The 56,404-nt window shown below is 72.4% G+C and carries 49 protein-coding genes (1 of these 49 cut by a window edge); 18 read left to right on the top strand and 31 right to left on the bottom strand.

Annotation, left to right across the window (positions count from 1 at the left end):
• From ACFULQ_RS20040 to eccD, 6 genes are all read right to left on the bottom strand, one after another.
• Positions 1-142: the 5' end (the start) of an AAWKG family protein gene (locus tag ACFULQ_RS20040; RefSeq protein ID WP_383545732.1), read on the bottom strand. 2,459 nt of this gene lie to the left of the window's left edge; the window shows 142 of its 2,601 coding nt (coding positions 1-142); its start codon is at positions 140-142; the stop codon falls past the left edge of the window.
• Complete coding sequence (locus ACFULQ_RS20035) at positions 142-633, bottom strand: type VII secretion system-associated protein (RefSeq protein ID WP_383545729.1); 492 nt, start codon at positions 631-633, stop codon at positions 142-144. The genes ACFULQ_RS20040 and ACFULQ_RS20035 overlap by 1 nt, the downstream gene beginning before the upstream one ends.
• Positions 634-650: 17 nt before the next feature.
• Entirely contained in the window at positions 651-971 is a 321-nt protein-coding gene (locus tag ACFULQ_RS20030) for a WXG100 family type VII secretion target (protein WP_020139990.1), read from the bottom strand.
• A 35-nt stretch (positions 972-1,006) separates the two neighbouring features.
• On the bottom strand, positions 1,007-1,342 hold the full coding sequence (locus ACFULQ_RS20025) for a hypothetical protein (RefSeq protein WP_381333792.1): 336 nt from the start codon (positions 1,340-1,342) through the stop codon (positions 1,007-1,009).
• 149 nt (positions 1,343-1,491) lie between these two features.
• Positions 1,492-2,970: a type VII secretion protein EccB gene (gene eccB, locus ACFULQ_RS20020; RefSeq protein ID WP_383545727.1), complete on the bottom strand. Its 1,479-nt coding sequence runs from the start codon at positions 2,968-2,970 to the stop codon at positions 1,492-1,494.
• Between the two features lie 16 nt (positions 2,971-2,986).
• Positions 2,987-4,393, bottom strand: a complete 1,407-nt coding sequence (gene eccD / locus ACFULQ_RS20015; RefSeq protein WP_383545724.1) for a type VII secretion integral membrane protein EccD — start codon at positions 4,391-4,393, stop codon at positions 2,987-2,989.
• 153 nt (positions 4,394-4,546) lie between these two features.
• Between eccD and eccCa the strand changes: the two genes are divergently transcribed.
• A complete protein-coding gene (gene eccCa, locus ACFULQ_RS20010; protein ID WP_383545770.1) occupies positions 4,547-8,464 on the top strand; it encodes a type VII secretion protein EccCa in 3,918 nt (1,305 codons plus the stop codon).
• Between the two features lie 273 nt (positions 8,465-8,737).
• Here eccCa and ACFULQ_RS20005 read toward each other — a convergent pair whose 3' ends face one another.
• The 5 genes from ACFULQ_RS20005 to ACFULQ_RS19985 form a co-directional block, all read right to left on the bottom strand.
• On the bottom strand, positions 8,738-9,919 hold the full coding sequence (locus ACFULQ_RS20005; RefSeq protein WP_383545722.1) for a S8 family serine peptidase: 1,182 nt from the start codon (positions 9,917-9,919) through the stop codon (positions 8,738-8,740).
• Between the two features lie 206 nt (positions 9,920-10,125).
• The gene (locus ACFULQ_RS20000) at positions 10,126-13,464 is read right to left on the bottom strand and encodes a right-handed parallel beta-helix repeat-containing protein (RefSeq protein WP_383545720.1); all 3,339 of its coding nucleotides are present in this window, start codon (positions 13,462-13,464) and stop codon (positions 10,126-10,128) included.
• Positions 13,465-13,507: 43 nt separating this feature from the next.
• A complete protein-coding gene (locus tag ACFULQ_RS19995) occupies positions 13,508-14,068 on the bottom strand; it encodes a sigma-70 family RNA polymerase sigma factor (protein ID WP_383545717.1) in 561 nt (186 codons plus the stop codon).
• A 274-nt stretch (positions 14,069-14,342) separates the two neighbouring features.
• Entirely contained in the window at positions 14,343-17,453 is a 3,111-nt protein-coding gene (locus ACFULQ_RS19990) for a BTAD domain-containing putative transcriptional regulator (protein ID WP_383545714.1), read from the bottom strand.
• Positions 17,454-17,739: 286 nt separating this feature from the next.
• Entirely contained in the window at positions 17,740-18,957 is a 1,218-nt protein-coding gene (locus ACFULQ_RS19985; RefSeq protein WP_383545711.1) for a CdaR family transcriptional regulator, read from the bottom strand.
• A 237-nt stretch (positions 18,958-19,194) separates the two neighbouring features.
• Between ACFULQ_RS19985 and ACFULQ_RS19980 the strand changes: the two genes are divergently transcribed.
• Genes ACFULQ_RS19980 through ACFULQ_RS19965 form a run of 4 tightly spaced genes read left to right on the top strand, consistent with a single transcriptional unit; the run spans position 19,195 to position 23,050 of the window.
• On the top strand, positions 19,195-20,133 hold the full coding sequence (locus ACFULQ_RS19980; RefSeq protein WP_383545708.1) for a substrate-binding periplasmic protein: 939 nt from the start codon (positions 19,195-19,197) through the stop codon (positions 20,131-20,133).
• 9 nt (positions 20,134-20,142) lie between these two features.
• Entirely contained in the window at positions 20,143-20,961 is an 819-nt protein-coding gene (locus ACFULQ_RS19975) for an amino acid ABC transporter permease (protein ID WP_383545705.1), read from the top strand.
• Complete coding sequence (locus ACFULQ_RS19970; RefSeq protein WP_383545702.1) at positions 20,958-21,764, top strand: amino acid ABC transporter ATP-binding protein; 807 nt, start codon at positions 20,958-20,960, stop codon at positions 21,762-21,764. Before ACFULQ_RS19975 ends, ACFULQ_RS19970 begins: the two co-directional genes overlap by 4 nt.
• Positions 21,761-23,050 carry an NAD(P)/FAD-dependent oxidoreductase gene (locus ACFULQ_RS19965; RefSeq protein WP_383545700.1) on the top strand — a complete coding sequence of 430 codons (1,290 nt, stop codon included), beginning with the start codon at positions 21,761-21,763 and terminating at the stop codon, positions 23,048-23,050. Before ACFULQ_RS19970 ends, ACFULQ_RS19965 begins: the two co-directional genes overlap by 4 nt.
• Before the next feature lie 20 nt (positions 23,051-23,070).
• On the opposite strand, the gene ACFULQ_RS19960 is transcribed toward ACFULQ_RS19965, so the two are convergent.
• From ACFULQ_RS19960 to ACFULQ_RS19950, 3 genes are all read right to left on the bottom strand, one after another.
• Positions 23,071-24,189 carry a M24 family metallopeptidase gene (locus tag ACFULQ_RS19960; protein ID WP_383545697.1) on the bottom strand — a complete coding sequence of 373 codons (1,119 nt, stop codon included), beginning with the start codon at positions 24,187-24,189 and terminating at the stop codon, positions 23,071-23,073.
• Between the two features lie 122 nt (positions 24,190-24,311).
• Positions 24,312-24,656 (bottom strand): MazG-like family protein, encoded by a 345-nt coding sequence (locus tag ACFULQ_RS19955; protein ID WP_383545695.1) that lies wholly within the window; start codon positions 24,654-24,656, stop codon positions 24,312-24,314.
• Positions 24,657-24,729: 73 nt separating this feature from the next.
• Positions 24,730-25,305: a DoxX family protein gene (locus tag ACFULQ_RS19950; RefSeq protein WP_383545692.1), complete on the bottom strand. Its 576-nt coding sequence runs from the start codon at positions 25,303-25,305 to the stop codon at positions 24,730-24,732.
• Positions 25,306-25,436: 131 nt separating this feature from the next.
• Between ACFULQ_RS19950 and ACFULQ_RS19945 the strand changes: the two genes are divergently transcribed.
• Positions 25,437-25,763: a nuclear transport factor 2 family protein gene (locus ACFULQ_RS19945; RefSeq protein WP_383545690.1), complete on the top strand. Its 327-nt coding sequence runs from the start codon at positions 25,437-25,439 to the stop codon at positions 25,761-25,763.
• A gap of 56 nt (positions 25,764-25,819) precedes the next feature.
• Positions 25,820-26,800: an aldo/keto reductase gene (locus ACFULQ_RS19940; RefSeq protein WP_383545687.1), complete on the top strand. Its 981-nt coding sequence runs from the start codon at positions 25,820-25,822 to the stop codon at positions 26,798-26,800.
• 86 nt (positions 26,801-26,886) lie between these two features.
• Here ACFULQ_RS19940 and ACFULQ_RS19935 read toward each other — a convergent pair whose 3' ends face one another.
• From ACFULQ_RS19935 to ACFULQ_RS19920, 4 genes are all read right to left on the bottom strand, one after another.
• Complete coding sequence (locus ACFULQ_RS19935; RefSeq protein WP_383545684.1) at positions 26,887-27,576, bottom strand: ABC transporter ATP-binding protein; 690 nt, start codon at positions 27,574-27,576, stop codon at positions 26,887-26,889.
• A gap of 41 nt (positions 27,577-27,617) precedes the next feature.
• Positions 27,618-29,102 carry an ABC transporter permease gene (locus ACFULQ_RS19930; protein ID WP_383545681.1) on the bottom strand — a complete coding sequence of 495 codons (1,485 nt, stop codon included), beginning with the start codon at positions 29,100-29,102 and terminating at the stop codon, positions 27,618-27,620.
• A 343-nt stretch (positions 29,103-29,445) separates the two neighbouring features.
• A complete protein-coding gene (locus ACFULQ_RS19925) occupies positions 29,446-30,204 on the bottom strand; it encodes an SDR family oxidoreductase (protein WP_383545678.1) in 759 nt (252 codons plus the stop codon).
• A 37-nt stretch (positions 30,205-30,241) separates the two neighbouring features.
• On the bottom strand, positions 30,242-31,264 hold the full coding sequence (locus tag ACFULQ_RS19920; protein ID WP_383545675.1) for a Gfo/Idh/MocA family protein: 1,023 nt from the start codon (positions 31,262-31,264) through the stop codon (positions 30,242-30,244).
• Positions 31,265-31,352: 88 nt separating this feature from the next.
• Between ACFULQ_RS19920 and ACFULQ_RS19915 the strand changes: the two genes are divergently transcribed.
• From ACFULQ_RS19915 to ACFULQ_RS19895, 5 genes are all read left to right on the top strand, one after another.
• The gene (locus ACFULQ_RS19915) at positions 31,353-32,729 is read left to right on the top strand and encodes a multidrug effflux MFS transporter (RefSeq protein WP_383545672.1); all 1,377 of its coding nucleotides are present in this window, start codon (positions 31,353-31,355) and stop codon (positions 32,727-32,729) included.
• Positions 32,726-33,856 (top strand): serine hydrolase domain-containing protein, encoded by a 1,131-nt coding sequence (locus ACFULQ_RS19910; protein WP_383545768.1) that lies wholly within the window; start codon positions 32,726-32,728, stop codon positions 33,854-33,856. Before ACFULQ_RS19915 ends, ACFULQ_RS19910 begins: the two co-directional genes overlap by 4 nt.
• Before the next feature lie 202 nt (positions 33,857-34,058).
• Positions 34,059-35,048, top strand: coding sequence for a small ribosomal subunit Rsm22 family protein (locus ACFULQ_RS19905; protein WP_383545669.1), 990 nt, complete (start codon positions 34,059-34,061; stop codon positions 35,046-35,048).
• Between the two features lie 56 nt (positions 35,049-35,104).
• Positions 35,105-35,734: a TetR/AcrR family transcriptional regulator gene (locus ACFULQ_RS19900; protein ID WP_383545666.1), complete on the top strand. Its 630-nt coding sequence runs from the start codon at positions 35,105-35,107 to the stop codon at positions 35,732-35,734.
• 108 nt (positions 35,735-35,842) lie between these two features.
• Entirely contained in the window at positions 35,843-36,580 is a 738-nt protein-coding gene (locus ACFULQ_RS19895) for a bifunctional DNA primase/polymerase (protein WP_383545663.1), read from the top strand.
• Positions 36,581-36,599: 19 nt separating this feature from the next.
• Here the strand turns inward: ACFULQ_RS19895 and ACFULQ_RS19890 are convergent, their stop codons facing one another.
• The 4 genes from ACFULQ_RS19890 to efeO are packed head-to-tail and all read right to left on the bottom strand — an operon-like array spanning position 36,600 to position 40,834.
• Positions 36,600-37,601 carry a hypothetical protein gene (locus ACFULQ_RS19890; RefSeq protein ID WP_383545660.1) on the bottom strand — a complete coding sequence of 334 codons (1,002 nt, stop codon included), beginning with the start codon at positions 37,599-37,601 and terminating at the stop codon, positions 36,600-36,602.
• Positions 37,561-38,433 carry an iron uptake transporter permease EfeU gene (gene efeU / locus ACFULQ_RS19885; RefSeq protein WP_383545658.1) on the bottom strand — a complete coding sequence of 291 codons (873 nt, stop codon included), beginning with the start codon at positions 38,431-38,433 and terminating at the stop codon, positions 37,561-37,563. Before efeU ends, ACFULQ_RS19890 begins: the two co-directional genes overlap by 41 nt.
• Before the next feature lie 3 nt (positions 38,434-38,436).
• Positions 38,437-39,678 (bottom strand): iron uptake transporter deferrochelatase/peroxidase subunit, encoded by a 1,242-nt coding sequence (efeB, locus tag ACFULQ_RS19880; RefSeq protein ID WP_383545656.1) that lies wholly within the window; start codon positions 39,676-39,678, stop codon positions 38,437-38,439.
• Between the two features lie 10 nt (positions 39,679-39,688).
• The gene (efeO, locus tag ACFULQ_RS19875; protein ID WP_383545653.1) at positions 39,689-40,834 is read right to left on the bottom strand and encodes an iron uptake system protein EfeO; all 1,146 of its coding nucleotides are present in this window, start codon (positions 40,832-40,834) and stop codon (positions 39,689-39,691) included.
• A 166-nt stretch (positions 40,835-41,000) separates the two neighbouring features.
• On the opposite strand from efeO, the gene ACFULQ_RS19870 reads away from it, so the two are divergent.
• Positions 41,001-41,657 (top strand): PhzF family phenazine biosynthesis protein, encoded by a 657-nt coding sequence (locus tag ACFULQ_RS19870; protein WP_383545650.1) that lies wholly within the window; start codon positions 41,001-41,003, stop codon positions 41,655-41,657.
• 12 nt (positions 41,658-41,669) lie between these two features.
• On the opposite strand, the gene ACFULQ_RS19865 is transcribed toward ACFULQ_RS19870, so the two are convergent.
• Positions 41,670-42,317 carry a heme oxygenase (biliverdin-producing) gene (locus ACFULQ_RS19865; RefSeq protein ID WP_383545647.1) on the bottom strand — a complete coding sequence of 216 codons (648 nt, stop codon included), beginning with the start codon at positions 42,315-42,317 and terminating at the stop codon, positions 41,670-41,672.
• A 123-nt stretch (positions 42,318-42,440) separates the two neighbouring features.
• On the bottom strand, positions 42,441-43,298 hold the full coding sequence (map, locus tag ACFULQ_RS19860) for a type I methionyl aminopeptidase (RefSeq protein WP_383545644.1): 858 nt from the start codon (positions 43,296-43,298) through the stop codon (positions 42,441-42,443).
• Positions 43,299-43,356: 58 nt separating this feature from the next.
• On the opposite strand from map, the gene ACFULQ_RS19855 reads away from it, so the two are divergent.
• Entirely contained in the window at positions 43,357-43,587 is a 231-nt protein-coding gene (locus ACFULQ_RS19855) for a hypothetical protein (RefSeq protein WP_383545642.1), read from the top strand.
• Here the strand turns inward: ACFULQ_RS19855 and ACFULQ_RS19850 are convergent, their stop codons facing one another.
• Together ACFULQ_RS19850 and ACFULQ_RS19845 are read right to left on the bottom strand one after the other, a co-directional pair.
• A complete protein-coding gene (locus tag ACFULQ_RS19850; protein WP_383545765.1) occupies positions 43,588-44,844 on the bottom strand; it encodes an MFS transporter in 1,257 nt (418 codons plus the stop codon).
• A 122-nt stretch (positions 44,845-44,966) separates the two neighbouring features.
• A complete protein-coding gene (locus tag ACFULQ_RS19845; RefSeq protein WP_383545639.1) occupies positions 44,967-45,569 on the bottom strand; it encodes a hypothetical protein in 603 nt (200 codons plus the stop codon).
• A gap of 155 nt (positions 45,570-45,724) precedes the next feature.
• Here ACFULQ_RS19845 and npdG point away from each other — a divergent pair, with 155 nt between their 5' ends.
• Positions 45,725-46,429, top strand: coding sequence for an NADPH-dependent F420 reductase (gene npdG / locus ACFULQ_RS19840; protein WP_383545637.1), 705 nt, complete (start codon positions 45,725-45,727; stop codon positions 46,427-46,429).
• Between the two features lie 93 nt (positions 46,430-46,522).
• Positions 46,523-46,702: a hypothetical protein gene (locus ACFULQ_RS19835; protein WP_356454162.1), complete on the top strand. Its 180-nt coding sequence runs from the start codon at positions 46,523-46,525 to the stop codon at positions 46,700-46,702.
• Here the strand turns inward: ACFULQ_RS19835 and ACFULQ_RS19830 are convergent.
• Both ACFULQ_RS19830 and ACFULQ_RS19825 read right to left on the bottom strand, forming a co-directional pair.
• On the bottom strand, positions 46,692-47,486 hold the full coding sequence (locus tag ACFULQ_RS19830) for a site-2 protease family protein (protein ID WP_383545633.1): 795 nt from the start codon (positions 47,484-47,486) through the stop codon (positions 46,692-46,694). The genes ACFULQ_RS19835 and ACFULQ_RS19830 overlap by 11 nt on opposite strands.
• 68 nt (positions 47,487-47,554) lie before the next feature.
• The gene (locus tag ACFULQ_RS19825) at positions 47,555-48,958 is read right to left on the bottom strand and encodes a recombinase family protein (protein WP_383545630.1); all 1,404 of its coding nucleotides are present in this window, start codon (positions 48,956-48,958) and stop codon (positions 47,555-47,557) included.
• Positions 48,959-49,068: 110 nt separating this feature from the next.
• On the opposite strand from ACFULQ_RS19825, the gene ACFULQ_RS19820 reads away from it, so the two are divergent.
• Positions 49,069-52,356, top strand: coding sequence for a BTAD domain-containing putative transcriptional regulator (locus ACFULQ_RS19820; RefSeq protein ID WP_383545627.1), 3,288 nt, complete (start codon positions 49,069-49,071; stop codon positions 52,354-52,356).
• A gap of 19 nt (positions 52,357-52,375) precedes the next feature.
• Here ACFULQ_RS19820 and ACFULQ_RS19815 read toward each other — a convergent pair whose 3' ends face one another.
• From ACFULQ_RS19815 to ACFULQ_RS19805, 3 genes are all read right to left on the bottom strand, one after another.
• On the bottom strand, positions 52,376-53,197 hold the full coding sequence (locus ACFULQ_RS19815) for an ABC transporter permease (RefSeq protein ID WP_383545624.1): 822 nt from the start codon (positions 53,195-53,197) through the stop codon (positions 52,376-52,378).
• Positions 53,194-54,213 (bottom strand): ATP-binding cassette domain-containing protein, encoded by a 1,020-nt coding sequence (locus ACFULQ_RS19810; protein ID WP_383545621.1) that lies wholly within the window; start codon positions 54,211-54,213, stop codon positions 53,194-53,196. The genes ACFULQ_RS19815 and ACFULQ_RS19810 overlap by 4 nt, the downstream gene beginning before the upstream one ends.
• Before the next feature lie 358 nt (positions 54,214-54,571).
• Positions 54,572-55,324 carry a helix-turn-helix domain-containing protein gene (locus ACFULQ_RS19805; protein ID WP_383545618.1) on the bottom strand — a complete coding sequence of 251 codons (753 nt, stop codon included), beginning with the start codon at positions 55,322-55,324 and terminating at the stop codon, positions 54,572-54,574.
• 87 nt (positions 55,325-55,411) lie between these two features.
• Between ACFULQ_RS19805 and ACFULQ_RS19800 the strand changes: the two genes are divergently transcribed.
• The gene (locus tag ACFULQ_RS19800; RefSeq protein WP_383545615.1) at positions 55,412-56,383 is read left to right on the top strand and encodes an LLM class flavin-dependent oxidoreductase; all 972 of its coding nucleotides are present in this window, start codon (positions 55,412-55,414) and stop codon (positions 56,381-56,383) included.
• Positions 56,384-56,404: the final 21 nt, after the last annotated feature.

Genomic DNA, 56,404 nt, shown 5'->3' with positions numbered 1-56,404 from the left:
CCGAGCGGATGTCCATGCGGAACAGCGGGATGCCCTCCTTGCTCTTCAGCTTCTCGAAGAGGCCCGCGCGGCTGGGCATGGGGTAGCCGGTGAACAGCGTCACCGCCTGGCCCCAGTAGTCGTCCTGGTCGTAGGTGGCCATCAGTCGTCTTCGCCGTGTTCGTCGCTGCTGCCGGAGGAGCCCCGCTCGTCGCCGGGGTTCTCGCTCATGCCCTCGTCGACGTCGGAGAAGACGTCGAGCATCCGCTCCGCGTCGATGGAGTGCAGGCTGCTGCCCTGGGCGTTGAGCATCGTTCGGATGGTCTGCTTCATGTCGCGCTCGATGTCGCCGAACAGGTCGACGTGCTGCGCGAAGACACCGTCCACGCTCTTGGCGGCACCCGTCACGGCGGTCAGCAGCGACTTGCCGTGCAGGAAGTCGTCGGCGCCCATCGAGCCGATGGCCAGCGCCTGGCTCTGCTGGAGGGAGTCGGGCGTGGTCGCCCCGTCCACGATGCTGCGCAGCGCGCGGATCCCGCCGTCGTCCGCCGTGCTGTCCCGGCGGATCGCCTTGAGCGCGGTGAGGAAGTCGGCGAGGTCGTTGTCGACGAAGCGCTGGAGCGCGGGGCCGTCGAGATGGGTGAGGTCCGCCATGGTCGTCCGTGCTCCCGCTAGCGGCCGATGCCGACTTCGGACCACATCTGCGTCAACTGGTTCTCGCTGTACTGGTACTGGCCGGAGATGTCCGTCAGCAGCGAGGCGTGCGAGGTCAGCAGGCGCTCCATGTTCTGCACGGCCGCGTCCCAGGCGGCCTGCTTCTGCCGGTACATGTCGGCGTCGTTGCCGTACCAGGACTTGACGAGCTCGTTGAGCTCCGCCTCCAGGGAGGCCAGGGTGTTCGCGATCGCCTTGGTCTGCTGGACCATGTCGTCGGCCGCGTTGTTCATGTGGTTGTAGTCGACGTAGATGTAGCCGTCGTTCAGGTCGGACATCGAAACCTCGCTCGGTGCGGTGGACGGAGGGGACTTCAGCCGATGAGCTGGTCGAACGCCGACTGGGAGGCGTTGTAGGCCTGGTTGATGGCGTCGTTGGAGGAGCCCTGGGCCTTGCCGTGCTCGACGAGGCTCGTGTTGAGCTTGTCGACCATGTCCTCCAGGTTGCGCAGGATGGTGTTGCACTGCTCGTCCCACTGCGCGAGCAGCGCGCCGAACTGGCCGCCGTCGCTGCCCTGGTAGCCCGAGGAAAGGGTGGCGCGGGTGTTGTCGACGTCCTGGCGGGACTTGAGGATGCCGCTGAAGGCCGCCTCCAGTGCCTGGACGCCGTTGCGGGTCGCTTGTTCGCTTGACTGCTGGCCGCCGGCCATGGGGGACCTCCCGGTCGGAGTGCGCGTACGGGCGGGGCCTCCGCCCCGAGGGGGGTAGCGGGCGAAGGCCCCTCATCCCGTACTACGGAGGGGGTGGGGCGCCGGGTTCTCGTGAAACCGGGCCATTTTCCGCCGGTGCTGAGACCGCGTCAGTCGGCAAGCTCCGAAACGGAGTTGGTGCACACCGGCCCCGTGGTCCGGGGCCTGCCCGCCCCGGTCGCCGCCGCAGGATCCAGGTCCGGGCCGGTCGGCAGCATCGCCAGCAGGGGTGCGGGCAGCGACCGTACGGCGGAGTCCGGCTGGCCCAGGGCCTCCAGGGCCGCCTTCGACGGCACCCGGTACTTCACGCCGTTGTCGGCCACCAGGTAGGTCGTGTCTCCCACCGCACTGCCGTCCGCGCCCAGCGCCCGTACCAGGGCGCCGTGGCCCGGCCGTACGACCACGCCGTCCACGCGCAGACAGGCGGGCGCGACCTGGTCGGTGGGGGCCGCCGTGACCGGGCCCAGGTCGGTGACCGGGACCAGCACCGAGGAGACCCGGGTGCCGTCGCTGCCGGGCTCCACCCGGGCGCAGGCCGCCTGTCGCTCGGGGACCGCGAGGGCCCGGGGCGGGGCGGCGGGCAGGCCGTCGGTGCCGGGGGAGCGGCCCTCGGAGCCCGGCGCGAGGTGCTGCTTGAGGGTGTCGGCCCCCAGGTCGGCGGCGGTCGGTGAGGAGCCGCCGTACGCCTTCTCGCGGGTCGCGGGATCGCCCAGCGCCAGGGCCGCCTCGGTGTCCGTGAGCGGGGCCAGGCCCTCCTTCCGGAGCAGGTAGTAGGGGCGCTCGGTGGAGCCCGGCACGCTCACCCGGAAGACCTGGCCGACCTTGCTCGCGGTGCCGCCGAGGGCGGGGCCGGAGGAACCGAGGCCCGGCACCTTCGGCGCGGTGAGGTCGGGGCCCTCCACCAGGGCGTCGAGGAAGGCCGCCGAGACCGGGCGCGGGGTGACCGTGCCGTAGCCGAGGGAGACCGCCGCGCCAGACTTCGCGTCCAGCCGCAGCCTGCTGCCCTGCCACACCAGGTACACGGTGCCGTCCGGCCCGGCCACCACCACACCGTCCCCGGGACCGATCCCGTCGGACGCGGTGGGGCCGCCCGCGACCAGCGCGGTGACCGCTGAGCCCTCCTCGTCCAGCGCCGAACACACCTGCCAGGCACCGGAGTCGAGGTCCCCGCCCCCCGGCAGTGCGTCCGGGGCGCCCGGGATGCCGACCGGCGCGCCCACCGGGGTGTCGCCGAGCGAGGCCGTGGAGACGTCCTCGGTCTTCAGGTCCTTGCCGCCGATCAGCCGCGCCGAGGCGTAGTTGCGCACCGGGCGCAGCCGGCCGTCGTAGTAGAGGTAGCGGGCGCCGGTCTCCCGGTTGACGACGAGCGTGCCCGACGTCCGCCAGGAGTCGTTGCCGCCGGGCGAGACGAGCCCGTAGACCACCGCCCCGGCCGCCACCAGCACCGCCACCACGATCCCGGTCACCGCGCCCCGGGTGGTGCGCCCGAGCGGGCTCTCCGGGGCGTCCGGGTCGGCGAGCAGCATCCCGGAGGACAGCCGGTTCATGACGAAGGCGTGCGCCTGTACCTGGTCGCGCTTGGACTGCATGGTTTCCGTCCCTCGCTCAGCCGCTGATCGCCCGCAGCGCGCCGAACACGCCGAGCGTCCACAGGGTCAACGGCAGTACGGCGATGGCGAGTCCGGAGTGCAGCAGTTCGGCCGCCCGCCCCCAGTACGGCAGCATGCGGCGGCCCGGCACCGTCCAGGACGCGATCGCCAGGACGGCGGTCAGGGCCAGCAACCCGGCCACCAGCAGCGGCCGTTGGGCGGGGCCGACCGCCTCGGCGGCGGTGACGACGAGCAGGCCCGCGCCGAGCGCGCCCGGCAGCACCAGGGCCATGCGCTGCGGGACGTTCACCATGCCCCGGCCGTGCAGCAGCAGGAGCAGCGACAGCACCCCGGTGGTGAGGGCCTCGGGCAGGCTCGGGCGCAGCGCAAGGGCCGCCAGGCAGCCCGCGCCGACCGCGCCCGTCGCGCCGTACAGGGCGGTCATCCAGCCGCTCGCCAGCTCCGTGCGGGTCGCCACGTCCCGGCCCCGGTACGGCTCGATGCCCTCCTGGAGCTGCTGGGCGCTGCCCGGCAGGGCCGGCATCCGCATCCCGGCGAGCCGGAAGGCCAGCGCGGGCACGAACCCGCCGACCAGCACGACCAGGGCGGCGAGCGCGGCCGCCGTACCGTCGACGGACAGGCCGAACACGCCGATCGCCGCCCCGGCGAGCGCCGCGCACACCCACACCAGCGCCGTCGCCAGGAACAGGGGGGCCGCCACCGCCGCCACCGCGAGGGCCAGGACCGCGCCGCCCGCGCCCGCGGCACCCGCCGCCAGCAGCCGTGACCCGAACACCTCCTGGCCGTGCGGCCCGCCCAGGTCACCGCCCGGCACGAGGAACCCGGCCAGCGCCAGGAACGGGCCCGCCATGAAGCCGAGCGCCGCTCCGGCGGCCCGGTCGCCCACCGCCCGGGCGGCCGAGGCGGCGCCCGCGAGGAGCAGCAGCCCGGTCGCACCGGCCGCCGTCGCCCGCACGGCCGGCGAACCGCCCGGCCAGGCCAGCACCTCGAGGCCGAGGGCGAGCGCGGCCACCGCGAGGGCCAGTAGCAGCTTGCGGCCCGCCTCCGGGGTCCAGCCGTGCAGCCGGTCCCGGGTGACGTTGGCGATGCCGTCCACCAGGTCGTCCAGGCGCACCTCGGGCAACGCCGCGTCGTGCGGCCGTAGATGAAGCACCTCGCCGTCCTTCAGGTCGAGGGACTTGAGGGTGCCCTCCTCGTCGAGGGGGCGCTCGCCGAGGCGTTGCAGGACCCAGCCGCCGTGGTCGAGGCCGTTCTCCTCGACCTCGGTGCCCTCGCCCGCGTACCGCAGCAGGGTCGGCAGCAGGTCGGCGACCGGAACGTCCGCCGGTACGGCGAGGTCGATCGTCCGGGCCGGGCCCCGGACGGTGAGGTGGCACAGCTCGGCCACCTGGTGGTCGGTCATCGAATTCTCCTGGCACAGATCCTGCGGGGCTCCCCATCCGTAATACGGAGTGAGACCCCTTCCGCGTTCTCCCGACCACCGCTGCTTGCTTGAGGAGCCCCTCCGTTGAGCGTCGTCCTGTTCCGCCGACCCGCCCGCCGCCGCGGTCCCGAGATGCCCGAAGGGGAGCTGACCCTCCAGGAGCCGCCCACGCTGCCGGAGACGGTGCCGGACACGTCCGCGGTGTGGACCTACCTGCCGATGGCGATGATGTCGGTCTCGATGATGCTGGTGTTCATCCGGCCCGGCGGCACCAGCAGCGTCTTCAGCTACCTCGCGCTCGGCATGATGGTGCTGGCCTCCGGCGCCATGATGGTCGGCCAGGTGATGCGCAAGAGCGGCGAGCGCAAGCAGCGGCTGCACGGCGAACGCCGGGATTACCTGCGGTACTTGACCCAGACCCGCGCCAAGGTCCAGCGCGCCGTCATCGAGCAGCAGCAGGCCCTCGCGTGGCGGCACCCGGCCCCGGTCGCACTGCGCTCGCTCGTGCGCACCACCCGGCTGTGGGAACGGCGGCCCAAGGACGACGACTTCGGCGAGGTGCGCATCGCGGTCGGCGAGCAGCAGCTGTCGATGCGGCTCAGCCCCTTGTCCACCAAGCCGGTCGATGACCTGGAACCGCTGTCCGCGCACGCGCTGCGCCGCTTCGTACGCGCCTACAGCACGGTCCCCGACCAGCCCATCGGCCTGTATCTCCGGTCCTGGTCCCGGGTGTTGCTGCGCGGCGACGAGGAGGCCGTACGGTCCCTGGTGCGGGCCGCGCTGTGCCAGCTCGCGGTGTTCCACGCCCCCGAGGACCTGTGGATCGCGCTGTGCGTGTCCGACGAGCGCCGCGGGCAGTGGGAGTGGGCCAAGTGGCTGCCGCACACCCTGCATCCGCAGGAGCGGGACGGTGCCGGACCCGCCCGCATGGTGGCGTCCACCTTCACCGACCTGGAGGACCTGCTGGGCGCGGAGTTCACCGAGCGGGCCGCCTTCGACCCCGACGAACTCCCAGGCCGCGACGAGCCGTTCACCGTGATCGTGGTGGACGGCGTGACGGTCCCGGCCGGACACCGGCTGGACGGGCCCGGGGCCCGCAACACCGTCGTCCTCGACCTGTCCGGGGCGCTGAGCTGGCGGCCGGGACGGACCACACTGCGCCTCGACGTACGGCCCGGCTCGGTCAGGCTGGTGCGCACCGACCGCAGCCGCAAGGAGCAGTCCACCGCGCTGGGCCTGCCGGACGCGGTGGGCCGGGCCGGGGCCGAGGCGCTGGCCCGGTTGCTGGCGCCGTACCGGATGAGCCTGAGCGCGGACGCGGCCGAACCCCTCGCCAGCGACGTGCAGTTGACCACCCTGCTCGGCATCCCCGACCTGTACCGGCACGACCCGGCGACCCTGTGGCGGCGCGCCACCGGGGCCGCACGGCTGCGGGTGCCGGTCGCCGTGGGCGCCGACGGACGGCCCGTCGAACTGGACATCAAGGAGTCCGCGCAGGGCGGGATGGGCCCGCACGGCATGCTCATCGGCGCCACCGGCTCCGGCAAGAGCGAGCTCCTGCGGACCCTGGTGCTGGGGCTGGCCCTGACCAACTCCTCCGAGACCCTGAACTTCGTGCTCGTCGACTTCAAGGGCGGCGCCACCTTCCTCGGCCTGGACGGACTGCCGCACACCTCCGCCGTCATCACCAACCTCGCCGACGAGGTCGCCCTCGTGGAGCGCATGCAGGACGCCCTGCACGGCGAACTGATCCGCCGACAGGAGCTGTTGCGGGCCGCAGGGAACTACAGCTCCGCCCTGGAGTACGAGAAGGCACGCGCGGCCGGAACCCCCCTCGAACCGCTCCCCAGCCTGTTCGTCGTCGTCGACGAGTTCAGCGAACTGCTCGCCGCGCACCGGGAGTTCATGGACCTGTTCGTGATGATCGGACGGCTCGGCCGCTCGCTCGGGGTGCATCTGCTGCTGGCCTCGCAGCGGCTCGACGAGGGCCGCATGCACGCGCTGGAGAGCCACCTGTCGTACCGGATCGGCCTGCGGACCTTCTCCGCCATGGAGAGCCGGGGCGTGCTCGGGGTGCCGGACGCCTACCAGCTGCCCTCGCAGCCCGGCGCCGGGTTCCTCAAGAGCGGGGTGGAGGCGCTGACCCGGTTCCGGGCGGCCTATGTGTCCGGGGCCTACCGGCAGCGGCGCGGCGGGGTCGCCCAGGCCAGGGTGGCGAGCCAGATCGTGCCGTGGACGGCGGGCTGGGTGGTGCCGCGGGCCGTCGCACCGGCCGCGCCCGTCGTCACCCCGGACGAGGAGTCCTCGGACACGCTGCTCTCCGTCGCCCTGGACCGGCTGCGGGACTCCGGGCCGCCCGCCCACGAGGTGTGGCTGCCGCCGCTGGGGGCGCCGTCGACGCTGGACGAACTCCTGCCGGGCATCGCGGAGGATCCCGAGCGCGGGCTGACCGCCACCGGCTGGCCGGGCGCCGGGCGCCTGCGGGTGCCCGTCGGCCTGGTGGACAAGCCGTTCGAGCAGCGACGGGACCCACTGGTGGTGGACCTGTCCGGAGCCGGCGGCCATGTGGCCGTCGCGGGCGGCTCGCAGAGCGGCAAGTCGACGGTCGTCCGCACCCTGATCGCCGCGCTCGCCCTCACCCACACCCCGCGCGAAGTCCAGTTCTACTGCCTGGACTTCGGCGGTGGCTCACTGGCCGCGCTCGCCGGTCTGCCGCATGTCGCGGGGGTCGCCAGCCGGCTCGACAGCGAACGGATCAGCCGGACGGTGGCCGAGGTGAACACGCTGCTCGCCGACCGCGAGCGGTTCTTCCTCGACCACGGGATCGACTCCATGGCCGCCTACCGACGGCGGCGCGCGGAGGGGGAGTTCGCCGACCAGCCGCACGGGGACGTCTTCCTCGTCGTCGACGGCTGGTCGACGGTCCGCCAGGACCACGACACCCACGTGGCCACCTTCAACCAGATCGCCGCGCGCGGCCTCAACTACGGCGTGCACCTCGTCGTGACCACCGCCCGCTGGGTGGAGCTGTCCGCGCAGATCCGCGACCAGGCCGCCACCCGGCTCGAACTGCGGCTCGGCGACACGATGGACTCCGTCGTGGACATCCGCAAGGCGGCCTCCGTGCCGCGTACCGGTGGGCGGGGCCTGACGTCGGACGGCAAGCTGCACTTCCTCGCGGCGCTGCCGAGGATCGACGGCGGCCCGGACACGGACACCCTCGCGGAGGGCGTCGCCGACCTGGTGGAACGTGTGGCGGGCGCCTGGTCGGGGCCCGCAGCGCCGCCCGTACGCATGCTCCCGCACCGCCTGCCCCTGTCCGCCCTCCCCGCCCCGGAACTCGCCGACGGCCTGCGCATCCCGCTGGGCCTCGACGAGGAGAAGCTCGCCCCGGTCTGGCACGACTTCTCACGCACCCCGCACCTCGTCGCCGTCGGCGACACCGAGAGCGGCAAGACCAACCTGCTGCGCCTGGTCGCGAAGGCGGTGACCTCCCGGTACACGGCCGCGGAGGCCCGGGTGCTGGTCGTGGACTACCGGCGCGAGCTGGTGGACGCGGTGCCGCCGGAGTACCAGCTCGGCCACGCGGTGTCCGTGGACTCCCTGAAGGAACTGGTGGCGGGGTCGGCGCGAGCGCTGAAGACCCGGGCGCCGGGTCCGGACATCACCCCGGCGCGGATGCGACTGGCCGACTGGTGGAAGGGCCCGAGGCTGTTCGTCCTGATCGACGACTACGACATGATCGGCGGCAGCAACGCCTTCGACCACCCCTTCGCCCCGCTCTTCGACCACCTGGCCCTGGGCCACGAGGTGGGCCTGCACGTGGTGGCGGTCCGCTCGGCCACGGGCGCGGGGCGCGGCCTCAACGACCAGCTGCTGAGGCGGCTGGACGAGGTGAACACACCTGGCCTCCTGCTGTCGTGCCCGCCGTCGGAGGGCTACGTCTTCGGCAACATCAAGCCGCGGAACCTGCCGGCGGGGCGGGCGCTGAGGATCGTACGGCGGAAGGCGACGCTGATTCAGACGGGGTTGGCGGGGGTGGAGGGCTGAGGGGGCGGGGTTTGCGGTGACGGGGTTGGTGGGGGCGGGGGGCTGGCGGGGTGGCGTTGTCGGCTGGGCCTGCGATGACGGGGTTGGTGGGGGTTGAGGGTGACAGGGCGGCGTTGTGGGCTGGGCCTGCGGTGGCGGCTTTTCAGGGGCGGGCCTGCGCCGAGGGCTTTCGGGGGCGGCCTGGTGGCGAGGGCCCTTTCAGGGCCGGGCTGCGGTGAGGGCTTTTAGGGGCGCGGGGAACTGCGCGACCAGCCCCCACCGGCCGGCAGCCGACTACACACCCGGCTGCCCGAGCTCCCCGCCGCCCCCGACCCGCCGTCGGCCCCGCAGTCGTACGATCACCGCCGCCCACGCCACCCCCAAGCCCACCGCAACCCCCACCGCAGCCGTGGCCAGCGCGCGATGGCTCGCAGTGCGGGCCGAGGTGTCCGAAGCGAGCCGCACCGGGGGCTCTCGCGGCCCGTCGTCCTTCGGGGCCGTTCCCGTGCGTACGGCGGTCACCGCGGCGTACGGATCCAGCCGGGGCACGTCGGACGGATACGCCGTCCCCGTGAGCCGCGCAGCCGTCTGCGCGGCCGTCAGGTCGGGATGCGCGGCCCGCACCAGCGCAGCCGTACCGGCCACGTACGCCGCCGTGAGGGAGGCCCCGGAGCCGATGTAGTGGCCCTTGCCGGAGGGACCGATGCCGACAACACCGTCGCCGGGGGCCGAGAGGTCGGCCCGCAGGGGGCTGGGGGCGTTCGCGGGCCGGGAGCCCTTCGCGTCGAGGTCCAGAACGGACAGGACCCCGGGGTCCGAGGCGGGCCAGTAGTCGCGGGGCGGGGGAGGGGAGGCGGTGGCGGGCCCGGTCGGGTCAGGGGCGGCCGCCGCGACCACCAGGGCGTCCCGCTTCGCGGCGTAAGCCACCGCGGCCGTCAGTCCCGTGGACCCCTGGGCCAGGGCCGGTGATACGACGATGACCTCGGCCCCCGCCTGCGCGGCCGAGCGGATGCCGGAGGCCAGCGAGGCCGCCGTGGCCGCGCCCCGCGTGTCGGTACCGCGCACCGCGAGGACACGGGCCCCGCTCGCGACCCCGGCGAACCGCACCTCCCGCGCGGGCGCCGCCGCGATCAGGCCGGCCACGAAGGTGCCGTGTCCCACACAGTCACCGTCCGCCGAGCCCACCGCCGTCACACGTCCCGCGAGCGCGGGCGCCTGCGCGGCGACCCCGGTGTCCACGACCGCGACCGTCACCCCGGCACCCCCCGCGCTGCCACCCGCCGTCGGCCACACCCGCGTGAGCCCCAACGACCGCTGCTCCCACGGCACAGCCTTCGCCACCGAGGACGACCCCGCCGTACAGGAGGCGCCGGCGGCCAGCACGGAGGGGATCACCGGAAGATTCACCCCGCCGTCGGCCAGAGGCGCGCCCGCGGCCGGCCCGCCCAGAGCCGCAAGGGCCAGCGCCACGGCCAATGCGCCTGCCGGCCGCGCCAACGCGCCCGCAGGCCACGTCACTTGGCACGCCGGCCCGCTCACTTCCCGAGTCGGCCGCGTCACTTCGCGAGCCTTTGGGCTCACTTCCCCTGTCGGCGAGGTCACTTCGCAAGTCGGCCCGCTCACTTCGCCCGTCAGCCGGGTCACTTCGCGAATCGGTCGGCTCACGCCCCGTGCCGGCGAGCTCACTCCGCCTCCCCACCCGGCACATCCGAAGGCACCAGCAACCGCAGATCGTCGAAGCCCGGCGCGGCCATCGCGCTGATCCGCCCCGCCTGCCGCGTCATCATCGTCTCCAGCACCTGGCGGGCCAGCCGCGCGTTGCCGAAGGAACGGTCGCGCGGCAGGGCGTCGAAGTGCGACCGCAGGGCCGTCCCCGTGCCCGGCCCGCACGCGTAGCCGTTCGTCTCCGCGTGGTGGCGGACGATGGTGACCAGCTCCTCCGTGGAGTAGTCGGTGAACTCCACGCGGCGCGAGAAGCGGGACGACAGGCCCGGGTTGGAGGCAAGGAAGCGGGTCATCTCGTCCGTGTAGCCGGCGACGATGACGACGACCTCGTCGCGGTGGTCCTCCATCAGCTTCAGCAGGGTGTCCACCGCCTCCCTGCCGAAGTCCGACGACCCGGACGGCCCCGGCGGAGTCAGGGTGTACGCCTCGTCGATGAACAGCACGCCGCCCAGGGCCCGTTCGAAGACCTCGCGGGTGAGCTGGGCGGTGTGCCCCACATAGCGGCCCACCAGGTCGGCACGGGCCACCTCGACCAGCTGACCCCGGGGCAACACACCGAGGGAGGCGAGGAGTTCGCCGTAGAGACGGGCCACCGTGGTCTTGCCGGTGCCGGGCGGGCCGGTGAAGACCAGGTGGTGGCTGATGCGGGGGGCCGGGAGGCCGGCGGCCTCGCGACGGCGAGCGGTGGCCAGCAGGTTGACCAGGTCCGTGACGTCCCGCTTGACGCCGGCCAGGCCGGTCATCTCGGCCAGCCGGGTCAGCGGGTCGCCGCCCGCCGGGCCCTCGTCGCTCACGGCGGCCGCCGCGTCCTCGCCCACGTCCTGCGGGACGAAGAGCGCCAAGTCCCGTTGACCGATGTCGACTTGGGAGGCGAGCCGGGTCGCCTGGCGGTCCACCATCTCCTCGAAGAGCTGACGGGCCGCGCGGCCGTTGCCGAAGGTCGCGTCACGCGGCATCCGCTCGAAGCGGGCGGCCAGGGCCTTGCGGGTGGCGTCCGCCAGCTCGTACTGGTGGCGGGCGCACATCGACTCCATGATGGCGACCAGCTCCGGCACCGAGTAGTTGGAGAACTCCACGGTGCGCGAGAAGCGGGACGCGAGACCGGGGTTGGAGGCCAGGAAGCCGGTCATCTCGTCGGTGTAGCCGGCCACCACCACGACCATGTCCTCGCGGTGGTCCTCCATCAGCTTCAGCAGGGTGTCGACGGCCTCCCGGCCGAAGTCGGCGCCGCTGCTGCGGCTGTCGGAGACCAGCGTGTAGGCCTCGTCGATGAACAGCACACCGCCCAGAGCCCTGTTGAAGGTCTCGGTGGTCTTGATGGCCGTCCCGCCGACGATCTGCGCCACGAGGTCCGCGCGCGAGACCTCGACCAGGTGGCCGGAGCGCAGCACACCCAACTCGGTGAGGATCGCGCCGTAGAGCCGGGCGACGGTGGTCTTGCCGGTGCCGGGCGGGCCCGCGAAGACCAGATGGCGGCTCATCGGCGGGACCGGCATCCCCATGCTCGCCCGGCGCTGCGCGAGCCGGGTGAGGTTGACCAGCGTGCGGACCTGCTGCTTGACGTCCTCCAGGCCGATGAGCGCCTCCAACTCGCCCAGCGCACCGCCTCCTTGGCTGCCGTCCGGGCCCGGGGAAGCCGCGGCGCCCGCCGGGTCCGTGCCCTCCGCGTCGCCCAGCCCCCAGGCGTCCCGGCGGCCGTTGTCCGCGCTGGTCAGCCCCTCCACGGCGAGCCGGTCACCGGGGCGGACCTGCACCAGGCCGCCGCCCGTGTTCTCCCGGGCCGTGCAGTTGACCAGGGAGACCGGCGCGTCGGTGTCGACGCGGAAGCCGTCGCCCTCGCTGCGCAGCGACTCGCAGGAGGTGAAGGCGCCGCGCCCGCCGTCCTCCACGACCACGCCGTGGCCGCCCGCGCCGGTCACCCGCAGTCTGCTGGCGGTGAGTTCGCCGCCCTTCTCCACCAGGACCCCGGGGTGCGCGCTGCCGCGGTCGCCGCGGATCTCGCAGTCCCGGAGCGTGACGCTGCCGTCCGGCCCGACCGACAGGCCGGGCCCGCCCGCCACGTCGACGCTGCCGCCGCCGACGTACAGATTGCCGTCGTCCTCCACCCGGACGCCCGCCCCACCGGGGCGTTCGACCACGCAGTCCTCCAGACGGCCGCGTCCGTCGGCCGACACCTCCACGCCGTGGCCGCCGGGGGCCGTGACGAGCGCCCGGCGCAGCAGCGGATTGGCACCGGAGCGCACCGAGATGCCGACGCCGCCCGCGTCCACCACCTCCAGCCGGTCCAGTTCGGCCACCGACTCCTCCTCCAGGAGCACCCCCGCCGCCGAACTCCCCTGCACGGAAAGGCCGATGAGCACGGGCGAGGACGATCCGCCGACCCGCAGGGCCGGTGCCTGCGCCGCCTCCAGACGGCAGTCCTCGATGGTGCCGCGCGACCTCTCCAGTACGGCCATGCCGTGGCCCTCGGTCCGGGTCGTACGGCAGCGCCGCAGCCACGGATCGGTGCCGCCGGACAGCACGATCCCGGGGCCGGTGGTGCCGGTGACCGTCACGCCCTCCAGGGTGGTGCGGGCCGCGCTGCTCAGGTGGACGCCGGTGCTGGTGTCGTGCACGGCGGTGCGCACGACCCGGGTGGTGCAGTGGTCCTCCAGGGCGATCGCGGGCTTGTCGGTGGAGGAGATGTCGCAGTCCTCGACAGAGCCGCGGGCCTCGCCGTTCGCGAGGACGCCGTTGCCGCGCGCGTCCCGGACCGTGCAGCCGCGCAGGGTGACCCGGCCGCGTTCGCCGATCACCGCGCCCGAGGTGCCCAGGTGCTCCACCGTGCACGACTCGACCGAACTGTCCACGGGGGAGGTGACGACCAGGCCCGCGCCCTGCGGGTTGGTGATCCGGCAGTCGCGCATGGCCAGCGAGCCGGTGCCCCGGGCGAGCAGCGCGGTCCAGCCCGCGCCGGTCACGTCGCAGCCCTCCAGGGCGAGTTGGCCGCGCGCCACGTCGACCACCGGCAACTCCTCGTCCCGGCCGGTCAGGACGAGGTCGGTGAGCATCACCGCGTCCGCCTTCAGCACCACCGCGCTGCCGCGCCGGGGCGCGATCTCCACGCTGCCCCGCGCCTGTTCGGCCACGATCGTCACCCGGGTGCCGATCACCAGGCCCTCCTGGTAGCGGCCCGGGCGGACACTGATCACGGCTCCGCCGCGCGCCCGCTCCAGTGCCTCGCCGATGGTCCGGAAGGAGTCCGCGGGGGCGTCCGGGGCGGGTTCCTGGCAGACGGTCAGTAGCTGGCGTGGCACGCCGGAGCCTCCAGTGAAGTGTGAGTGCCGTAGGGCGAGTTGGTCAGCGCAGGGCGGCCGGGGTGGCCGCGCCGAGCGAGGTGAGGGCGTTGCGCAGGGCGCGGAGGGCGTGGCTGCTGCGGGACTTGACCGTGCCCTGGGGGAGGTTCAGCTCGGCCGCGGTCTCCTCGATGCTGCGGTCGAGGCAGTACCGGTGCACCAGCACCTCCCGGTGCGGGCGGTCCAGTTCGGCCAGCGCCCGGGTCAACACCTGGGAGGTGAGGGTGCGTTCGCTGCTGTCGGAGACGACCTCGCGGTCCAGCGCGGTGGGGATGAGGTCCGCGGGACGGGCCCGACGGGTGCGGTGGGCGTCGATGGCGAGCCGCCGTACGACGGTGAAGAGCCAGGGGCGCGTCAGGCCGGGCGTCGAGGTGAGCTTCTCGGCATGGCGCCAGGCCCTGAGCACGGCCTCCTGGACGATGTCCTCGGCGCCGTGCACGTCCCCCAGGGTCAGTCCCTGGGCGAACTGGAGCAGGGCGGTGCCGTGCGTCTGGTAGATCACACGCGCGAAGGCCTGGCCCCCGTCCGGGCATTCTCTGTTCTCCTGCTGCTCGTTCGCGATCACGCACCGATCGTCGGGGCCGCCGATCGGCTGCCGATCGACTCCCGATTGCGGTGCGATGGTCGTCCGCCGCCCGGTGCGACACGACGGCCCCATCCCTCACTACGGAGCAGAGCCGCGTGGGGTTCTCGCCCCGGAAGGGAATCCGGCCCGCCGCGCCAAATGGTAACGGTACGGTAACGGCCGTCGGGGAGGCAGAACCCGCGGACCCACGGCCCCGTAGTGCGGGTGAGCGTCCCGACCGCCGGCACGAGGAGGTGCACCGATGCGGCGACCCTCACCCGCCGTGCCCCGCCCGGTGCCCCTCCGGCGACAGGGCGGCCAGCTTCTCGCGCATCGGTCCGGCGTCCGGATGCCCGAGCCGGTCCAGGATCCGCACCGCCTCCGCCAGCAGGGCGCGGGCGCGCTCCGGCTGCCCCAGGCCCAGCCGGGAGTCGGCGAGCGAGGCCAGCGTGTGCGCCTCCGCCCAGGGCACCCCGCCCACGTGCCGGAAACGCGCCAGCGCCTCCTCGAAGGCGGCGACGGCCTCCTCGTGCGCGCCGAGATGGTGCCGGGCGTGCCCGATGCTGTTGAGGACGTGCCCCAGCGTGTAGTCGTCGTCGCGGGCGCGGGCCAACTCCATGGCGGCGGCGCAGAACTCCAGCGCCTCGCGGTGCCGGCCCAGCAACGAGTGGTACCAGCCAAGGCCGTTGAGGATCCAGGACCGCAACCTGCCCTCGCCGTCCGGGCCGAGCAGCTCCAGAGCCTGCCGGTGGTGGTCGAGGGCGCCCTCCAGATCGCCCTGCACCTCCAGGACGACGCTCAGCTGGCGGTGGCTCTCGGTCAGCGCGGGGACGTCGCCCACCTTGGCGAACAGCTCGATGGCCCGCTCGATGTGCGCCCGGGCGTCACCGGTGCGCTTCGCGTACGACTCGGCCTGGGCCAGCCCCCGGTGGATGTGCGCGAGGGCGGTCGGATCGCCGAGCCGGTCGGCGGACTCCAGCGCGGTGCGCAGGGTGACACCCAGCTCGTGCCACAGCCCCTGCCGGCCGAAGTGGTGCTCCACGCACCAGGCGAGCTGCCAGGCGTGGACGTCGAAGCCGTGCGCGGAGGCCTCCCGCAACACCGCGACCAGGACGGCCCGTTCGGTGCCGAACCAGGCCATCGCCCGTTGCGGGGTGGTGTGCGACTCGCTCCGCACCCCCGGGGACGGCTCGGCCAGGACGATCCGGTCCCGGGTGAGGTCCATGAGCCGCGCGGCGGCGTGGGCGCTGTGCAGATAGTGGTCGACCATCCGACGGCGGGCGGCCGTGATCTCCTCGGGGCCGTCCGTCTCGGCGGAGAGCTCGGCGGCGTAGGCGCGCAGCAGGTCGTGCCAGGCGTAGCGGCCGGGCGCCGGCTCGTCCACGAGATGGGTGTGCACCAGCTCGGCCAGCAGACTCCGTGCGGCGGCCGTGCCGAGACCGGCCAGGCTCGCGGCGGCGGGCAGCGAGACGTCCGGGCCGGGGTGCAGCACCAGCAGCCGGAAGAGACGGGCCGCGGCGGGCGAGAGCGCGTGGTACGACCAGGACAGGACGGCCCGTACGTCGGCCGCCTGGTCGGTGTCCGTGAACGCGTCGAGACTGCCGTGCCCCTCGGCGAGTTCCTCCGCGAGCGCGGCGAGCGGGAAGGCGGTGCGGTCGGCCGCGCGGGCCGCCACGACCGCCAGGGCCAGCGGCAGCCGCGCGCACAGCTCGACGATCTCGCGGACCGCCCCCGGTTCGGCGGCCACCCGCGCGGCGCCCAGACGGCGCTCCAGCAGGTCGTGGCCCTCCCGCGCGGTCAGCACGTCCAGGCGCAGCGGACGGGCGCCGTCCACGGCCACCAGTCCGCCCAGCCGGTTCCGGCTGGTCACGATGACGAGACAGCCCGGGGCGCCGGGCAGCAGCGGCCGTATCTGGCCCGGGTCCCGGGCGTTGTCCAGCAGGATCAGCACACGGCGCCCGGTCAGCACGGTCCGCAGCCGCGCCGCCAACGCGTCCTGGTCCTCGGGGAGTTCACGCGGCGGGACCCCGAGCGCCTCCAGCAGGGTACGCAGCGCCTGCGCGGGCGGGACGGGGGCGCCGGCGGGGTCGAAGCCGCGCAGGTTGAGGTAGAGCTGCCCGTCCGGGAAGCGGGGGGCGATCCTTCGGGCCCAGTGCACGGCGAACGCGGTCTTGCCGACACCGGCGGTACCGCCGATCACGACGGTGGCGGAGGGGGCGTCGCCCTCCGGGACCAGTGCGGAGGCCTGTTCCAGTTGGGTGTGCCGTCCGACGAAGCCGGGGAGCTCGGAGGGGAGTTGGGCGGGGACGGGGCGGGTGGAGGCCGGGGCTGTGGTGGTGGCATGCGTTGCCGGGGGTGCCGGGGGTGCCGTCGTCGTACCGAACGCATGCGCAGCCGCTGGTGCCGGGTCGGGCCCGGCCGTGGGTGTCACGTCGGCCGAGGGAACAGCGGTGGGCGGCACGTCGGCCGGGGGGACCGCGGTAGGTGTCACCTCGGCCGAAGGAACGGCGGTAGGCGGCACCTCGGCCGGGGTCGCGATGGTCGTCGGCGTCATCTCGGCCTGGGGTGCCACGGTAGTTGGCGACATCTCCGCCCTGGTCGCGGCGGCCGACCCCTCTCCGCCCGGTACGGCGAGCAGCCCCGGATCCGCCCGCAAAATCCCCTCGTACAGGCGTCGCAGAGCCGGCCCCGGGTCGACGCCGAGTTCCTCCGCGAGCAGCGTCCGGACCTCGGCGTACGTCTCCAGCGCCGCGGACTGCCGACCGCAGCGGTAGAGCGCCAGCATCAGCATCTCGCGGAACCGCTCGTCCAGCGGATGCCCGGCGACCAGCGCGGCCAACTCGGGTACGGCCTGGACGTGTTCGCCCTGGTCGAGCCGTATCGCCAGCAGGGACTCCAGGGCGGACAGCCGGAGCGCCTCCAGTTGCTCGCGCCGAGTCTGCGCGAACTCCCCCCGCACCCCGGCCAGCGCGGGACCCCGCCACAGCGCGAGCGCGTCCCGCAGGTGTACGGCGGCCCCGTGCAAGTCCCCCTTGCGGCGGACGAGTTCGGCGCGCGCGGTCAGCTCACGGAAGGCGGCGAGATCGAGGTCCTCGGGGAGCGCACGTACGACATAGGCGTCCCCCACGGACCGGATCAGCGCAGCGTCCTCCCCGAGGGTCCGCCGCAGCCGGTGCACGTACGTCCGCACCGACCCCACCGCGGAGGCTGGCGGGGCGGCACCCCACAACGCGTCGACCAGTCCGGCCACCGGAACCCGGGACCCCTCGGCCAGCAGCAGCACGGCCAGCACCGCCCGCTGCCGCGGCGGCCCGAGATCCACCTCGACCGCGCCGCGCCACGCACCGACCGGCCCGAGCACCGTGAACCGAACCTGCTCCCGCACCTCAGAACTCCCCGCTGACACAGATCCCCCGGCACGGACTCTTCACATCCCACTTGGAAGGGACTTGGAGCCCTCTTGGAGACCCGTGCGGGTAACGGGCCTCCGCCGTATACGACACCCGGGAGAGCTCACGGCGACCGCACGAGCGCACACCCCGTCCGTGTCCTCGCCGACTCCACCCCGCACCCGCAAGCACGGGCTGGACCGGTAGTGCGGCGATCCGGAGGAGACCACGGCCTCAGGCTGACCGGGGCGACCGGGCAACCGGGCCGCAGGCTCACTCGCCCTAGCCGTCGCCGTCGCCGAAGCCCCCGCCCTCGCCCCCCGGCCCCCCACCCAACCGATCCGCCAGACAAGCCAGATACAGCGCCATCGCGGTCCGATGCTCCCGCAGTGACCGACCCGTCGTCTGCTCGATCTTGTTCATCCGGTAGACGACGGTGTTCCGGTGGATGTGCAGGGCCTCCGACGCGCGGACCAGGTTGAACCCGCTCTCGCACCACGCCGTGATCGTGTCGCGCAGCACCGGCCAGTCCGGCTGGGCGCGCAGGCTCGCCGCGGTGCGTTCGATCAGGCGGTTGCGGGCCGGCTGGGAGACCGACGTGAGGGCCTGGTGGACGCGCAGGTCGGTGATCAGATGGACGGGGGAGCCGCTCGCCACCCGGGCCCCGAGGCGCAGCGCGTCGCAGGCGTCCTGGTAGGAGTCGTGCAGCCCGCTCACCGAGGCGGCCGGTTCGCCGACACCGGCGCGGGCGACGAGGCCGTCCTGCGCGGCGATGACGTCGGTGGTCCGCCGGCAGTCGTCCAGCAGGGAGGACACCGGGCGCCGGTCCGGGAGCCTGCGCAGGACGCCGATCCACCCGGGAGCCGTGGAGGCGATGATGTCCTGGGGGTCGGCGAAGACCTCACGGACCGTGCGCAGCAGTTCCGAGCGGACCAGCGCCATGTCCCGGGTGGGCGCCCCTTGACGACGGCCGCCCGCGTCGGGGACCCGTACCTCGATGGCGACCGCGACCCGCCGCAGCCGTAGGTCGAAGCCCAGCTCGGCGGCCCGGAACAGCAGGAAGTCGCCCTCCACGACCTGCGGGTCGTACGCGGCGACATCGGCGAGCAGCTTCTCCGCGGCCCGCTCGGCGAGCAGCCGGGAGCGCAGCATCACGGACTCCCTGAGCAGGATCTCCGTCTGGCGTTTCACCAGCAGTCCGAACCGGCGCACCTGCGCGGGAGTCCCGGTGATCCCGACCGTGCCCACGGCCTTTCCGTCCGCGACCAGGGGCAGGGTGACCCCCGGGCGCACCCCGCGCAGCAGCTGCGCCTGCGAGGCGTTGTGCGTGGCGGGTTCCTGGGTGCGCACGACCTCGACGGACGCCTCGTGGAAGCTGCCCACCCGGCCGCTGTCACCGCTGCCGATGACCATGCCGTCCGCGTCCGTGATCAGCACGTTGAAGCCGATGACGGCGGTGGTGTCGGAGGCGATCTCCTGCGCGAGTGACGGGCTCAGCATGAGCGGTCCTCCCGTCGAGGGGCGGGCCGGGCTGGACGCACCGTACAGCGGATCGATCGAATTCGGCCACAAGTCTGTACGGAGTACACGGTGACGTGGCCGGGGCCGGTTCGTAGCGTATGGCCCCAATCACCTCCCCGCCGGGGGCACAACGCGGTGAGACGGCGGGCTCCCCCTCTGCATCCCCCTGCATCCCTTGCATCCCTCTGCATCCCTCAGCTTCGTTACGGAAGGCCCATGCCGATGATCCGTATGCGTCCGCTCGCCGTCGCCCTGTCCGGCGGCCTCCTGCTCCTCGGCACCGCCGCCTGCGGCTCCGGGGACGACGACGGCCCCAAGAACGTGTCGGCGAAGACCGCCGCGCTCGGCACCCTCACCCCCGGCGTCATCAAGGTCGCCGTAGAGCCGTACGCGCCCTACACCAGCGTCCAGGGCGGCAAGATCGTCGGACTGGACGGCGACATCCTCAACCACGTGGCCCAGAAACTCGGGCTGACGGTGAAGCCCCAGGTGACGGACTTCGCCGGCATGCTCGCCGGAGTGCAGTCCCGCCGCGTGGACATCACCGTCGGCGGTGTCGCCTGGTCCGCGGACCGGCAGAAGCAGGGCCTGTTCACCGACCCGCCCTACTACTCGCCCCCGGCGATGGCCGTCCGCAACGGCAAGACCTACAAGACCGTCGACGACCTCGAGGGACTGAACCTCGGCACCGTCGAGGGCTACGTCTGGGTCAAGTCCATCCAGTCCGTCCCCGGCGCCAAGCTGCACGCCTACCCCGATGCCAACGGCGTCTTCGACGACCTCGGCGCGGGCCGCGTCGACGTCGGCTTCCTCGACCCGCTGCTCATCATCGCGGCGCAGAAGGAACGCCCGGAGCTGAAGATCAGCACCCAGTACCTGACCCCGCCGACCGCCGCCCAGGTCAAGGCGAAGCCCGCCTACGCCTACTTCCAGCCGTACCAGACCGGCTTCTACCTCCCGAAGCAGGAGACCAAGCTGGAGCGGGCGATCTCCGCGCAGATCGACGCCATGTACCGGGACGGCGAGATGGCCCAGCTCGTCGAGAAGTACGGCGGCGACCCCGAGCAGTTCCTGAAGCCGGACGCCGACGTCGCCACCGCGCGCCGGGGCGTGGACCGGCCGCAGGACTGGAACCCGCCGACCATCGCGAAGTGAGGGGACGACATGTCCGGCCTCTTCCAAGTCCCCTGGTCCGACTACCGGTCCGACCTGATCGACGCGCTCTGGCGCACCGTCTCCTACACCGTCGTCAGCTTCGCCGGCGCGGTCCTGCTCGGTCTCGCGGTGGCGCTGCTCCGGCTCAGCAGAGCGTGGCCCGCGCGGGCCGTGGCCGCCGTCTACACCGAGGTGTTCAAGAACGTCCCCCTCCTCGCCATCATCTTCCTCACCTACTTCGGCCTGGCCTCGGCCGGCATCCGCCTGGACGTCTTCACCGCCGGCTGCCTCAGCCTCGTCGTCTTCTACGCCGCCTACCTCTCGGAGATCTTCCGGTCCGCGATCAGCGGGGTGCACGCCGGACAGACGGAGGCGGGTCAGGCGCTGGGCCTGGGCCGGGCCGGCATCTTCGGGCACATCGTGCTGCCGCAGGCCGTACGGCAGGCGCTGCCCGGCACCAACACCATGCTCGTCGACCTGCTGAAGTCCACCTCGCTGCTGGTCACCGTCTCCGCGGCCGAGCTGATGTCCGAGGGGCGGCTCATCACCTCGGCCACCTTCCGGGCCCTGGAGGTGTACCTGGTCATCTCGGCCCTCTACTTCGCCCTGTGCTACCCGCTCTCCCAACTGCTCCTGCTCCTCGAACGCAAGGTGCGCGCGGGAATCCCCCTCTCCCCGCTTCGACGCCGGCGCCTGAAGGCGGCCCGCGCACTCCTCGCGCCGGCCGAAGCCGCTCCCGCCGGTGAAGCCGGTCAAGCTGCCGAAACCGCTGAAGCCGCCGAAGCCGCTTCAGCCGTGGAAGCCGACCTGAAGGCAGGTGCCGTATGACCGAGTCGGTCACCACCCCACCGACCACCCCGCAGCCCGCTGACACGCCACGGACCGAGGCCGTCGTACGGATCGAGGGGCTGAGCAAGTCCTTCGACGGCCGCCTCGTCCTCGACCACGTGGACCTGGAGGTCGACCGCGGCCGGATCGTCAGCGTCATCGGACAGAGCGGCGGCGGCAAGACGACCCTGATGCGCTGCGTCAACCTGCTGGAACGCCCCGACAGCGGCACGATCGAGGTCGCCGGGGAGATGGTGCACCAAGGCGGCCGCACCGTCTGCCGGGACCTGCCCCGGCTGCGCCGCACCGTCGGCATGGTCTTCCAGCGCTTCAATCTCTTCCCGCACCTGACCGCCGTGGAGAACGTCGTCCTGGCCCAGCGCAAGGCCGGCGTCCCGGAACAGGAGGCGCTGGAGCGGGCCGTCACGCTGCTGCGCCGGGTCGGTGTCGCGCACCGCGCGCTCGCACAGCCCGAGCAGCTGTCCGGCGGTGAACAGCAGCGCGTCGCCATCGCGCGGGCCCTCGCCCTGAGGCCCGAACTGCTGCTCTTCGACGAGCCCACGTCCTCCCTGGACCCCGAGGCGACCCGGGAGGTGCTGAGCGTGATGCGCGAACTCGCCGCGGACGGGATGACGATGCTGCTCGTCACCCATGAACTGCCCTTCGCCCGCGAGGTGTCCGACCACGTCGTCTTCGTCGACGGCGGCCGGATCGTGGAGGAGGGCAGGCCCGAGGACGTCCTCGACAGCCCCTCCCAGGCCCGGACCCGGGAGTTCCTCGCGGCCTACGGCAACGCGTCATGACCGGTGTGCCCGCTGTCACCGGCGACCGCCCCGTGGTGGTCGTCGGGGGCGGAGTCGTGGGACTGTGCACCGCGTACTACCTGGCGGCGGCCGGTCTCGCGGTGGAGGTCGTCGAACGGCGCGGACTGGGCTCGGGGGTGTCCCGGGGCAACGCCGGCTGGGTCTGCCTCAGCCACTCGACGCCCGTACCGTCCCCCGGAGTGCTGCGCTACGCCCTGCGCTCCCTGGGCCGCCCGGACTCGCCCCTTTACCTACGGCCCCTGCCCGACCCGGCGTTCCTGCGCTGGCTGTGGCGGTTCTGGCGCAGCAGCGCACCGGCCGCCTTCCGGCGCGGCTACGCGGCGATCGCCGACCTGAACCACGACACCTTCGACCTCTTCGACGGGCTGCGCGAGGCGGGGGTCACCACCACGCTGACCCGGCCCGGCATGGTGCACGCGTTCCTGTCGGCGGCCGAGGCCCGTCATCACCTCGCGATCCAGCGGGAGATGGCGGAGGGCCACTATCCGATGCCCGACGACATCACCACGGGCGACGAGGCCCGGCTGCTGGACGGCGCGCTCTCGTCCCGGGTGCGTGCGGCCTACCTCGTCGAGGGCGAGGGCGTGGTCGACCCGGAGGCGTTCGCCCGCGGGCTGGGCGAGGCCCTCGCCGACGCCGGGGTGAAGGTCCACGAGAACGCGGAGGTCACCGGATTCCGGTCCGGGGCGGGACGGGTGACCGCGCTGCGGACCGACCAGGGCGAGATCCCCTGCTCGGCGGTGGTCGTCGCGGCCGGGATGCGGTCCACCGCACTGCTGCGCGAGCTCGGACACCGGCTGCCGCTCCAGGCCGGCAAGGGCTACAGCTTCGCGGTGGACCTGGACCCGGCACCCCGGCACACCTTGTACTTCGGCGAGCGCAGGGCCGTCGCCTCACCGATCGGCGCCACCACGCGGATCGGCGGCACGATGGAGCTGAGCGGCAACAACAACCGCCTCGACTGGCGCCGGATCGTGGCGGTGGCGCTCGCCAGCCGCCACTACCTGGGCCAGTGGTTCGACGATCCCGACGACCTGGTGAGCCTGATCCGCGATCCCTGGGTCGGCGGCCGGCCCTTCCTCCCCGACGGCCTCCCGGTGATCGACCGGCTGCCGGGCCGGGAGAACGTCTTCGCGGCGACCGGCCACGGCATGCTCGGCGTCACCCTGGGCCCGGCCACCGGCCACCGCCTCGCCGAGTACATCCGCACCGGCCACCGCCCCGAGGTCCTCACGCCCTTCGCCTTCGACCGGCTCCGCGGCTGACGCGTTCCCGGCGCCGGACCTCACGGCACGATCGCCAGTGCGTGATCCGTGGCGGTGAGCCGCTGTCCCCCGTCCGCCGTGCACGTCACCACGTCCGCGATCCGTACGCCGAAACGGCCCGGCAGACGCATCCCGGCGCCGATCGACAGACACATGCCGGGGACGAGCGGGGTCTGCTCGGCCTCGGTGACGTACGGCGGCTCGTGGGCGGTGATGCCGACGCCGTGCCCGGTGGGTTCGGCGGCGTACTCGCCGTACCCCGCGTCCTCGATCACCCGGCGGGCCCTGCGGTCGACGTCCCGGCAGGGCACGCCGGGGGCGACCGCGTCGAAGGCCGCCTGCTGGGCCGTACGGACGACGTCGTGGACCGTGCGTTCCTCCCGCGTCGGTTCGCCCACGTGGATCGTGCGGCTCGTGTGCGAGGCGTAGCCGTCCTTCAGGCCGCCGAAGTCCAGGACCACCGTGTCGCCCTTGCCGAGCGTCCGCTCGCCCGTGCCGTGCTGCGGGTCCGCGCTGTTCCGGCCGGACGCCACCGAGGTGAAGACCTGGCGGTGGCCGTGCTCACGGAGCAGCCGGGCCAGGTCGGCGGCCACCTCCGTCTCGCGGCGCCCGGTGAACCGTACGGACAGGAACTCCTCGTAGGCCGCGTCGGCCGCCGCTCCCGCCGCCGCGAGCCGGACCACCTCGTGCTCGTCCTTCACCGCGCGCAGCATCGGCAGTACGACGGTCAGCGGGCGGTAGGCCGTCAACGGCAGGGCCTCCTGGAGCCCCAGCAGATGCAGGGCCCACGTGGTGTCGCAGACGCCGTAGCGGCCGTTCGGGAGGAGCAGCCCGGTGGCGGCGGCGTACGGGTCCTGGCCGTCGCGCCAGTCGGAGATCCGCACCGCGCCCGCGCCCGGTGCGGCCTCCGCGTCGGGACGTTCCAGGGCGGGGACCAGGAGGCGGGGCTCGGAGCCGGGGGTGAGGACGAGGAGCGTCAGGCGTTCGGTGGCGGTGGCGCGGTAGCCGCAGAGGCGGACCAGGTCGGGGCCGGGGGTGATGAGCAGTCCGGCCAGGCCGGTCCCGGCCGCCTCTCTGGCCGCCAGGGTCATACGGTTCGCGTAGTCCTCTTCCGTGAAGGGGGCGGGGGTGTCGTTCATGGGGCTCCTCCGGCCGCTGCCGTCGTCCGGTTCATCGTCCGAGGAGCCGGGTGCGAGGTGCCCGGGGGCTTCGCCCGACCGGGTGACGGTGACAGCCCGTGCCGCGGGGCACCGGCGGCGTGTCAGACGGCTCCGTGCCCCAGTGAACGCCGCGTCACCCGGGCCAGATGGCGGTGGAGGACCTCCCGCGTGTCCGGAGTCAGCGTGCGCAGCGCCACCAGCGCCGTGATCACCACATCGCACAGCTCCGCCTCGACGTCCTCCCAGGTGTGGGTGACGCCCTTGCGCGGGTTCTGGCCGATCGCCCCGATGACGGCCTCGGAGACCTCCCCGACCTCCTCGGACAGCTTCAGCATCCGCAGCAGGAGCCCCTCGCGGCCGCGCACCGGCTGATCGGTCTCCAGCCAGGCCCACAGGGCGTCGACGGACGTCCACAGATCCGCGGAGGGCATGCCGTGATCACTCATGCGGAGCAGCTTGCCACGACGTGGCACCGGATTCGTCCGCCGTACAGCGCCTGCTCCGCCTCGTGCAGCGCTTCTACTCCTCGTAAAGCGCTGCCTCCTCCTCGAACAGCGCCTCCTGCGTGTCGTCGGACTGGCCCTCCTTCTCCCGCAGCCGCCGGCCGCGCATCCCGACGACCGCCGCCGTGGCCACCCCCGTCACCGCGAGGGCCACCGGGACCATCCAGCCGCGGTTGACCGTGTGGCCGAGCGCGTGGTCCAGGGAGAGCCGGCCGGGGCCCGTCACCGCGAGACCGGCCGCCGTCAGGCCCAGCGAGGCCGCGTACTCGTAGCCACCGCTCGCGTTGAAGAAGCCGTTGGGCGCGTGCACCGCGGACGCGCCGGCCATCGCGCCGGCCGCCGCCGCACCCGCCGCGGGGGTCGCGAGGCCCAGCGCGAGCAGCGTGCCGCCGCCCGCCTCGGCCAACCCGGCCGCCGTGGCGCTCGCCCGGCCCGGGGCGTACCCGACGGACTCCATGAACTGGCCGGTCCCTTCGATACCGCCCCCTCCGAACCAGCCGAGCAGTTTCTGTGCGCCGTGGGCGGCCAGCACACCCCCGGTTCCCAGCCGGAGCAGCAGCAGGCCCAGATCACGTCGGTCGTAAGCGGTCACGATGACTCCCAGCACGAGATACGGAACGAGACCCCCCTCGCGTTTCCACCGTCGCACCGCTCACACCCACCCGGAACCCCGCGCGGCCGTTCGGGTGGCGCCCTCGGGCCCGCGGTTGCAGTCTGACGGGCATGACGATTCAGCCAGCCAAACTCAGCGACCCGGCCGTCCGCGCCTTCGTCTCGGCCGTCAACGCGCATGACCGCGAGGCCTTCCTGGCGCTGCTCGCACCGGGTGCGACCATGGCGGACGACGGCAGCGACCGCGACCTCGACGACTGGATCGACCGGGAGATCTTCTCCTCCCACGGCCACATGGACGTCGACAACGAGTCCCGTGGCGGCCGCGACCTCATCGCCCGCTACCGCAACGACACCTGGGGCGAGATGCGCACCAAGTGGCACTTCGAGGTGGCCGAGGACGGCCGGATCTCCCGCTTCGAGACCGGCCAGGCGTAGACATCCCCCACGGCCCCTTGCCTTCGTGTGCGCTTCAACTCCTAGCGTTCTCGGACATGGAGATCACACGCACTCTCGGCCGCTCCGGCATCGAGGTCAGCGCGCTCGGCTTCGGCTGCTGGGCGATCGGCGGCGAATGGCAGGCCGCCGACGGGCAGCCCCTCGGCTGGGGCAAGGTCGACGACGAGGAGTCCGTACGGGCGGTCCGGCGCGCCCTCGATCTGGGCATCACGTTCTTCGACACGGCCGACACCTACGGCGCCGGGCACAGCGAGCGGGTCCTCGGCCGGGCCCTCGGCAAGCGCCGGGACGACATCGTGCTCGCCACCAAGTGGGGCAACGTCTTCGACGAGGACACCCGCACCCTCACCGGCGCCGACCCCACACCCGCGTACGCGCGCCGCGCTCTCACCGCGTCGCTGGAACGCCTGGGCACCGACCGCGTCGACCTGTACCAGCTCCACCTGTCCGACCTCGACCCGGCTCTCGCGGCCGAACTCCGGGACGCCTGCGAGGAGTTCGTCGCCGAGGGGCTGATCCGCGCCTACGCCTGGAGCACCGACGACCCGGCCCGCGCCGCGGTCTTCGCCGAGGGGGAGCACTGCGCGGCCGTACAGCACGCGCTGAACGTCATGCAGGACGCCCCGGACCTGCTGGCCCTGTGCGAGGAGTCGAACCTGGCGAGCATCAACCGCAGCCCCCTGGCGATGGGCCTGCTGGCCGGCAAGCGCCAGGGCCCGCGGGACGCCGGGGACATCCGCAGCAGGCCCCCGGCCTGGCTCCAGGGCTTCGGAGACGGCACGGCGGCCGACCCGGAGTGGCTGTCGAGGATCGACGCGCTGAAGGAGATCCTCACGAGCGACGGCCGCACGCTCGCACAGGGCGCGCTGGCCTGGATCTGGGCCCGCAGCCCGCGGACGGTCCCGATCCCGGGCTTCCGCTCGGTCGAGCAGGCGGAACAGAACGCGGCGGCATGGGAGAAGGGACCGCTCACCGCCGTGCAGCTGACCGAGGTCAACCGCATCTTGGAACGGTGAGCGGCCCAACTGCTTCAGGGGCGCGGGGCTGTATCGATATGCGGCTCCGCCGCGTGGGCGCGACCAGCCCCCACCGGCCCGCAGACTTAATACTGCGTGACCGACTGTTCGGTCAGCGTGATCTGCCCCGCCTTGATCGTCGCGAGGCGGGGCGACCGCCGGGCGATCGACGAGTCGTGGGTGACCATGATGAACGTCAGCCCGTACTCGTGCCACAGACCCTCGAGCAGCGCCATGATCTCGTCCCGCATGGACTCGTCGAGGTTGCCCGTCGGCTCGTCGGCGAGCAGCACCTTCGGCTTCTTCACCAGGGCCCGCGCGATCGCGACCCGCTGCTGCTGACCGCCCGACAACTCCGCGGGCGCGTGCGTGAGCCGCTCGCCCAGCCCCACGGACCGCAGCGCCTCGGCCGCCCGCTCCCGCCGTTCGGCCGGCTTGACCCCCAGCGGGACCAGCGCGGTCTCGACGTTCTCCTGTGCCGTCAGCGTGGGAATGAGGTTGAACGACTGGAAGATGATGCCGATCTTCTCGGCCCGCAGCCGCGTCAGCTTGGCCTCGCTGATGCGCGCGAGATCGACGCCGTCCAGCTCGACGCTGCCCTCGGTCGGCCGGTCGAGCCCGCCGATCATCTGCAACAGGGTGGACTTGCCGCCGCCGGTGGGCCCCTGGATGACCAGTTGGTCGCCGTCCTCGATGGTGAGGTCGACACCGCGCAGGGCCTCGACGGTCTCCTTGCCGCGCGTGTAGCGCTTGGTGACGCCGGTGAGTCTGTACATGAGAGCTCCGTTGGGAATCGCGTAGCGAAGTGGTGAGGGGGTTACGACACGCTGCGCAGCGCGTCCGCGGGCCGCATCCGGGACGCCCGCCACCCGCCCATCGCGCCGGCGATCAGACCGCCGGTGACGGCGAGGCCCACCGCGAGGGCGATGGTGGTCATCGAGACCGGCGCGGACAGGGCGATCTCCATGGTGTTCTGCGAGGCCTGCTGACCGGGACCTCCGCCCCCGCCCGGACCGCCGCCCATACCGCCACCGCCACCGGTGTTGCCGAGCTGTGCGGTCAGCTTGGGGCTGATCATCGTGACCGCGTAGGCCGCCGCGAGGCCCAGGCCGATGCCGAGGGCACCGCCGAGCAGACCGTTGACCATCGACTCGCCGACCACCTGCCGGGTCACCCGGCGGCTCGGCCAGCCGAGCGCCTTCAGGGTGCCGAACTCACGGACCCGGCGGGAGACCGCCGAGGAGGTGAGCAGCGCGGCCACCAGGAACGCGGCGACGAGCACGGCGATGGACAGCCACTTGCCCACGCTGGTGGCGAGGTTCGAGGCGGTCGACAGGGACCCGGACACCGTCTCCGCGAGATCCGCGGAGGTCGTGACGGTCGTACCGGAGATGTTCTTCTGGATCGCCGACTTGACGGAGTCGATCTGCTTCGAGTCGGTCGCCTTGACGTAGATCGTGGTGACCTTGTTCTTGGCGTCGGCCAGCGTCTGAGCCTGCTTGAGGGGCAGGTAGACGTCGGTGGTGGACTCGCTGCTGTCGGGCGTCGCGATGCCGATGACCGTGTACTTGGTGCCGGAGATGGTCAGGGTCTTGCCGACCTTGAGGGAGTTCTCCTTGGCGTACGACTTGCTGACGACCGCGACCTTCGCGTTGGTCTGCGTGGCGGTGAAGGTCTTGCCGGTGGTGATCTTCGAGCCGGCCAGCGGGCCGAGCGTCTGGTCGGTGACGTCCACGCCGGCGACCGAGTAGGAGTTCACGTCGAAGTTGGCGCCACCGCCCTGGACCTGGGGCGCGGCGGTGCTGTTGCCGCCGGAGCCGGAGCCACCGCCGGGACCGCCCTGGTTGCCGCTGTTCCCGCTGTTCCCGCTGGAACTCTGCGCCTTGCCCTGGGTGAAGGACCCGTCGACCTTGGTGACGTTCAGCGTCAGCGCGCCGACCGCCGTCGCCACCCCCTGCTGCTTGGAGACCTTGGTGACCACCGAGGACGCCAGGGCCTGACCGCCCTGGGTCATCACGCGGTCGGAGCTCTGTGTGTCGTCGCTGTCGTTGGAGCTGGCGTCGAACTGGAAGTTCGGTCTGCCCGAACTCCCGGACGTCGGGGCCGACCTCGTCTTGGTGACGGTCATGTCGGTACCGAGGCCGTAGAGGGACTTCAGGACCTTGTCCTGAGCCTGTGTCATACCGGCCGACACCGAGTTGACGGTGATGACCAGGGCGATACCGAGCGCCAGACCCAGTGCGATGACCAGGGCCGCCTTCTTGCGCCGGCCCAGCTCGCGCTTGAGATAGATGCCAAACATCCCGTTCCTCGAAGGTTCTTGGCGCCCGCTGTGGGCGCGCCCTCAAGGTAGGGACACCGCATTGCGGGGCCGTGAGGAAGGGATATGCGCAGGCTGAGAAGGGATGTGCGCGAGCTGAGAATGTGTGCGGCGGCCGTCCAAGGCCCGGTGCGCACCTCGCGGTCCCACGCGAGATCCACCCCCACCCGGGCCATGGACGGCCGCCGCCTCCCCCCTCGGGTGAGGCCTACGGAACGCCGCTCCCCAAGTGTGAAGCTCTTGTGGAGGGCGCGTGATGAGCATAAGCCGCCGACCAGCCGTGGTGGGGGTGGAACGACAAATTCCGCTTGTGGAAATCGACCGTTCAACCTCGTCCCACGTACGGCATCGTCGTCGCCATCACCGTCGCGAACTGCACGTTCGCCTCCAGCGGCAGCTCCGCCATGTGCCGCACCGTGCGGGCCACGTCGGCCACGTCCATCACGGGCTCCGGTACGACCTCCCCGTTGGCCTGCAAGGCCCCGGCCCCCATGCTCGCGGTCATGTCGGTCGCCGCGTTCCCGATGTCGATCTGCCCCACCGCGATGCCGTACGGCCGCCCGTCCAGCGACAGCGACTTGGTGAGGCCGGTGAGGGCGTGCTTGGTCGCGGTGTAGGCGACGGAGTGCGGCCGGGGCGTGTGCGCCGAGATCGAGCCGTTGTTGATGATCCGGCCGCCCTGCGGATCCTGCTCCTTCATCCGCCGGTACGCCGCCTGCGCGCACAGGAACGCCCCGTTGAGGTTGGTGTCCACCACGTGCCGCCACGCCTCGTACGGCAGCTCCTCCACCGGCACCCCGCCGGGACCGAACGTCCCCGCGTTGTTGAACAGCAGATCCACCCGCCCGAACCGCTCCACCACGGCGTCGAACAGCGCGGCCACCTCGTCGGGCCGCGACACGTCCGTCCGTACGGCGAGCGCGGCACCCTCCGGCACGAGGGCCGCCGTCTCCTCCAGCATCTCGGTCCGCCGCCCGGCCAACGCCACCGACCAGCCCGCCCGCAGCAGTTCCACGGCGACCGCCCGCCCGATCCCGGAGCCCGCCCCGGTCACCACGGCGGTCTTCACATTCTTGGTGTCCATGGGCCCGCAGCGTAGGCGAGCCCCGGGGGCCGGCGGATCAGGCCGGCGCGACGGTCTCCGCGGCCCGCTCGCCCGGGTAGCGGACGCCGATCCGGTCCCGTACCGCGTCCAGCGTCCGCATCACCGCGAGTGTGCCCTCCAGCGGGACCAGCGGTGACTGGGTCTCCCCGGCGCGCAGCGCCCGCATCACCTCGCGGGCCTCGTGCTTGAGGCTGTTGCGGGGGCCGTCGGCCGGGTCCGCGACGAACTCCTCCGGGTCGCGCCCGTCCCGGTGCAGCACGAAACGGTCCGGGTGGAAGAAGCCGTTCGGGATGTCGACGCGGCCCAGCGAGCCGGTGACCGAGGCGATCGTGGCGGTACCGCCGGTCAGGGAGCAGTGCAGCGAGGCCAGCGCCCCGTCGTCGTAGGACAGCAGCGCGCCCGTCTGGAGGTCGACGCCCTCCTCGGACAGCACCGCCTTCGCCGTGACGTCCGAGGGCTCCCCGAGCAGCAGATGGGCGAACGACACCGGGTACACCCCGAGGTCGAGCAGCGCGCCCCCGCCCTGGGCCGGGTCCCGCAGCCGGTGCGCGGGCGGGAAGGGCCCGGCGAGCCCGAAGTCGGCCTGCACGGTGCGCACCTCCCCGATCGCGCCGTCGTCGACGAGGGCCTTGAGGCGCCGGATCAGCGGGTTGCAGTACATCCACATGGCCTCCATGAGGAACCGCCCGCCGTCCTGCGCGAGTTCCACCAGCTCCTCGGCCTCGCGCGCGTTCAGCGTGAACGCCTTCTCGCACAGGACGTTGCGACCGGCGCTCAGACAGAGCCCGGCGGCCGCGCGATGCGCCGAGTGCGGGGTGGCCACGTACACGACATCGATGTCCGCGTCCTCGGCCAGGGCGCCCCACTCGCCGTACGCCCGCTCGATCCCGAACCGTTCCGCGAAGACCTTCGCCGAGGCCTCGGAGCGCGAGGCCACCGCGACCACCTCCGCGTCCGGCAGATCCACGAGGTCCGCGGTGAACGCGGCCGCGATGCCGCCCGTCGCCAGAATCCCCCAGCGCACGCTCTGCTCCGTCATGCCCGGCTCCACCCTCGCTCACCTGACCGTCGCCATCCTGTACGAGCTGAGAGCATAGGTGCCGGATCAGCAGGAGAGGGAGGGGCACATGCCCGAGCAGGGGCACGTGGAGCAGCCGAGCCGCGTCGAGGGACCGGGCGCGCCGAACATCGACCTGGCGGGCGCGCCGGACGTCCAGGGAGCGGCCGTACCGGACACGGAACCGCCGTCTGCCGCCGTGCGCCGCACCGGTCTGCTCGTCACCCTGCTGCTGGGCGGGCTCACGGCCACCCCGCCGCTGGCGATGGACATGTACCTGCCGTCGCTGCCGCAGGTCACCGACTCCCTGCACGCGCTCGCCGCCACCGTCCAGCTCACCCTCACCGCCTGTCTGCTCGGCATGGCGCTCGGACAGCTGGTGGTCGGCCCGATGAGCGACCGCTGGGGCCGCCGGCGCCCGCTGCTCGCCGGTCTCGTCGTGTACGTCGTCGCCACCGCGCTGTGCGCCCTCGCGCCGACCGTGGAGTTCCTGGTCGGCTTCCGGCTGCTCCAGGGCCTCGCGGGCGCCGCCGGCATAGTGATCGCCCGGGCCGTGGTCCGGGACCTGTACGACGGGGTCGCGATGGCCCGCTTCTTCTCCACCCTCATGCTGATCGGCGGGGTCGCGCCGATCGTGGCGCCGCTGATCGGCGGACAGATCCTGAGGGTGACGGACTGGCGGGGCGTGTTCGTGGTCCTGACCGTCATCGGGGCGCTGCTCGCCGTCCTGGTGTGGGCCCGGCTGCCCGAGACCCTCCCGGCGGCCGACCGGCACACCGGCGGCGTCGGCGACGCCCTGCGCTCGATGCGCCGGCTCCTCGCCGACCTGCCCTTCACCGGCTACATGCTCACCGGCGGCTTCGCCTTCGCCGCCCTGTTCGCCTACATCTCGGCGTCCCCGTTCGTGATCCAGGAGATCTACGGCGCCTCCCCGCAGACCTTCAGCCTGCTGTTCGGGGTGAACTCGGTCGGGCTCGTCGTGGTCGGCCAGATCAACGGCAAGGTGCTGGTGGGACGGGTCGGCCTGGACCGGGTGCTGGGCGTGGGCCTGCTGATCGTGACCGCGGCGGCGGTGGCCCTGCTGCTGATGGCGACCGGCGTGTTCGGCGAGGTCGGCCTCGCGCCCGTCGCCGCCGCGCTCTTCGTCCTGATGTCCGCGATGGGCCTCGCCCTGCCCAACGCCCAGTCCCTCGCCCTGCTGCGCACCCGGCACTCCGCGGGCTCCGCGTCCGCCCTGCTCGGCACGTCGTCCTTCCTCATCGGCGCCGTCGCCTCCCCACTGGTAGGGATGGCAGGAGAGGACACCGCCGTCCCGATGGCGGTCGTCCAAGTGGCGGCAGCACTGGTAGCGCTGCTGTGTTTCATGGCAATGTGCCGTCCTTGGAACACGCGTGCGACTGAGGACTCGGGAGACTCGAGAGACTCGAGAACGGAGGAGAAGAGCTGAGCGCACCGAAACTGCGCACCGACACACCGGAGCGAGCCGGGCTCGACCCGGAGGAACTGCGGCACCTCGTCCGGGATTTCCGGGTTCTCACCACCGGCCTGCGCCCCTGGGCCGCGGGAGCCGTCCTGGCCGCCGGACGTGGCCCGGTGATCGCCGTGGCGGAGGCGTCGGGCTGGGCCGTCCGCTACGGCTCCTACGACCCCGAGACCGACGCGGGCGTCGAACTGCCCCCGGAGTCCCGGGTCCCCGCCCGGGTGGACACCCCCTTCGACCTCGCCTCCCTCACCAAGCTGTTCACGGCGGTGGCGGCGGTGCAGCAGATCGAGCGGGGCACGCTGGGCATCGACGCGCGGGTGGGCGCGTACCTGCCGGACTTCACGGCCGCCGTCACCCACGGCATCACCGTCCGCGAGCTGCTCACCCATACCTCGGGCCTGCGCCCCGAGCTCCCGCTCCACGACTGCGCCGACGACGAGGAACGCCTCGCCCTGCTGCGGGCCGAGCCGCCCATCGGCGTCCCCGGCACCTACACCTACTCCGACCTCAACCCGCTGCTCCTCCAGCACGTCCTGGAACGCATCACGGGCCGGTCGCTCGACGTCCTCGTCCGCGACGGCATCACCCGCCCCCTCGGCATGACGTCCACCGGCTTCGGCCCCTGCCCGGGGGCCGCGGCCACGGAGGACCAGCGCAGGCCGTGGGCCAAGGCCGACCGGGGCATGGTGCGGGGCGTGGTCCACGACGAGAACGCCTGGGCGCTGGGCGGAGTCGCGGGCCACGCGGGTCTCTTCTCGACCGCACGGGACCTGGCGATCTTCTGCCGGACCCTGCTGGCGGGCGGCTCCTACGGCCCGGCCCGCATCCTCGGCCCCGACTTCGTGGAGCTCCTGCTGACCCCGCCGGGCCTCGGCTTCGCGATCGACCAGAAGTGGTTCATGGGCGAGCTGGCGGGCCGGGGGGCGGCCGGCCACACGGGCTTCACCGGCACGTCCCTGGTGCTGGACCCGGCGACGGACACGTTCGTCGTGCTCCTGGCCAACACCGTCCACCCGCGCAGACGCCCACCGGACAACAGACCGCGGGCGGAACTCGCCACGAGGGTCGCGCGAGCGGTCAGGGGGACGTGACGGGGAGGTGACCGGGGCCGGGGCGTGACTGGGGCCGGGGCCGGGGCGAGACTGGGGCCGGGAGGTGACCGGGGCTGGGGCGGGGACCTGAAGCTGACCGTGACGGGGACCGGAAGGTGGCCGTGACGGGGCATGACCGGGACTCGGGGCCGCGGGAAGCCGTCGGATCCGCCCCGCGCCCGGGCGCCCCTAGAATCACCGGGTGACCGCCCCCGTACTCCCGTCCGAGACCCTCCGCGCCGCCCTCGCCGGCCTCCTCGACGGCCTTCCCCCGAAGCAGGCGGCCCAGGCGGTGGACCGGCTGATCGCCAACTACCGCGGAGCCACGCCCACCGACGCCCCGATCCTGCGCGACCGGGCGGACGTGGCCGCCTACGCCGCCTACCGCATGCCCGCGACCTTCGAGGCGGTCCACGCGGCGCTGGAGGCGTTCGCCGAGGCGACCCCGGACTGGACACCCGCGAGCCACACCGACATCGGCGGCGGCACCGGTGCCGCGACCTGGGCCGCCGCCGCCACCTGGTCCGGCGACCGTGAGGTCACCGTGCTCGACTGGTCCGAACCCGCCCTCGCGCTCGGCCGTGAGATCGCCGCCGCCCACCCGGCCCTGCGTGCCGCGCGCTGGCAGCGGGCCCGGATCGGCAAGGACCTCACGCTGCCCGCCACGGACCTGGTCACGGTCTCGTACGTCCTCAACGAGCTGACTCCGGACGACCGCACCACCCTGGTGGACACCGCGGCGGCAGGGGCCCGGGCGGTCGTGATCGTCGAGGCCGGCACCCCGGCCGGCTACGCCCGCGTCATCGAGGCCCGCGACCGCCTGATCGCCGCCGGCCTCCGGGTCGCCGCGCCCTGTCCGCACAGCGCCGCCTGCCCGATCGTGCCCGGCGAGGACTGGTGCCACTTCGCGACGCGCGTCAGCCGCTCGTCCCTGCACCGCAAGGTCAAGGGCGGCTCCCTGCCGTACGAGGACGAGAAGTTCAGCTACGTGGCCGCCACCCGCCTCCCGACCACCCCGGCCCCCGCCCGCATCGTCCGCCGCCCTCAGATCCGCAAGGGCCAGGTCCTCCTCGACCTCTGCGAACCCGACGGACACCTGACCCGCCGCACGATCACCAAACGCCACGGCGACCTGTACAAGACGGCGAGAGACACCACCTGGGGCGCCCCCTGGCCCCCGCAGGCCCCCTGACCGCACCGAGGCTCTCCGGCGAGACGCACCGTCTTGTCCGCTGGTAGGTTCGGCCCATGGCCACCCAGAAGCCCAAGCAGTCCGCCCCCGACGCCACCCGTCGCAGTGAGAAGTCCCGGCGGGCGATCTACGACGCCGCCCTCGACCTCGTCGCCGAGGTCGGCTACCCCAGGACCACCGTCGAGGGCATCGCCGCGCGGGCCGGTGTCGGCAAGCAGACCATCTACCGCTGGTGGTCCTCGAAGGCGGAGGTGCTGCTGGAGGCCTTCCTCGACCTGAGCGAACAGGCCGCACAGGAGGCCGCTCCCGGCGAGGCGTACGCCATCCCGGACACCGGGGACCTCGCCGCCGACCTCAAGGCCGTCCTGCGCATGACCGTCGACCAGCTCAAGGACCCCCGCTTCGAAGCCCCCTCCCGCGCCCTGGCCGCGGAAGGCGTCGTCAACGAACAGGTCGGCCGGATCTTCGTGGCCAAACTCCTCGAACCCTCGCTCCAGCTCTACGTCGACCGCGTGCGCGCCGCCCAGGAGGCCGGACAGGTCCGCCCCGAGGTCGACCCCCGCATCGCCCTCGAACTCTGGGTCTCCCCGCTCGCCCAGCGCTGGCTCCAGTACACCGGCCCGATCTCCTACGACTACACCGACACCCTCGTCGACTACGCCCTGCACGGCCTCGCCCCTCGCTGAGCCGTCTGCCGGGCCGCCCGCACACATATCCGCTCCGGGCCCCCGAATCGGAGGAAGGTGGGACCATAGGGCATGCTGTTTTGTACGACAGCGAGGCGAGGGCGATAGATGAGCGCGGAGTCGGGGGGCCGGACGGGCCTGCAGGGCAAACTCTCCCAGTGGCTGCGCGGACGCCGGCCCAAGGAGACCGCCGCCGGGGACGACGGCGGTCGCGAGAGTCTGCTGCTGGCCGCCGTCTCCGCGGGACTCCCGCTCGCACCCGCCGCGTATCCCACCGCCGACTACCGGTGTTCCTGCGACCGCGTCGGCTGTCCCACCCCCGCCCGGCACCCCGTGTCCTTCGCCTGGCAGACCCAGTCGACCACCGACCGCGGGCAGATCGAGCGCTGGGCCAGGAACCAGCCGCAGGCCAACTTCATCACCGCCACCGGCATGGTCCACGACGTCCTGGACGTCCCCCTGGAAGCCGGCCGGGAGGCCCTGGAGCGGCTGCTCGCCGCCGGCGTCGAGGTCGGCCCGGTCGCCGAGAGCGACGACGGCCGGCTCCTCTTCTTCACCCTCACCCGCGGCACTCCCGAGGACGAGGACGAGTGGTGGCCCTGCGAGCTGGACTGCCACCCCGAGACCGCGGACGAACACCCCGGCCTGCGCTGGCACTGCCGCGGCTCCTACGTCCTCGTACCGCCCGCCCGGCTGCCCGGCGACCAGGCCGTGCACTGGGTCCGCGGCCCCGAACACCCGCTGCCCGACCCGCTGAGCCTGCTGGAGTTCCTCACCGACGCCTGCGCCCGGCACGCCGGCCAGGAACCGGACCACGCGCACGCGGCCTGGCCCCTGCGCCGCTAGCGGCTCCTCGAAAGGCCCGCTACGACCCCTCCGCGGACGTCAGCCCCTGGATCCGCCCGAGCACGGCGACCTTCTGGCCGCCCGCGCCCTTCGCCGGGTCGAGAGCCACCTCGTTGGAGACGAACTCCATCGTCAGCGACTGCTTGATCTCGCCCTTGGTCAGCGCGAGCGCCGCCTCGCCGGGGGAGGGGATCGCCGTACCCGCGTGCGCGGTCTGCTTCACGTAGTGGTGCGTGGCGAAGAACACCAGCGCCCCGCCGTCCTTCGTGCGCAGCGCCAGCGGCGCGTAGGTGTCGTTCGTCAGCGGCTCGTCGATGTACTGGGTGGCCAGGCCCGGCCTGATGGCGCTCTTGGCCCGGTCCGCCCGCCACACGCTGGTGTGGGTGCCGTCCGCGAAGACGTCCCCGCCGTCCTTCAGATAGCTCGTGTAGTCCTTGCTGAGGTCCTCGGGCGCGGCGGCCAGGTCGGTCGAGTTCGCCGGAACCGCCTCGGCCCAGCCGTCGGCGTCCTTCTTGAACTCCGGCACCTTGCCCTCGGCCACCAGCGTCAGATACGCCACCTGGAACGGCTCGTTCAGACCGTTGCGGGTGAACACCAGCAGCCAGCGCGCGGTGCCGCCCTTGTTGCCGGCCGCGTCGGCGACGAACCAGCGCGGCCAGCCCGCCTTCTTCGGGATGGTGTACGTGACGTCCGACAGCTTCAGCGGTGTGTGCGTGCTGTTGCCGCCGGGGCTGTTGGTCTTCCCGGCCTTCAGCCGCGCCGCGTCGATGGCGCCGAGCGCGCCGGTGACATGGGCGGCGTCCAGCGAGCTGTCGTACGCCTTGTCCGCCGCGTTGTACGCGTTCGTGAACTGTTCCAGCGCCTTGGCGGCCTCCGCCTTGGTGGTCGCGGGAAGCACCTCCCGCTCGCCGTGCACCACCACGCATCCGCTCGCCGTCAACGACAAAGCGGTCACCGAGGTTGCTATCAGTGCGCTCCGGTCAAGCCTGCGGGGCCTTCGAGGGCCGCGATCCCTGCTCATCAGGTGCCTTCACCTTCCCCTTCCCGGAGGCGAACCCTACCGGGACCAGGAACAGCGCGAGCGTCGGGATCAAGTACAGCAGCCACACCGTGACCTGAAGGACCGTCGGGTCCGGCTGGAAGTTGAACACGCCCTTGAGGAGGGTGCCGTACCAGCTGTCGGGCGGGATGGTGTCGCTGATGTCGAAGAGCCTGTCGTTCAGGCCGGGCAGCCAGTCCGCCTCCTGGAGGTCGTGAAAGCCGTACGCCAGCACGCCCGCGGCCACGACGACCAGCATGCCGCCGGTCCAGGTGAAGAACTTGGAGAGGTTGATGCGCAGGGCGCCGCGGTAGAACAGCCAGCCCAGGACGACCGCCGTGAGGATGCCCAGGGCCGCGCCGATCAGCGGGCGCGGGGTGCCGTCACCGGCCGCGTGCACGGACGTCCACACGAACAGGGAGGTCTCCAGGCCCTCGCGGCCGACGGCGAGGAACGCGGTGGCGACCAGCGCGCCCGTGCCCATCTGGAGGGCCACGTCCAGCTTGTCGTGCAGCTCGGACTTCAGGTGCCGGGCGGTGCGCTTCATCCAGAAGACCATCCACGTCACCAGGGCGACCGCGAGGACCGACAGGGAGCCGCCGAGCGCCTCCTGGGCCTCGAACGTCAGCTCCTGGGAGCCGAATTCGAGCGCGCAGCCGAAGCCCAGGGCGAGCGCGACCGCCACGCCGATGCCGGTCCAGATGGGCTTCAGGGCGTCCCGGCGGCCCGTCTTCACCAGGTAGGCGATGAGGATGCAGACGACGAGAGAGGCCTCCAGGCCCTCGCGCAGACCGATCAGGTAGTTGGAGAACACGGGTCAGGCCTCCTTGGAGAACAGCGCGCTGCCCCACCAGTCGTCCGTGTCGCGGACGCCGGGCGGGACGGCGAAGACCGCCGAACCCACGTGCTGGATGTACTCGTTGAGCGCGTCCGTGGCGAGGTGACGCTGGATGCGGATGAAGCCCTCGCGGACGTCCTTCATGTACGCCAGGAAGAACAGCCCCGCGTCCAGCCGGCCCAGGCCGTCCGTGCCGTCGGTGAAGGAGTAGCCGCGGCGCAGGATCGTCGCCCCGCCGTTGGAGTCGGGGTGCGCGAGCCGGACGTGCGCGTCGGGCTTCATCGCCGGCAGGAACGGCTTGTCGCGCTCCTTGGCCTTGCCGACCGGGGCGCCCTCGCCCTTGTCCCGGCCGAAGATGTCCTCCTGCTCCTGGAGCGAGGTGCGGTCCCAGGTCTCGATGTGCATGCGGATCCGGCGGGCGACGAGGTAGGAGCCGCCCTTCATCCAGCCGGGCCCCTCGGCCCAGACGAACTTCTCCAGCCGGTCCGTCTCGGTGCCCGCGATGTTGCGGGTGCCGTCCTTGAAGCCCATCAGGTTGCGCGGGGTCTGCGCGTCGGGCGTGGTGGAGGACGTCTTGCCGAAGCCGAGCTGCGACCACTTGATGACGACCTTGCCGAAGCCGATCCGGGCCAGGTTGCGGATCGCGTGCACGGCGACCTGCGGGTCGTCCGCGCAGGCCTGCACACAGAGGTCGCCGCCGCTGCGGTTCTTGTCCAGGTTGTCCCCGGCGAACTGCGGGAGGTCGACGAGCGCCTCGGGCCGCTGCCCGGCCAGGTCGAACTTCTCGAACAGGGACGGGCCGAAGCCGAGGGTGAGGGTCAGCCGCGACGGCTTGAGCCCGAGCGCCTCCCCGGTGTCGTCCGGCGGGGCCTCGGCGAGACCGCCGTACGCCCCCTCACCGACCGCCTTCCCGGCGGTCATCCGCCGGGCCGCGGCCGTCCAGTCCTTGAGCATCTGCACGAACTCGGCGCGGTCCTCGGTCGTCACGTCGAACGCGGCGAAGTGCAGCCGGTCCTGGACGGGGGTGGCGATACCGGCCTGGTGGGTGCCGTGGAAGTCGACGGCGGCGCCCGCCTCGGCGGCCGTGGGCTGGAGGTCGTCGCCCTCCCGGGTCAGCGCGACCGCGCCCCCGGCCGCGGCGGCACCGAGCGCGAGCCCGGCCCCGCCCCAGCCGATGAGCGTACGGCGCGAGGGCGCCGGGGCTTTCTCCGTGTCGGTCATGGCCCCTGCCTCAGGAGGACTTGGCGACGACGGCGGCGGCGAGCTTGGACAGCGGCTCGGCGAGCGCGTTCACCCCGTCCGACAGCTGCTTGCGATCGGCGTCGCCGACCTTGTCGTAGGAGGTGAAGTCGTATGACGTCTTGTCGGCCCGGTACCTGTCCAGCAGCGCGTCCAGCGCCGCGAACTGCTTGTCGAGCTCGGCGACCAGGGCCGCGTTGTTCTCCTTGGCGACCGGCTTCAGCAGCTCGTAGGACTTCTCGGCGCCCTCGACATTGGCCTTGAAGTCGACGAGGTCGGTGTGCGAGTAGCGCTCCTCCTCGCCGGTGACCTTGCCGGTGGCGACCTCGTCGAGAAGCTCCTTGGCGCCGTTGGCCATGGAGGTCGGGGTGATGTCCGCCTTGCCGACCCGCTTCTGCCAGTCGGTGAGGTCGGTGATCAGCTGGTCGGCGAGGGTCTTGTCCTCGGCGGTGATCTTCTTGTCCTGCCAGAGGGACTTCTCCAGGCGGTGCCAGCCGGTCCACTTCTGGCCGTCCTCCAGGCCGTCCTCGCGGACGTCGACCTTGGGGTCGATGTCACCGAAGGACTCGGCGACCGGCTCGGTGCGCTCCCAGCCGATGCGGGAGGGGGCGTAGGCCTTCTTGGCGGCCTCGAGGTCACCGGCCTTGACCGCGGCGGCGAACGTCTTCGCCAGCGGCAGGGTGGCGTCGGCCTGCTCCTGCGCGTACTGGCGGTAGGCGGCGACGGCCGAGTCGAGGCGCGGGTCGCGCTTGGCCACGGTCCCGCCGGTGGCCTTCACGGTCTGGCGGATGCCGTCGCCCTTCATGCCGGGCTTGCAGGCGATCGTGTAGTCGCCGGCCTTGATCTCGGCGGTGACCTTGTGCTTGGTGCCGGGGCCGATGTTCTCGCGCTCGGTGACGATCCGGTCGTCCGGGAAGAGGACGTAGACCTCGGTGACCTTGGAGCCCTTGTTCTCGATCGCCAGCTCGACGTGGCCAGCCGGGAACTCCTTCTTGGAGACCTCGCACTTGCTGTCGGTGGCGGTCACGTCGATCACGCGGTCGCTGTCGCCGGAGCTTCCCTTCTCCGTGCACCCCGTCACGGCGGTGAGGGCCGCCACGGCGGTGGCGGTGACGACGGACAGTCTGACGGCGCGCATGCAGGCTCCTGAGGGTTGGATAGGCTCGCCTAACTTATCTGAGGCTTATCTATCTTTGGCTCAAAATAACCGTCAAGTAAAGGTCAAGGGATGTTCAAAGGGTCCCGCTCGCGCCGGTGCGCGGAGGCGGCGGCGAGCCGCGTTCCCCAGGTGCTTCAATTCCCCCGTGACTGACTACGACGTGCTGCGCGTCTTCTGCGCGCCGAACGGCGGCTACGGCAATGAGCTGGGCGTCGTCCGCGAGGGATCCGTGCTGCCGGACCGGGACGAGCGGCAGGCGTTCGCCGCCAAGCTCGGCTTCAGCGAGACCGTGTTCGTGGACGACCCCGAGCGCGGTGTCATCGACATCTACACGCCCTCCGTGCGGCTGGCGTTCGCCGGGTACCCGTGTGTCGGCGCGGCCTGGCTGCTGGACGTGCCCGAGCTGGTCACCGCCGCCGGGGCCGTGGGGGCCCGGCTCGACGGGGAGTTCAGCTGGATCGAGGCACGGGCGGAGTGGGCGGCGCCGCGGACGTTCCGGCAGTACGGCTCCGCCGCCGAGGTCGACGACCTGGCGGTGCCCCCGGCGGGCGAGTGGATCTACGCCTGGGCGTGGGAGGACGAGGCCGCCGGACGCGTCCGGGCCCGCGGATTCCCCGGCCGGGGCGACGGCGTCGAGGAGGACGAGGCGACGGGAGCGGCGGCCCTCCAGCTGACCGCGGAACTGGGCCGAGCCCTCAACATCACCCAGGGCGCCGGCTCCCAGCTCCTCACGGCCCCCCAGCCGTACGGCTGGGTCGAACTCGGCGGCCGAGTCATCCTGGAACGCCAACCGGAACGCTAGCCCTGTCCGGGTCTACGCACTGAGCCGGAACTCCTCGCCCAGGGCTCGGAAGACGTCCGTGTTCAGGGCGAAGGCACGCTTGCACTCCGTCACGATCCGCTGCTTCTCCAGGTCGTCCGCGCGGATCCCGTCCAGCAGTTCGCGGTAACCCCGCTTGAACGCGGCCGGGTTCGGGATCTCCTCGAAGACGTAGAAGCGGACGCCGTCGCCCTTCTTCTCGAAGCCCCAGGTCTTCTCCGCCTTGTCGCGGATGATCTGGCCCCCGGACAGGTCGCCCAGGTAGCGGGTGTAGTGGTGGGCGATGTAGCCCGCCGGCCACTGCTCGGCACAGTGGCGCACCCGGTCCGCGTAGACCCGCGTGGCGGGCAGCGCCGACAGGCCCTCGCGCCACCGCGGCCCGCGCAGATGCGCCAGGTCCCGCTCCAGCGCCCGCAGCCGGAACAGCTCCGGCCGGACGAAGGAACCCGCCACCGGATCGGACGCCAGCCTCTCGGTACCGGTCTCCAGCGCCTCGTAGACGAACCACAGCTGCTCGGTGTACCTGGCGTACGCGTCCCGGCCCAGTCGGCCGCCGAGCAGGTCGCTCATGAACGTCGAGGTCTCCGCCTCGACGTGCTGTTCGTGGGACGCGGTGCGGATGACCGTCGAGAAGGAGTCCATGCGCCCATCCTCTGAGGTTAGGCTTACCTAAGTCAATAGGTTTGCCGACGGTCTGTCGGTAAAAGGGTACAAGAAAAGACCCGCCCCGGCCGGGGGGCGGGTCCAGCGCTTTCGAGGGCCTCGCTACGGCAGGGTCAGGATCTCCGCCCCGTCCTCCGTCACCACCAGCGTGTGCTCGAACTGCGCAGTGCGCTTCCGGTCCTTCGTGACGACCGTCCAGCCGTCGTCCCACATGTCGTACTCGTGCGTGCCGAGCGTCAGCATCGGCTCGATGGTGAAGGTCATCCCGGGCCGCATCACCGTCGTCGCGTGCGGGCTGTCGTAGTGCGGGATGATCAGGCCCGAGTGGAACGACGAGTTGATGCCATGGCCCGTGAAGTCGCGGACCACGCCGTACCCGAAGCGCTTGGCGTACGACTCGATGACCCGGCCGATGATGTTGATCTGGCGGCCCGGCCTGACCGCCTTGATCGCCCGGGCCAGCGACTCCCGGGTGCGCTCGACCAGCAGCCGGCTCTCCTCGTCCACGTCCCCGACCAGGTACGTCGCGTTGTTGTCGCCGTGCACACCTCCGATGTACGCCGTCACGTCGAGGTTGATGATGTCGCCGTCGCGCAGGACCGTGGAGTCCGGAATGCCGTGGCAGATCACCTCGTTGACGCTGGTGCACAGGGACTTCGGGAAGTTCCGGTAGCCGAGCGTCGAAGGGTAGGCGCCGTGGTCGCACATGTACTCGTGCGCCACCTTGTCCAGCTCGTCGGTGGTCACCCCGGGCGCGATGAGCTTCGCCGCCTCCGCCATCGCCCGCGCCGCGATACGGCCGGCGATCCGCATCGCCTCGACGGTCTCCGGGGTCTGCACCTCCGGACCCGTGTACGGCGTCGGCGCGGGCTTGCCGACGTACTCGGGGCGACGGATGTTTCCGGGCACGGAACGGGTGGGGGACAGCGCCCCGGGCACGAGCAGTGACTGGCCAGACATGCCGACGAGTCTATCCAGCGGCGATGGGGGAACATGTCGGTGGCGAGAGGAGCGGGACATGCCCTTGTTCAAGAAGCGCACGGTCGGCAAGGCGGGGGAGTGGTACTACTGCCTCCAGCACAAGCGGGTCGAGGAGGGGCCGGACTGCCCGGCCAAGGACCGCTTCGGGCCCTACGCGACCCGCCAGGAGGCCGAGCACGCGATGGAGACGGCCCGCGAGCGCAACCTCGAATGGGAGAACGACCCGAAGTGGCACGACGCCCCGGCGGGGGGCCGCGACGACGACTGATCAGACCCGGGCGGCGGCCCGCTGCTCCCTGACCCGGGCCGCGTGCACATCGGTGCGGGCGTCGTACGTCATCAGCTTCGGCAGACACAGGGCCAGCAGGCCCACCGCGCCCGCGCACAGCACCCCGCCCGACCAGACGGAGGCCCGCACGCCCCACCAGGCGGCGAAACCACCGCTGCGGACCTGGCCGACGGTCGGGCCCACCGAGTACGACAGCAGTTCGATCCCGGCGAGCCGCCCCCGCAGCTCGTCCGGGATCGTCTGGTTCCACATGATCCCCCGGAAGATCCCGCTGACCATGTCGCAGCCTCCGGCCACGGTCAGGAACAGCAGCACCAGCCAGACATTGCTCATCACCCCGGCCGCCGCGATCGCCAGCCCCCACAGCGCCGCGGAGAGCACCACCATCCGCCCGTGCCGGTGGATCCGCCCGGTCCAGCCGCTGACCAGGCTCACCAGCAGCGCGCCCAGCGGGACGGCCGCGTACATCAGGCCCAGCGACCACTCGGCGTCCAGCTCGTCCGCGAGGAACGGCAGCACCGCCAGCGGCATCGCCAGGAACATCGCGGCCAGGTCGACGGCGTAGGTGCCGAGCAGCTCCTTGCGGCTCCACGCGTACCGGGCGCCCTCCGCGATCGCCCGCAGCGAGGGCTTCGCCGCCTCGTGGGAGGCGGGGGCCGCCGCGATCCGTACGACCAGGGCGACCGAGACGACGAAGGTCAGCAGGTCCGCGCCGTACGCCCAGCCGAGCCCCGCGTAGGCCACCACCACGCCCGCCAGCGCCGGCCCCGCGACCCCACCGACCGTCCAGCGGAAGGCGTTCAGCGAGCCCGCCGCCGGGAGGTGGTCGTGGGCCACGATCCGCGGCCACAGCGAGTCCAGCGCCGGGCGCTGCACCGAGACCAGGGCGGAGGACAGCGCGGCGACCAGGTACAGCGGCCACACGGCGGGCTGCGGGAGCAGCGCGTTGAGCAGCAGCGCGGCACTCAGCAGGCCCTGCCCGACCTCCGTCCACACGATCAGCTTCCGCTTGTCCCAGGCGTCGGCGAGCGCGCCGCCGTACAGCCCGAAGACGAGCAGCGGGACCAGCTCCACGGCGCCGATCGCCCCCACCGCGGCCGCGGACCCGGTGAGCTCCTTCAACTGCACCGGCAGCGCGACGAAGGTCAGGAAGCTGCCGAAGTTCGAGATCAGCCCCGAGTACCAGAGCCGCCGGAAGTCCCGGGAGGCCCGCCAGGGGGCGAGGTCCGGGAGCATGGCGCGCAGGCCGGAAGGGGGTTCGGGGATGTCGTCGGTCACGAAGGGCCATGGTCGGGGCCGGGCGAGGCGGCGGCAACCGAGTTTCGCATCGCCCCGCCCCAGGCCCGCCGGGTGACCGGCTACCAGCGCGTCGGCGGGGGCGCCGTCAGGTGGTCGGCCAGGCGTGAGAGGCGGTCCCGGAGACGCCGGGGCCCCCGGGGGGCGGGCACGGCGTTCTCCCCGGCCGCCGCGCTGACCAGGTGCTGCACGGTGTCCAGATCGAGGTCCGTGCCCTCCGGCACGGCGAGCGACTCATGGGCCATCGCGGGGAGTTCGCCCTCGCCCGGACCGAGGGCGAGGATCGTCGCCCCGGCCCGGCGGGCGTCGTGGACGTGCTCCAGCAGGGGTGCGTCCGGGCCGGTCGGGGAGACCACCAGGAGGGTCTCGCCGCGCCGGGCCGCGGCCAGCCGGCCGGGACCGACCGACAGATGCGCGGGGTCGGAGGGGCGCGCGTCGTGCCGTACGAGAGTGGGCGCCAGCTCCGGGGTGCCGGACCACGCGGCCTCGTCGACCAGATGGGCCGCCAGATGCCACGGCTCGTACTCCGGTGTGCCGACCAGGAGCAGCCCACCGCCGTGCGAGACCACCGAGCCGCGCAGCACACCCCCGAAGCGGCGGGTGGCCCCCCACCACTCGGTCCCGGCGAGCACCTCGCGCAACAACGCGACCCGTACGGCGTCCATGGGGCCGCATCCTGCCGCAACGGGTCCGTCGCGACCCGTGGTTCACCTCGAATTCCCCCGAACCGGGCAGCCGGGGCGGTGCGGGTCCCGGCGGGCGCCCGTGACGCGGCTCACCTGAGCGGACGGGGTCGGCGGGGCGCACGTAAGGTCGGCCCATGACCTCTAGCGACAGTGCACAGAAGGCTCCCGCCAAGGACCCGTGGGACCTGCCCGACGTCTCCGGGCTCGTCGTCGGCGTGCTCGGCGGGACCGGCCCGCAGGGCAAGGGCCTCGCCTACCGCCTCGCCAGGGCGGGACAGAAGGTGATCATCGGCTCCCGGGCCGCCGACCGCGCGCAGGCCGCCGCCGACGAACTCGGCCACGGCGTCGAGGGCGCCGACAACGCCGAGACCGCGCGCCGCAGCGACATCGTGATCGTCGCCGTGCCCTGGGAGGGCCACGGCAAGACCCTGGAGTCCCTGCGCGGGGAACTCGCGGGCAAGCTCGTCGTCGACTGCGTCAACCCGCTCGGCTTCGACAAGAAGGGCGCCTACGCGTTGAAGCCGGAGGAGGGGAGCGCGGCGGAGCAGGCGGCCGCGCTGCTTCCGGACTCCCGGGTCACCGCGGCCTTCCACCACCTGTCGGCGGTACTCCTCCAGGACCCGGACATCGAGGAGATCGACACCGACGTGATGGTGCTGGGGGAGGAGCGCGCCGACGTCGAGATCGTGCAGGCGCTCGCCGGGCGCATCGCCGGGATGCGGGGGGTGTTCGCGGGGCGCCTGCGCAACGCCCACCAGGTCGAGTCGCTGGTCGCCAACCTGATCTCGGTGAACCGGCGGTACAAGGCGCATGCGGGGTTGCGGGTCACGGACGTGTGACGGGGCGCGGGACGCGGGGCGCGGGTGAGTGAGGGGATGGGGGACACTGGTCGTCGCAGTGCAGCAGTGTCCCCCTGACAGGAGCCCGTGGAAATGCCCCGCCTCGCCCTTTACGCCCTCGCCGTCTGCCTCCTCGCCGTCGCGGCGGCGGTCGTCTCCTTCGTGCAGGGCAGCTGGCTGGGGGTCGTGTGGGTGCTGCTGGCGGGGCTGTCGTCCAACATGTGCTGGTACTACCTGAAGCGGGGGCGGGCCGCGAAGTCCGTCACCCGCTGACCGAGCAGAAGTCGCTCGTCTGCCAGAACCGGTACAGGTCCTGGCCGCAGTACGTCTCGAGGTCGTTGATGCCGAGCGAGGCCAGGATCGAGTCGATCACGTCGAAGAACGCGTGGTTGACCGCCGGCACCCACAGCAGTGCGAACACGAACAGCAGGCCGAACGGCGCAAAGGGCTCCACCTGGCGCTTGACGGAGTGGGACAGCCAGGGCTCGATCACGCCGTAGCCGTCCAGTCCCGGCACCGGCAGGAAGTTCAGGAGTGCGGCGGAGACCTGGAGCAGCGCGAGAAACGCGAGTGCGAACCGGAAGTCCCGTGGGACCCCGTCGAGGGCGTCCAACCAGAAGGGTGCGGTGCACACGGCAGCGAACAGGACGTTCGTCAGCGGGCCCGCCGCCGAGATCAGGCTGTGCTTCCAGCGCCCCTGGATGCGGTTGCGCTCGATGAAGACCGCGCCGCCGGGCAGACCGATACCACCCATGATCACGAACAGCACCGGCAGCACGATGCTGAGCAGGGCGTGTGTATAGGCGAGAGGATTGAGGCTCAAGTAGCCCTTGCTGCCGACTGTGATGTCGCCGCTGTGCAGTGCGGTACGCGCGTGTGCGTACTCGTGCAGGCAGAGGGATACCACCCAGGCGCCGGTGACGAAGAGGAACACCGCCACGCCGGGCAGCTCTGCGAAGCCGGTCCAGGTGGCCCAGCCGGTCACTGCCGTGACGGCAGCTATTCCGAGGAAGACCGGGCTGATCCGTTGCTCGCTCGTGCGAGAGGTCGTCGCCATGGATGGGGCTCCAGGTGCTAGCGGCCGAGCTGACGTCTGCGACCGTGATGGTGATCGTGCCGTCCCGACTATGTCAGGAACTTCGCAAGGCGCTGGTGGAAGTTTTCCGGGACCTCCAGGACATGGCCGCCGTGTTCTGGAGGGTGGCATCTGACAGTGATGCCGGCGTGCGCCAGGTCCTTGCCGAGGTCAGTGACGTCCATGTTCCGCCACCGCTCGGCGAAGGTGGTACCGAGAGAGACGAACCGCCACTGATCCTCCCCCGACGCAGGTGTCGTATCCGCCGTCTCTCCTTCGCTTCCGGTGCGCTGGACGTATAAACGGTGCACAACTGGTGTCTCTCCCACTGCTTCGACCAGCATGCGCCGCAGAGGGGCAGTGATCTCCTCGTCGGGCGGGAACACATAACCGGGACATGCCGGAGAGCCGACCCGTGAGAGGCAGCGGATCTTCTCGGTGACCCGGTACGTCCCGTCCTTGCGTCGTTTCCTGGTGGTGTGGAGCTGGAGATTCTTCCCGCATCCACCGCATTTGATCACGTTGAGGAGTGGTGTCCTCGGTGTCGCGGGGCGTCGGCCGACCGGGGACGCTGCACTGGCCAGGGCTTTCTGAAGGTCGTCGAAGACATCCTGTTCCAACACTGCCTCGGCCACGCGGATGGGGCGGCCCTCAGGGTCGTGAGCCAGTACTCGCTTCTTGTACTTCTTGCCAGGGACGTCCTCGCTGCGGGTCTTCCACCCCAGCAAGGTGGGAGAGGTGAGGATTCCCTTCAGGGTGCGGGGATACCACACGAAGTCCTTGCCGGATTTGTTGCGCTGATATGTGTCCGCGGGGGCGGGTACCCCGCGGACTTCGAAGTCGCGGCAGATGGCGTTGACCGGCTCGCCGCCGATGACGCGTCGAGCGGCTTCCCGGACGACGTCCGCCGTCTCCGGGTTGATCTCCAGATATCGCGCACCGTCCTTCGCGTAGGTGCGATATCCGAAGGGAGGTGAACTGCCGCCCCACCGTGGGGACATGAGCAGGTGTGCACGCGAAGAGCCGACCCGCTCGGCGGCGGCATGGGCTTCCATCTGTGCGAACGTGGCGATCAGGGTGGCGGTCGCCTGTCCTTCGGGGCTCGTGAGGTCGAACGGTTCGGTGGCGGAGACCAGTCCCTTTCCGCCATGGCTCGCGGCCCACTCGATCATCCGGTGCAGGTCGCCGACCCTGCGGACGAACCGGTCGAGTCTCCAGAAGACAATCAGGTCGAACTCGGGTGCGCGGTCGTCGAGCCACCGGGACAGTTCCGGACGTTTCCAGGGAGGTACTGCGGTGGCGGAGACGGACAGGTCTCTGGCAACACCGACGACCTCCCAGCCCCGCGACGCGCAGAAGGACTCGCACTGTCGCAGTTGGCGTTCGGGGCTGGTCGTCGATTCGGTGTGGTTCGTCAGTCGCACGACGATGAGTGCTCTCGGTGATCGACTCATCACCTGAGCGTAGTGTGCTTGTGTCTGAGGAACTGAGAGTCAGGTAAATGCCTGGTGGAGCCTTGTCACCTGAAGGGAGGGTGCGCGCACCGCGCTGATGGGGAGTGAGAATGGACCCCGTGCGCTATCGCATCCTCGGCACCACCCAGGCACTCCGTTCCGACGGCACCGCCCTTCCCGTCGGCGGGGCGCGGCTGCGTGCTCTGTTGACCGTTCTCGCTCTGCGGCCCGGCCGCACCGTCCCCGTGAGCCTGCTCGTGGACGAGGTGTGGGACGGTGAGCCGCCCGCCGACGCGACCGGCGCGGTGCAGGCGCTGGTGGGGCGGCTCAGGAGGGTGATCGGGCCGGAGGCCGTGGGCTCGGTGGACGGCGGCTACCGGCTGAACTCCGCCCCGGACGACATCGATCTGCACCGTTTCGAACGCCTCGCCGGCGACGGCACCCGCGCGATGGCCGACGGCGACCCCGCGAAGGCGGCCGCGGTCCTGGACGACGCCCTCGCCCTGTGGCGCAGCCCGGCCCTCGCCGACCTGCCCGACCGTACCGCCGAGGCGGCCCGGGCCGAGGCCCGGCGGCTGGACGCCCTGCGCGCCCGGCACGCCGCCGCGCTCGCCCTCGGCCACGCCGACCACTCCCTGCCCGAACTGACCGCCCTCTGCGACACCCACCCCCTGGACGAGCCCCTCCAGGCCCTGCGCCTGCGCGCCCTGCGCGACACCGGCCGTACGGCGGAGGCACTGGCCGCCTACGAGGACGTACGACAGCTGCTCGCGGACCGTCTGGGAGCGGACCCGGGACCCGAACTGCGCTCTCTGCACGGGGAGTTGCTCCAGCCGCGGGCACGCCCCGCCCCGGCCGCCGACGGCCCCGCTGCGCCCCCCACCCCACCCCCCGGCAACCTCCGCGCCCGTCTCACCTCCTTCGTCGGCCGGGAAGCCGACATCGAGGCCATCCGCGGGGACCTCGCGAGCGCACGGCTCGTCACGCTGCTCGGGCCCGGTGGGGCCGGGAAGACGCGACTGTCGCAGGAGGCCGGGGAGACCGTGGGGGAGGCGGCCCGGGACGGGGTGTGGCTGGCCGAGCTCGCTCCCGTGGACGATCCGGAGGCCGTGCCCGAGGCCGTGCTCACCTCCGTCGGGGCCCGGGAGACCGTGCTGTACGGCGCCGGTGCCGAGGCGATGCGGGCGGCCGGGAGCGAGCGGCTCGACGACCCCGTGGACCGGCTCGCCGAGCACTGCGGCCGGCGGCGCATGGTGCTGATCCTCGACAACTGCGAGCATGTCGTCGACGCGGCCGCCCGGCTGACGGAGACGCTCCTGGAGCGCTGCCCGGAGCTGACCGTGCTGGCCACCAGCCGTGAACCCCTCGGTGTGCCGGGGGAGTTGCTGCGCCCCGTGGAGCCGCTGCCGGAACCGGTCGCGCTGCGGCTGCTCGCCGACCGGGGGGCCGCGGCCAGGCCCGGGTTCCGGGTGGACGAGGACCCGGAGGCGTGCGCCGAGATCTGCCGCCGGCTCGACGGGCTCCCCCTCGGTATCGAGCTCGCCGCCGCCCGGCTGCGGATGCTGACCCCGCGTCAGATCGCCGACCGGCTCGACGACCGCTTCCGGCTGCTCACCTCCGGCAGCCGTACCGTGCTGCCCCGCCAGCAGACCCTGCGGGCCGTCGTCGACTGGTCCTGGGACCTGCTGGACGAGGAGGAGCGGGACGTCCTGCGGCGGTTGTCGGTGTTCGCGGGCGGGTGCGATCTCGCCGCCGCCGAGGCCGTGTGCGGGCCCGGCGCCCTGGAGGCGCTCGGCTCGCTCGTCGACAAGTCCCTTGTCGTGGCGGCGCCTTCCGGGGCAGGAGGGATGCGCTACCGGCTCCTGGAGACCGTCGCCGAGTACGCGGGCGAGCGCCTCGACGAGACGGACGGCACCCGCGCGGAGGCCGAGCGCGCGCATCTGACGTACTACCGCGAACTCGCCCGCACCACCGACCCGTTGCTGCGCGGACCGCGCCAACTGGACGCCATCGGGCGCCTGGAGCGCGAGTACGAGAACCTCCGTACCGCCCTGCGCCGGGCGGTCGCCGCCCGGGACGAGCAGGAGGGGCTGTGTCTGATCCTGTCGCTCGCCTGGTACTGGCAGATGCGCGACCTGCGGATCGAGGCCCGCAACTGGTCCCGTGAGGTGCAGGAGCTCGGCACCGACCCGTTCACCGAGCCGGTCCGCCCCGCCCAGCCGGTGTGGGAGCGCTGCACGGACACCCCGCCGCCCTGGACCGGCGAGGTCCTGGAGGAGGCCCGGCGGGGCGCCCATCTCGTCCATCTCGCCTGCATGGACACCGAGTTGGACGCCTGGCAGAACCAGCACGCGCAGGCCAAGCTGCGGTCCATCGCCGCCACCTACGAGCCGGGCATGGCACAGACCTGCCGGATGCCGGGCTCGCTCTGGTTCTTCGCCATCATGCTCACCGGGGACATGGAGCGGTTGCGGGTCGTCATCAAGGCGACCGTCGACACCTGCCGGGCCACCCCGGGCTACGAGTGGGAGCTCGCCGCGGCCCTCCAGTGGCGGGCCAACCTGCTCGCCAACCGCTCCGACTGGGCCGGCGACGCCATCCAGGACGCCGAGGAGGCGCTGGAGATCTACGAGCGGCTCGGCGACCTGTGGGGCACCGCGGAGGCGCTCTCCGCGCGGGCCGAGGCCCATGAGCGCAAGGGCGAGTGGCGGGCCGCGGCCGACGACTATGAGCGGGCCATCGAGCGGGCCGAACAGCTCGGGGCCCGCGCCCAGCGGTCCGTGCTCAACGCCCGGCTGGGCAGCGCGCTGCTGGAGACCGGGGAGGCGGAGCGGGGCGAGCGGCTGCTGCGCGAGGTGATCGCCGACCAGGACGGCGCCCGCAACGAGGCGATGCCCGCCGCCCGGATGTTCCTCGCCGGCCGGCTCGGCATGACCGGTCGCATCCCCGAGGCGCGTGAGCAACTGCGGCTGCTGCGCCAGCAGTTCGGCATCGCCCACTTCGTCGTCTTCGACGCCTTCATCCTCGGCTCGGAAGCCTGGCTGGAGGCGATGGACGGCTGCTTCGACGAGTGCCTGAGGCTGACCCGCCGGGCGCTGGAGAAGTCCGAGGACCCGCTGGCGATGACCATCGCCCCGCACATGCGCACCATGTATCTGCACATCGCCGCGATCGCCCTCGCCGGTGCCGAGGGCGGGGCCCGCGCCCGGGACGGCGCCCGTTGCCTGCGGGTCGGCGACGTACTGCTGCCTGCCGCCCACGCCCCGACGAGCGTCGAGCGCATCCTGCGGAGGAGGGCCGAGGAGGACCTGCGGGCGGTGCTCGGCGACGCGGCCTACGCGTCGGCGTACGCGGAGGGCGGCGGCCTCTCCCCTGAGGAGGCCGCCGCCCTGGTGTGACGCGCACCGACGCCGGACGTCAGTTCTTCGTACGGAACTTGTGGATGGCGTACGGTGCCGCCACCGCCGTGATCGCCGCCGACCAGGCGAGCGTCACCCACAGGTCGTGCGCGACCGGGCCGCCGACCATCAGGCCACGGGCCGCGTCGGCGAGCGTGGACAGCGGGTTGTAGTCGGTGAAGTGCTGGAGCCAGCCCGGCATCGAGTTCGTCGGCGCGAAGATCGACGAGCCGAACTGGAGCGGGAACAGCACCAGGAAGCCCATCGCCTGCACGGACTGGGCGTTCTTCAGGACCACGCCCAGGGTGAGGAACACCCACATGATCGAGGAGGCGAACACGGCGGACAGTCCGACCGCCGCGAACAGCCCGGCCCAGTGGTGGATGTCGAACCCGACCAGGACGGCCACGATCATCAGCACGGTGGTCGCGAACAGCATCCGCAGCAGTTCCACGGAGATCTTCGCGAACAGCACCGAGCCGCGGCCGATCGGCAGCGAGCGGAAGCGGTCCATGACACCGGAGTTGAAGTCCTGGCTGAAGCCGGTGCCGACGCCCTGGGAGAGCGTCATGCTCATCATCGCGATCATGCCCGGGATGACGTACTGGACATAGCCGTCCTGTCCGCCGCCCAGGGCCTGTCCGATCGAGCCGCCGAAGACGTAGACGAACAGCAGGGTGAAGACGACCGGCATCAGCAGGGCGTCGAACATCGACTCGGGGTCCTGCCGGATCCACAGCAGGTTGCGGCGGACGAGGGCGCCGGTGTGGCGCAGGTGGCCGCGCAGCGGGATCCGGGCGTCGGCGTCGAGAGCGGTGGCGGTGGCGGTGGCGGCGCTCATACGGCGACCTCCTCGAGGGTGGGCGTGGCGTCCTGCGGGGCACTGGCGCGGTGGCCGGTGAGGGACAGGAACACCTCGTCCAGGCTGGGCAGTTCGGTGGTGATGGAGGAGAGCGTGACCCCGCGCGCGGTGACCGCGCCGACCACGGCGGTCAGCTGCTCGTCGCTGAGGATCGGGACGATGACGGTGCCGCTGTCGGTGTCCACGGTGGAGGTGGCGAGCCCGGTGATGCCGAGCTCGTCGATCCACCCGGCGAGCGGCCGGAGCTGCTGGGGGTCGACGGGCCGTACCCGCAGCGAGCGTCCGCCGACCTTCGCCTTGAGCTCCTCGATGGCGCCGTCGGCGATGACCTTGCCGTGGTCCACGACGGTCAGCTCGGAGGCGAGCTGCTCGGCCTCCTCCATGTACTGGGTGGTCAGCAGGACGGTGACGCCGTCCCCGACCATCCGCTTGACCTCGTCCCACACCTCGTTGCGGGTGCGCGGGTCGAGACCGGTGGTGGGCTCGTCCAGGAAGAGCACCTGGGGGCGCCCGATCATCGAGGCGGCGAGGTCGAGGCGGCGCCGCATACCGCCGGAGTAGGTGCTCGCCGGCCGCTTGGCGGCATCCGTCAGCGAGAACCGCTCAAGGAGCTCGTCGGCCCGGCTGCGGGCCTCCTTGCGGGGCAGGTCGAGCAGCCGCCCGATCATGTAGAGGTTCTCCCAGCCGGGGAGCTTCTCGTCCACCGAGGCGTACTGCCCGGTGAGCCCGATCACCTTGCGCAGCTGGCGGGGCTGGCGCGCCACGTCGTAGCCGGCGACGGTCGCCGTGCCGGAGTCGGCGCTCAGCAGTGTGGACAGAATCCGTACGAGGGTGGTCTTCCCGGCTCCGTTCGGCCCGAGCACACCCATCACGGTGCCCTCGCGCACATCCAGGTCGACGCCGTCCAGCGCCTTGGTCTCGCCGTAGTGCTTGACCAGCCCCCGCACGGATACGGCGGTGTTCCCGCCCTTGGGGTTCTTGTCGATTCGCGTCATACCGAGGACAGTGCCAGCCCCCACCGACAAACCACCGACAGGTCGCCTACAGGCGACTACAGGCCACCGACAGACCCTCCGGGGCCATCCCGCACCCCGGCGCGAGGCGGTCGAAGGGCTCTGGGCCGAGGACGGCACCCGTGTCCTCCAGCCCACCGCGGAGATCCGGGAGACCGCCGCGGCCCTCGGCCGCCTGCACGGTGTGGTCAAGTGTGGCCGGGACACGGTGCCGGCCGGCAGATGCGAAGTACTGGACGGAGGGCCTGGTCGTTCTCGTCCTCGACGACGGCCGGATCAGGGCCGACCACATGTTCCCGTGCCCATGAGACGGACAGCGTCGAGGAGCAGCGGTCGAGGACTACCCGGCCGTCCGGTCCGTGTGCGCGGCGGTGAGGGCCTCGGTCGTCATCGGATTGGCCGGCAGGAACGCCTCCAGTTTCAGTTCGGACAGCGTCACGTCCACGGCGGTGGCGAAGGTGGTCACCGTCGTCATCAGGTGCAACTCGCCGTACGACGACTCCAGACGGAGCGGAACCGCGAAGCCGAGCGGCCCCGCGGACGGCTCCAACTCGGGCAGGTACCCGGCGAGTTCGTCCCGCAGGGCGGACGCGTGGCCGAGGCCGGCGAGGATGTGGCGCCCCCACTCGGCGAGATTGCGGATGCGGGGCGCCAGGCCCTGCGGATGCAGCGCGAGCCGGTGGACGTTCCTGCCCGGCCCGACCAGCTCGGCGGCAGCCCCCTCGGTGAGCAGCTCGAACGCGCTGTTCGCGGCGATCAGATCACCCCCGCGGTCCACGACCAGCGCCGGATAGGGCAGATGCCCGTGCAGGATGTGGTCGATGGCCGCACGGACCGGCGCGAGCACCGGGTCGTCGAGCGAGCTCTCCGGGTAGACGGGCGCGTATCCGGCCGCCAGCAGCAGCTCGTTGCGCTCCCGCAGGGGCAGTTCGAGGGACTCGGCCAGGCGTACGACCATGGCGCGGCCCGGCCGGGATCTGCCGGACTCGATGAAGCTGAGGTGCCGCTGAGTGGTGCCCGCCCGCAGCGCCAGGTCGAGCTGGCTGAGCCGGCGGCGGGTACGGCGGTCGCGGAGCGCGCGGGAGAAGTCCACGCGGTCAGTTCTACGGCGGCCGGGGGAGCCCGGGCCATTCCCCGCAGGGAATTGTCGCCATTCCCGCCGGCCGGAAGCATCGCTGCCATGGACATCGGCGTACTGCTTCCGACCGGCACGGCCCAGTGGGGCCTGACCGAGGACCCGCGCGACCTGGTGGCCTTCGGCCGCCGGGCAGAACAGGCGGGTTTCTCCTCCCTGTTCGTCAACGACTCGTTGCTCACCCCGCGCGTCGAGGCCCTGACGATGCTCGCCGCGCTGGCACCGGCGACCGAGACCGTCACGCTGGGGACGGCTGCCCTGCTGCCGTTCCTTCGCCGGCCGGTGCAGGCCGCGCAGACGCTGGCCTCGCTCGACCTCCTGTCCGGCGGCCGGCTCACCGTCGCGGTCGGCGCCGGCTTCCCCGGCCGCTTCGGCCGCCCCCTCTACACCCTGTCCGACCTCCCGTGGGAACGGCGTTTCGCCCGCCTCGACGAGACGGTCGCCCTCTGGCGGGCCCTGTGGTCCGGAGCCGACTCCTTCCACGGCGAGATCCTCCACTACGACGACCTCCCGCCCGCCACCAGGCCCTTCCGTCCCGGCGGGCCCCCGATCTGGCTCGGGGGCGCGACACCGGCAGCCCTCGCCCGGACCGGCCGCCTGTACGACGGGTGGCTGCCCTACCCTCCCGACCCGGCCGACTACGCGTCCGGTCTCCTGCGGATCCGCGGCGCCGCGGCCGACGCGCACCGCCACGCCGAGGACATCACCCCGGCCCTGTTCGTCTCCCTGCGCCTCGACGACGACCCCGCCGCCGGCCGGCGCGCACTGGACGACTACGCCCGCGCCACCTACGGCATGCCGCTGGAGGACCTGAGCAGGATCCAGACGGTCGTCTCCGGCTCCGCCGACCAGGTCCTCGACCAGCTGAATCGGTACGCCACCGCGGGCGCCGGGCATCTGGTCGTCCGCCTCGGTGCCCTGGGCCGGTCCGCCCAGCAGGAGCAGCTGGAGCGTCTCGCCGACCTGATCCCGGCTCTGCGGGAGCGGACCCGGACGCGGACCCGGACGCGGACATGAAAGGGGGCGCCCGGTGATCAC

Origin of the sequence: Streptomyces sp. NPDC057253 (genome assembly GCF_042669125.1) — a bacterium.
Classification (GTDB): domain Bacteria; phylum Actinomycetota; class Actinomycetes; order Streptomycetales; family Streptomycetaceae; genus Streptomyces.
This window is presented reverse-complemented; position numbering and strand designations above follow the sequence as displayed.

Coding starts and splice junctions, on each gene's coding strand:
- ACFULQ_RS19845 (WP_383545639.1), bottom strand. CDS start 45,569: ATGGACGCCGTACGGGTCGCGTTGTTGCGCGAGGTGCTCGCCGGGACC.
- ACFULQ_RS19850 (WP_383545765.1), bottom strand. CDS start 44,844: ATGCTCCCGGACCTCGCCCCCTGGCGGGCCTCCCGGGACTTCCGGCGG.
- ACFULQ_RS19855 (WP_383545642.1), top strand. CDS start 43,357: ATGCCCTTGTTCAAGAAGCGCACGGTCGGCAAGGCGGGGGAGTGGTAC.
- ACFULQ_RS19890 (WP_383545660.1), bottom strand. CDS start 37,601: ATGAGCAGGGATCGCGGCCCTCGAAGGCCCCGCAGGCTTGACCGGAGC.
- ACFULQ_RS19800 (WP_383545615.1), top strand. CDS start 55,412: ATGGACATCGGCGTACTGCTTCCGACCGGCACGGCCCAGTGGGGCCTG.
- ACFULQ_RS19940 (WP_383545687.1), top strand. CDS start 25,820: ATGGAGATCACACGCACTCTCGGCCGCTCCGGCATCGAGGTCAGCGCG.
- ACFULQ_RS19930 (WP_383545681.1), bottom strand. CDS start 29,102: ATGTTTGGCATCTATCTCAAGCGCGAGCTGGGCCGGCGCAAGAAGGCG.
- ACFULQ_RS20035 (WP_383545729.1), bottom strand. CDS start 633: ATGGCGGACCTCACCCATCTCGACGGCCCCGCGCTCCAGCGCTTCGTC.
- ACFULQ_RS19935 (WP_383545684.1), bottom strand. CDS start 27,576: ATGTACAGACTCACCGGCGTCACCAAGCGCTACACGCGCGGCAAGGAG.
- ACFULQ_RS19865 (WP_383545647.1), bottom strand. CDS start 42,317: ATGGACTCCTTCTCGACGGTCATCCGCACCGCGTCCCACGAACAGCAC.
- eccB (WP_383545727.1), bottom strand. CDS start 2,970: ATGCAGTCCAAGCGCGACCAGGTACAGGCGCACGCCTTCGTCATGAAC.
- ACFULQ_RS19835 (WP_356454162.1), top strand. CDS start 46,523: ATGCCCCGCCTCGCCCTTTACGCCCTCGCCGTCTGCCTCCTCGCCGTC.
- ACFULQ_RS19900 (WP_383545666.1), top strand. CDS start 35,105: ATGGCCACCCAGAAGCCCAAGCAGTCCGCCCCCGACGCCACCCGTCGC.
- ACFULQ_RS19985 (WP_383545711.1), bottom strand. CDS start 18,957: ATGCTGAGCCCGTCACTCGCGCAGGAGATCGCCTCCGACACCACCGCC.
- eccD (WP_383545724.1), bottom strand. CDS start 4,393: ATGACCGACCACCAGGTGGCCGAGCTGTGCCACCTCACCGTCCGGGGC.
- npdG (WP_383545637.1), top strand. CDS start 45,725: ATGACCTCTAGCGACAGTGCACAGAAGGCTCCCGCCAAGGACCCGTGG.
- eccCa (WP_383545770.1), top strand. CDS start 4,547: ATGCCCGAAGGGGAGCTGACCCTCCAGGAGCCGCCCACGCTGCCGGAG.
- efeO (WP_383545653.1), bottom strand. CDS start 40,834: ATGCGCGCCGTCAGACTGTCCGTCGTCACCGCCACCGCCGTGGCGGCC.
- ACFULQ_RS20025 (WP_381333792.1), bottom strand. CDS start 1,342: ATGGCCGGCGGCCAGCAGTCAAGCGAACAAGCGACCCGCAACGGCGTC.
- ACFULQ_RS19920 (WP_383545675.1), bottom strand. CDS start 31,264: ATGACGGAGCAGAGCGTGCGCTGGGGGATTCTGGCGACGGGCGGCATC.
- efeB (WP_383545656.1), bottom strand. CDS start 39,678: ATGACCGACACGGAGAAAGCCCCGGCGCCCTCGCGCCGTACGCTCATC.
- ACFULQ_RS19955 (WP_383545695.1), bottom strand. CDS start 24,656: ATGAGTGATCACGGCATGCCCTCCGCGGATCTGTGGACGTCCGTCGAC.
- ACFULQ_RS19895 (WP_383545663.1), top strand. CDS start 35,843: ATGAGCGCGGAGTCGGGGGGCCGGACGGGCCTGCAGGGCAAACTCTCC.
- ACFULQ_RS19965 (WP_383545700.1), top strand. CDS start 21,761: ATGACCGGTGTGCCCGCTGTCACCGGCGACCGCCCCGTGGTGGTCGTC.
- ACFULQ_RS19915 (WP_383545672.1), top strand. CDS start 31,353: ATGCCCGAGCAGGGGCACGTGGAGCAGCCGAGCCGCGTCGAGGGACCG.
- ACFULQ_RS19975 (WP_383545705.1), top strand. CDS start 20,143: ATGTCCGGCCTCTTCCAAGTCCCCTGGTCCGACTACCGGTCCGACCTG.
- ACFULQ_RS19820 (WP_383545627.1), top strand. CDS start 49,069: ATGGACCCCGTGCGCTATCGCATCCTCGGCACCACCCAGGCACTCCGT.
- ACFULQ_RS19825 (WP_383545630.1), bottom strand. CDS start 48,958: ATGAGTCGATCACCGAGAGCACTCATCGTCGTGCGACTGACGAACCAC.
- ACFULQ_RS19810 (WP_383545621.1), bottom strand. CDS start 54,213: ATGACGCGAATCGACAAGAACCCCAAGGGCGGGAACACCGCCGTATCC.
- ACFULQ_RS20030 (WP_020139990.1), bottom strand. CDS start 971: ATGTCCGACCTGAACGACGGCTACATCTACGTCGACTACAACCACATG.
- ACFULQ_RS19815 (WP_383545624.1), bottom strand. CDS start 53,197: ATGAGCGCCGCCACCGCCACCGCCACCGCTCTCGACGCCGACGCCCGG.
- ACFULQ_RS19980 (WP_383545708.1), top strand. CDS start 19,195: ATGCCGATGATCCGTATGCGTCCGCTCGCCGTCGCCCTGTCCGGCGGC.
- ACFULQ_RS19960 (WP_383545697.1), bottom strand. CDS start 24,189: ATGAACGACACCCCCGCCCCCTTCACGGAAGAGGACTACGCGAACCGT.
- ACFULQ_RS19945 (WP_383545690.1), top strand. CDS start 25,437: ATGACGATTCAGCCAGCCAAACTCAGCGACCCGGCCGTCCGCGCCTTC.
- ACFULQ_RS19970 (WP_383545702.1), top strand. CDS start 20,958: ATGACCGAGTCGGTCACCACCCCACCGACCACCCCGCAGCCCGCTGAC.
- ACFULQ_RS19925 (WP_383545678.1), bottom strand. CDS start 30,204: ATGGACACCAAGAATGTGAAGACCGCCGTGGTGACCGGGGCGGGCTCC.
- ACFULQ_RS19830 (WP_383545633.1), bottom strand. CDS start 47,486: ATGGCGACGACCTCTCGCACGAGCGAGCAACGGATCAGCCCGGTCTTC.
- map (WP_383545644.1), bottom strand. CDS start 43,298: ATGTCTGGCCAGTCACTGCTCGTGCCCGGGGCGCTGTCCCCCACCCGT.